Below are 55,086 nucleotides of genomic sequence, written 5' to 3'. Positions count from 1 at the left end.
GGGCCACAGGTTCACCTCACCGGGCACGTAGGCCAGGCGCCGGTGCAAGGCCACCGCGTTGCGCCACGGGTCACCGCCAAGCAGGACAACGCGGCCTGCGTCGGCGCGCAGCAACCCGAGCAGGACGCGGATGGTCGTGGTCTTCCCGGCACCGTTCGGGCCGAGGAAACCGTGCACCTCGCCGAACTCGACATCCAGATCGAGGTGGTCGAGGGCCCGCGTCCTCGGTCCGAAGTCCTTGACCAACCCGGACACCGCGATAGCGCGCACCAGAATCACTCCCTCGGCAGCTCAGTCCGCAGGACTCACCCTCCCGACTTCAAGCACACAACACCCGAGCAAGAGAAGGCAGGGCCGAACGCCACCAACGCCCAAGCCCTACGTCCTCGCAGCGGTCAGGTCCACAGCTGGGCTCGGTCGGACGTCTGCAATGCCGCCTGGAGGCGGCCGGATGGGTCACCTTGGTGTCATCGGTCCTCGGCCCAGTTGGCGACGATCGCGGCGATCGGTGGGAGCAGGGCGACCACGACCGACATGGCCACGGCCGCCGCCGTCGACCACAAGCGGACCAGATTCCACGCCAGCAGGATCAGCACGAGGCACACGCCCATCAGGGCGAAGTACCATCGCTGACGCCGGCGCAGTCGCTCGCTCTGCGGTCTGCGCACGCCGCCAGCCGTGACGCGCTGGTGTCGTCTCACACCTCCACCCTCGCTCCTCAGATCCAGCCGTTCGACTGCGCGAGCCGCGCCGCCTCGGCCCGGGTCGACGCACCCGTCTTGCCGATCGCGGCAGAGAGGTGGTTGCGGACGGTTCCGACGGAGAGGTGGGCGCGCGCGGCGATCGCCGCGACAGTCGACCCGTCGAGGGCGAGCAGCAGGATCTCCGCCTCCCGGGCGGTGAGCGGCGACGGGCCGGACATCAGCGACTCGGTGGCCAGCGCCGGGTCGACCACGCGCAGCCCGGCGTGCACCCGCCGTACGGCGTCCGCGAGCTCGCGGGCGGGCGTGTCCTTGACGACGAAGCCGGCGGCGCCGGCGTCGAGGGCGCGGCGCACGTACCCTGGCCGCCCGAAGGTGGTCACGATCAGCGACCGCACCTCCGGCAGCTCGGCGCGCAGCCGCTCGGCCGCCTCGAGGCCGGTGAGGCCGGGCATCTCGATGTCGAGCAGGCACACCTGGGCAGCCGAGGAGCGCGCGGCGGCCACCACCTCGTCGCCGCGACCGACCTGGGCGACGACCTCGATGTCGGCCTCGAGGTCGAGCAGCGCCGCGAGCGCGCCACGGACGAGCGCCTGGTCGTCGGCCAGCAGGATCCGGATCACGGCAGCACCACCTCCACCCTGGTCCCCGAGCCGCCCGAGAGGCGCAGCGTGCCGCCGGCTGCGGACACCCGCTCGCGCATGCCGATCAGCCCGTTGCCGTCGCGGCGGTCGTCGGCCTCGAAGCCGGTGCCGTCGTCGGCGACGACCAGGCCGCTCGGCGACAGCTCGATCGAGACGGTCGAGGCGTGCGCGTGCCGGACCACGTTGGTCACCGACTCGCGCAGCACCCAGGCCAGCAGGGTGCGGTGCCGTGGGTCGGTGTCGGCGACGGTGCCGACCACCCGTGTCTCGACGCCGGCGTCGGCGAGCACCCGGGGCGCGGCGGCGAGCTCGGCCTCGAGGCTGGCCGCCCGCAGGCCGCCGACGGTCGAGCGGACCTCGGCGAGCGCCTGCCGGGCGGTCTCCTGGATCGACACCAGCTCGGCCCGGGCCCGCTCCGGGTCCACGTCGATGAGCCGGGCCGCGAGCTCGGCCTTGATCGAGAGTGCCGTCAACGAGTGGCCCAGCACGTCATGCACGTCGCGGGCCACCCGGTCGCGCTCGGCGACCAGCGCCAGCTCCGCCCGGGTCTCCTCGGACCGCTCCTCGAGCTCGGAGAAGACCCGCATCGCCGCGCAGAACCCGATGATCGGCCACACCATCAGGAAGAAGAAGGCCGGGAAGTCCCCGCCGACGAGGGAGAGCACCGGCAGCAGGGCGCTGACCAGCGTCGTCCACTTCCAGTACGGCGCCGGCACCATCAGCGCGGAGAACGCTCCGAGGTACGGCGTGAGCCCGACCGCCTCGATGCCGATCACCGGCACCGTCGCCAAGGCGAGCACCAGCATCGCGAACCAGATCAGCAGCCCGTGCTCGCGCCACACGCCCCAACCGAGCAGGTAGATCGCCGCGAAGGCCGCGAGCAGCGCCAGCATCAGCCCCTTGACCGGCGCCGAGGCGTCCGTCTGGAAGGTCTCGAGGACCGGGTAGGTGAGGAAGACCAGCCAGACGCCGGCGACCACCCAGCCCCACCGCTCCCAGGGGGAGCGGGCGGGGCCGGCGACGTGGTCGGCTGTTGTCACACCCGCTCCCGGCGTCGGCGCAGCCCCCAGACCGCCAGCGCTGCGAAGATCACCGTCCACGCGCACACGTTAGCGAGCAACAGCCACACCGGGTCGTGTCCGGCGTCGTTCGGGAGGTGGCCCTCCGAGATCGGGTAGCGAGCCAGCCCGGCGTACCCGTACAGCGGGGTGAAGCGACCGATCTCCAGGATGATCCCGTCCATCGGCGTGAAGAGGTTGCCGAGGAAGCTCATGATCACGATCAGCCCGGAGGCGATCCCCGCGGCGTTCTCGCCCTTGAAGACCAGGCACACCGCCAGGCCGTAGACCGCGAACACGGCCGAGCCGAGCCACACGATGGCCGCGCTGGCCAGCCAGTCGAACGCGTTGCCCGACGAGCCGGTGGCCGCGCCGATCGCGTAGATCAGCGCGATCGGGACGGCCGCGACAATCATCGCGACGGCGGTCTTGATCGCCACGAAGGCCAGCGACGGCAGCGGCGTGAGGGCGACCTGCCGGCCCCAGCCCATCGTCTGCTCGGTCGCCGCCGCCCCGGCGACGGTCGTGGTGGCCGTGACCGCGCCGTACGCCGCCATCGAGACCATCACGAACATCGCGACGTTCGCGCTGCCGTAGGCCTCGCCGTCGCCGATCCCGAAGACGAAGAACAGGAAGGCCGGCAGCGCCACGGTGAAGAACATCCCCATCCGGTCGCGCAGCTGGCGCTTGAGGTCGAGGCCGGCATAGGTGAGGGCCAGGGGCCGTGCCGTACGCCGCCCGGTGGGGGCCGCGGTGTGGGTAGCGGTGGTGGTCATCGTGGTCATCGCAGTGCTCCCTCAGTCTCGTTCTCGTTGCTCATCGGGGTGCCGGTCAGGGCCAGGAACGCGGCCTCGAGGCTGGCGCCGGCGACCTCCAGGTCGTAGATGCCCAGCGGCGCGACAGCCTTCCTGAGGTCGTCGAGCCAGGCCTGGTCGATCCCGTTTGCCCCGGTCACGTTGGCGGGGGGACGGAACGTGACCGTGTGCCCGCCGTACGCCGCCCGGACCTCGTTCGTCGGGCCGTCGGCCATGATCCGGCCGCGGGCCATCAGCACCGTGCGGTCGGCGAACGCGTCGGCCTCGGCGAGGTAGTGGGTGGCGAAGACGATCGTGCGGCCGTCGGCGGCGTCGGCCTGCATGGTGTCCCAGAACTGCTGCCGCGCGCCGACGTCCATGCCGGTCGTCGGCTCGTCCAGGATCACCAGATCGGGGTCGGGGACCAGCGCCAGGGCGAACTTCAGCCGCTGCTGCTCGCCTCCCGAGCAGGCCTTCACCAGCCGGTTCGCGAGCGGACCCAGCCCGGCACGCTCGATCACGACCTCGACCCGGTCGGGCCGCCCGTGCAGGGCCGCGATCGCGCGGACCGTCTCCCGCACCGTGAAGCCCGGCAGCAGCCCGCCGGTCTGCATCACCGCGGAGACCCGGCCCTCCATGACCGCGCGATGTGGGCTCGCGCCGTACACCTCGACCGTCCCGCCGGTCGGCGACGTCAGCCCCAGGAACATGTCGACGGTGGTGGTCTTGCCGGCCCCGTTGGGCCCGAGGAACGCGACGATCTCGCCGGACCCGATGGTCAGGTCGATCCCGTCCACTGCGGTGACGGTCTCGCCGCTCTCACCCCGGAAGTGCTTCGTCAGGCCGGTCGCCTGGATTGCTGGTGTGCTCATGGCTCCACCCTCCGGCTCTGGGCGCCCTCGATCCCGGAGAAGTTGTCACGACCTGCCCATGACACCTGTCATGGCTGGGATCGGAACTGCGCCCTTCGCGCCCGACGCGTGCCCAGTAATGAGGTTCGTGACTGTCATACGCGGAAAGACGCGCCACGACAGGGCAGGTCCTTGAGGCCGGGCGGTGGCAGTGGCAGCCAGTGACCGTGGCGCTTCCCCGACTGCCGGCGCGACGAGCCTTCCTCAGGGGCGCCGACAAGCGGGTATGACTCACCTCTGATCGAGCCAACAGCGGTTCAGGTTGGGGTGAGGATGGCGTCCATGGCGGCGATGTGTGCGGGGGTCGAGCCACAACAGCCGCCGATAAGGTCGATACCGAGCTCAGCCAGCCGGCCGGCGTGAGCAGCCAGGTCGTCGGCGGTGGCGTCGTACTCGAAGTGGTCTCCCACGACCTGGGGTAGGCCGGCGTTCGACTGGGCGATCAGGAGCAGGTCACCGGTGCGGGCACGCACCATCTCCCCTGCGATGATCTCCATCTCCGCGGGTCCCCGGCCGCAGTTGGCGCCCACGGCGTCGGCGCCTGCGGCTGCCAGATGCGCCACCGCGTCGGCTGGGCGGACGCCCATCATCGTGCGCAGGTTGGTGTCGAAGCTCATCGTCACTGCGACCGGAAGGCCGGGCGCGACCGTGCGTGCCGCAGTCAGGGCCGCTTCGGCCTCGCCGAGGTCGCTCAGCGTCTCGACCAGCACCAGGTCGATGCCGCCCTCGACCAGTCCGACCAGCTGTTCGGCGAACAACTCCTGCGCGTCCTCGCGTGTCAGGGCCCCCAGGGGCGCGAGCAGCTCACCGGTCGGGCCGAGGTCGCCCGCGACGAGCAGACGGCGCTCGTCCGCCACTGATCGCGCGATCTGCGCCGCCGTCCGGTTCACCTCGCCGACGCGGTCGCCCAGGCCGTGCATCTCCAGCCGTGGTCGCGTCCCGCCGAACGTGTTGGTGGTGAGAAGCCGGGCCCCCGCCTCGGCGTACGCCGCGTGCGCCGTGCGGACCGCGTCCCGGTTCTCGAGATTCCAGAGCTCACCGGGCGCACCGTCCTCGAGACCCGCGTCCTGCAGCAGCGACCCCATACCGCCGTCGAGCAAGACGGGGCGTTCCGCGCCCAGCAGCGCCGCCAGCCGGTTCACCGGCCCAGCCTGCTGAGGTATTCCGCGATCCTGTCGGCCGGCCACTCCGCTTCGAGCTCGGAAGTGACTCGGTCAAGCACCTCGACCGGCGTACCGTCGGTCGTGGTCCAGGGGGTCCGTTCCCAGCCCGCGAGGTAGTCGTCGGCGCCGGTGTCACCGAGCCGCATCGCAGCCTCATCGATCGCCTCCTGCAACCGCGATGCGAGCTCGGACTTCACGAGCTCGTCCCCCGCCCTGGCCGCGACCATCGACGGAAGCTCGCGCCACCGGGTCACCTGGTACTCCGTCATGCGTCGGAGCCTAGCTGTGAGGCCAGGTCTCGACGGACCGGTCCGGCGAGCGAACGCCATCCGAACTGACTGGCCGGAGAAAGCGCCTGGGCGGCGGAGCGTCGCAGGTTCCGCAGCGCACGAATCGCACCTGATCCGGACGACCGGATCAGGTTTGTGCGAGCTCTGCCGTGGGACAGTCGGCCTGCCACCTCGGTCAGGTGGCGCGGGCCTTGTTCTTGCGGAAGCGTCGGCGCGAACGAGCGGGCACGCGGGAATCGAGTCCGAGCGCGTCACGGATCCGGTCGCCACGGTAGGCGACCTCGCTGGCCACGTAGGGGTAGTTGGCGTACATGATGTGCTCCTCATGGAGTGCCTGAATGCGGACACCGATCACTCTGCGTGCCTGAGGTAGCCGGGCGCGTCGGGCAGGATCCCTAACTCCCGCATCCGACTTGAGACAGGTGCCTTATCCCGGGCTCAGGCCACGGGTGCGCCCGAGAGAAGTCCTATCGGAACGGCTCCGGGCCGCAGGGCCTCGAGCGCTCGCTCGCGTGCCTCCACGTTTCGCCGTCTTGTCGAGGCAACCCCAGCGACCACTTGGTCGTGGGGCACCGAACATGTGACGTAGACATGAAGGTGCGAGTGGGTAGCGCAGCAGACTCCCGACCTGCGTCACGCTCCAGGCTCGCGCGGGTGGGGCGTGACGCCAGAGTCGGGTTCGCCGCATGCCCATGGGGTGCGCGCCGGGTGGCCGCTTGCGGCGCGCCGACTGGCGGCGGTGTCACGCACCTTCCTGGGAGCGCGGATCGCGGCAGATGAGAGAGAGTCCGTTCGGTGAACTCTGCGGTGGTGACTCTCGGCAGTTCGCGGAGTTAGGGTCGAATCCTTGATCCGGGTGGCTGCTGTCACTCTCCTTCGAGCGAATCGAAGCCGACCATGAATCTCATCACAGGCATGGTGATCGCCGTGGCAGTGGCCGCGGCTCTTCCGGCGCAGGGCGCCGACACGGCGGCCGCCACTCGGGACCGGGGCGTATGCGATTCAACGTCCGCGTCCGTGCAGGGCCGCGGCGGTTCCGACCGGGAGCCGGTCCTCTCCGAGACCCATGGCGACCTGCCCGCTTCGGCCAAGGGCCAGGCCGAGTCAGACTTCGCCCAGACCATTCAGGTCTACGTCCACGTCGTCACCGACGGACGGACAGGGTCTCTTACCAACCGGCAGCTCGCCGACCAGATCGCCGTCTTGAACAAGACGTTCGCCGGAGGCGAGGGCGGTGCCGACACCGGGTTCTCCTTCGAACTGGCTGGAGTGACGCGCACGGACAACGCGGCGTGGTTCTACGCCGGCCCGAGCGGCGTGAACGAGAACTCGATGAAGACCGCCCTGCGCCAGGGCGGTGCGGACGCATTGAATTTCTACACCTCCACCGCAGGTCCTTACTTGGGTTGGGCCTACCTTCCTGACGTCGTCACGAAGCCTGGACAGGTACATCTCGACGGCGTGGTCATCGACTGGGAGTCGCTCCGCGGTGTGTCGACGACCTACGCGGGCCGGTACGACCAGGGCGAGACCGCGACGCACGAGGTCGGTCACTGGCTGAACCTGGAGCACACGTTCTTCGGTGGCTGCAACAGCAAGGGTGACTTCGTCGATGACACACCCGCCGAGAAGACCCCGACCAACGGTTGTCCCGAGGGCAAGGACACATGCAACGCGCCGGGCTTCGACCCGATCCACAACTACATGGACTACTCGTACGACGCGTGCTACACCCAGTTCACCCGAGGACAGTCCCAGCGGATGCGGGACGCCTGGCTGTTCTACCGGGCTGCCGGCTGACGCGAGCGCGAGCCCGCGGAAGCATTCCGCGAGTAGTAACGCCTGCAGAACGTCAGCCCGACCGCGACGTCGTGCAGGAGGACACGATGCCGAGCCTCGCTGCCGCTACGGCTTGGCGCCACACGCCGGGTAATCGCCTGGATCCGGGGGCCACACCCCCGAAAGCTCCGAACCATCGCAACCTTCTTCGAATCAGGAAGTGTGGCGATGACCCCTTGAGACCACCGGCATGAGTGGATGTCCGTGGGTCGCCGGACGGCGGCGGTATGACTGTGATCTCCGACGCGACGGGATCGCGGACGTTTCATGCGGTGGCGGCTCGCGGCGGATGCCGCGATCCCTGGGAATGGCTGCACGGGGATTCGCACGACCCTATGGTCCCGGCGGCGCGCATCCTCATCGCGGCGGCGCCGAGCGCCACCCCGAGCAGCGACGGCCCGGCCAGCGTGAACGCGAGCTCGAGGGCTGTGGAGGTGTCCACACCCTCACCGAGGCCGTTCGCGCCGACGGCCGTGACGGCAGCGACCGTGAGGAGCGCCAGGGCACCGATCACGGTGGCCACGAACAGCCTTCCGATGATCTGGCTGCGGGTCGGCCCCAGGTCGCCGAACGGCGCGGACATGCACCCGATTCTCCTCCGCCGGGCGAGCGGAGGAGAAGTGTGGACGCTCATCTCGGGCGGCCAGTTCGGTTAGCGGCTTCGTGAGGACACGACGTGAAGCGCTCGCGACGGAATGGGACACCTTTGGTGGCGCCAGGGGTCAGTCGGTCCCGCCCCTCCAGTGCATGGTGCCGAGCCGGGTGAGTCGGTCACGCTGTTGTGGCCTCCCGTTCGGCGACTCGTCCGGCCCGAGGCAGTGGCCCGGGCTGCCGTTCCGCCACTCGCTCGCCCGAGCGCGCGACGAGCCCAGGGACACGCGACCGGGGGAGTCCTCGAACACCGGTGCCCGTCAGTCGGGTAGGACGGCGCGGAACCGGATCGGGAACCGCCGCGCGCCGGTGTTGCCCGACACCGGGAGCCAATCGCCCGGTCCGTCGGGGACGGCGTCGGGCATCCGCCGGGCGAGCAGCGGCAGCGCCACCGCCATGTCGGTGCGGGCCACGAAGTGGCCCAGGCAGTGGTGCATTCCGGCGCCGAAGCCGACGTGGGCCGGCCGCTGCTCGGTGATGTCGAAGGACGGGTCGGGCATCGCGCGGGGGTCGGTCCCGGCGGCGTGGGACAGCACCTGGACGATGCCACCGGCCGGGATCCTCAGCCCATGGAAGTCGACGTCGTGGATTGCCTCTCGGGTGACCCAGGTGACGGTGGGGCTCACGCGCATGACCTCCTCGACGGCCTGGGCACCCAGGTCCGGCCGCTCGCCGAGAAGTCGCCACTGATCGGGATGCCTCAGCAGGACTTGCAGGGCCAGCCCCAACTGGTTGCGGGTGGTCTCCATCCCGGCGAACGCCAGGAAGACCAGGGCGACCTCGAGCTCGCGCCGCGACAGTCGCCCGTCCTCGGCGGTGGAGACCGCGATCAAGGTCGACACCAGGTCGTCTGCCGGCTCTGCCTGCCGTCTGTCGATCACCTCGTCGACGTACCCGTAGAGCCCTTCGAGGGCCGCCTCGATCCGGGGCAGATCGTCGGCGATCCGGATTCCGAAGGACTTGCCGAGGTCGTCGGCCCAGTGGGCGAGCTGTGGCCAGTTCTCCTCCGGGAGCCCGAGCAGCAGGCACAGGATTCGAGCCGAGTACGGCTCGGCGAATTCTGAGATGAACTCGCACTCACCGCGGTCTGCGAACCCGTCCACCAGCTCGTCGGCCAGCTCCTGAAACCGGGGCTGCATGGCCAAGATCGCCCGGTTGCGGAACGCCGGGCCGAGCAGCCGGCGGATCCGCAGGTGGTCCTCGCCCTCCAGGGACAGCAGCGTCTCCCGCCACCATTGGGTGAACGGGCCATCCGGCACCCCGTTCTGCGCGGGCCAGCGGGCGTTGCCCTGCTGGAACCGGCGGTCCTTCAGTAGCTCGACGCCCTGCTCATAGGACAGCACCGCCCACCCGTAGGGCGTCTCCACCCACCACCGGTCGTCCCGGGTGCTGTGCACCAGATCGGAGGTGACGTCGAAAGCGGGGTCGGCAAGGTCGAAGAACGGCTCCACTCGCCCATGCTGGCAGAGATCGGTCGGCGACCCACCTGTCCGCCGAGGCGATGGGCTGATCGCCACACCGTGAATCGCCGCACCGTGAGAGGTCGTCCTCGCAGGCGATCGGGTTGGAACGCACAGGAGCGGACTTCGGACTCGATCTGTTCGGTGCGGCGTCGGTGGGACTACGTCTCCGACGAGCTGGATCGGGAGCCCTCACTCACTCGCCGGGGCACGCTGCGCTCGAGTGCCTCGAACGCCTGACGCCACCACGCAGCAAGCTCGGCTGCCTGTTCGGGACTGGGAATCTCGTGATGCATGGCTCAGCCCTCCTTCGTGACGTAGGTGACCCGGAAGCCGGCCGCGCACGGGCAGCTGCCTGTGATGACTCCGCCCGCGGCGCGAATGGCGCCGAGGTGGCGCTGGAACTCGTCGGCGGCCGCGACCACAGTGTGCCAGGTCATGACCGGCTCCCCAGCACCTGGACGAGCGGACCGTTCATCACCTTGCCGCTGAGCGGGTGCCCGTCACGGGTGCGGGTGACGCTGAACCAGCCGTCCCAGTACGCCGAGTCAGGGCCACGGTGACTGCCGAACTCGAGGCGGACGTAGCCCACCTGTCGATCGGCGTCGAGGACGCACGCTCCGTCTCCGAGCTCGGAGCCGAAGAGGTCGCGGAGGTACTTCTCGTTCTGGGGGAGGACGGTGTGCATGGTCAGCTCCTTCAGCTGGCGGTGGCGAGTCGATCGGCTTCGGCACGCAGCAGCGTGGCCGCCGTGCGGTCTCCGAGGACGGTTGGGGGGCAGGGGGCCCAGTAGCGCGTTGCGGCAGCCTCGGTAGCCGCAAGCTCGTCTTGTCGCTTGGCGAGCTGGATCAGGATCGTGTGCAGCTTCCGTGTGGTCTGATCGGTTTGCATGTTCCTCGCCGCCTCGCTTCCTGGTCCTCTTGGGCTTCACCGTCTCTCGGTGTGCCTGGAACGCTAGTGACCTGCGCCGTTCCTGCGCGGTCGTGCAGACCCGCCGGCAGGGGCTGGCAGCCGCACGGCTGGGGGTGGGTTGGCCACACCTTGGGCTGGCTGGCGTCTCCGGTCCCACTGAGTGTCCTGAGCGGACGCGCGGATACTCCTGCCAGAGGCCGCAACAGCGCCACCGCATGGGACAACATCGCCCTCCCTGGGCATTGCGCTCAACACCGCTCATCGGGGCGACACGTCGCCTCCCTCCACGTCGCGCCGTCTTGCCGCCAAGGAAGGTGCGTCTCAGTGGACTGACGCTCTGTGCCGGTGCGTGGGCGGGAGGACGGAACCTCGCCCAGAGCAACATCACCGTCGGGGTGCGGCCCGAGGCGTGGCGGATCGAGAAGGACAGTGAGCACGGTCTGCCGGTGCAGGTGACGGTGGTCGAGGAGCTCGGCTCCGACGCCTACGTCTACGGCACCTGCGGGGTCGAGGGCACCCCCTCGAACGTCATCATCCGGGTCAGCGGGCGCGACCACGTGCAGAAGGGCGAGACGGTCTTCGTGACCACCGACCCGCGCCACGTGCACGTGTTCGACACCGACACCGGGGAGCGGCTCAGCGACTGAGCGCCTCCTCGACCACGGAGACTTCCTCCGGAAGGCGGCCGGCCGGGTGCGGGACATCCGGCGGTCGGGCGACGGCCACACCGATCTGGCCGTCAGGAGATGCCGCCGGCTCCCGGACAGTCCTTCGGCCGTGGGGCCGGCGGCATCCCACCCGCCGTCGCCCTGATCGCCCGCAGCCGGCCGATGGGCGATGGCTTCTCCCTGGGGCGCGAAGCAGTGCCCCAAATCTTGATGCAGGTCATCAAGAACGGCGATGCATTCGCTTCTGTACTTCGTGATCTGCATCACGGATTATTTGGCATCGACCGCAAGGAATTCCCTTGCCGACCCTGGAGCAAGCCATGCCCGAGACACGCGTGCCCCGTCCGCGTCTGTTCGAGATCGAGCGTCAGACCATCGCCCCGATCCCCGAGGGCGAGCGCCACGGCCGTCCGCGCGAGCTGACGGCGATCTGGTTCGGCATGAACATGACCCCGCTGACGGTCGTGACGGGAGCGTTGGCGACCACGCTGTTCGGCCTGTCACTTCCGTGGGCGCTCGTCGCGGTCGTGGTCGGGAACGTCGTGGGTGGCATCGGGATGGCGCTCCACGCGGCTCAGGGTCCGACCATGGGCATCCCTCAGATGATCCAGGCCCGCGGCCAGTTCGGGTTGCGCGGGTCGGCCCTCATCGTGCTCGTGGCGCTGGTGATGTTCGTCGGCTTCTTCGCGTCCAACCTGGTCGTGGCCGGCGACGCGCTGGTCGCGGTCGACAACCGCATCGACCCGGGCGGCGTGACCTGGGTCGCGGCAGTGGCGAGCCTCCTGATCGCGCTGTGCGGCTATCGCCTGGTGCGGTGGGTGACAGGCGTGAGCGCCTACCTCGTCGGCGTGCCGCTGGTCCTCTGCATGTGTGTGCTCGCAGTGAACGGCTCCGGTGACATCGTCTGGGACCGGGGCGGCTTCTCCACCGCCGGCTTCTTCTCCATGCTGGCCGTGGGCGCGGTCTGGCAGCTGGCCTACGCGCCGTACGTCTCTGACTACTCCCGCTACCTGCCCGCGGACAGCGGCGGTCGTGGCGCCTTCTGGGGGACCTACCTCGGCTGCGTCAGCAGCACCGTGCTCCTGTTCGCCCTCGGGGCGGTCCTCGGTCTCGCCGCGACGGGGGACGACGTCATGGGTGCGTTCGCCGACCTGCTCGGGCCGCTGGGCAAGGTGGTCCTCGTCGCGTTCGCGATCGCGGCCATCACGGGCAACTCGGTCAACGCCTACTGCAGCATGCTGTGTGCGCTGACCCTCGGGGAGAACGCGCGTCCCGGCTGGATCCCGGGGGTCCGGGCCCGCGTCGTGACCACGATCGCCCTGCACGCGATCGGCGTGTACATCGCCCTCGGCGCCTCCGCCGACTTCCTCGCCAACTACTACAACTTCGTCAGCCTTCTCCTGTACGTCCTCATCCCGTGGTCGGCGATCAACCTGGTGGACTACTACCTCGTCCACCACGGCAGCTACGTGATCAGCGACTTCTACCGCCGCGACGGGGGACGCTACGGGCTGTGGAACGGTCGCGCGCTGCTCGTGTACGCCGTGGCGCTCGTCGCCCAGGTGCCGTTCATGGTGACCAGTCTCTACACCGGACCACTGGCGGAGGCGCTCGGCTACACCGACGTCGCCTGGCTCGTCGGGTTCCTCGTCGCGGGCGCCGTCTACCTCCCGTTGGCCCGGCGCGGCAGTCCGGTTGCGCGCACGGCCCAGACCGCAGTGCCCTTGCCCGCGGAAGCCGGATGACGTCGGCCGTCGGGACCGTCCTCACGAACGGCCGGGTCCTGACCATGGACCCGCGGCGGCCGGAGGCCGAGGCGGTGGCGATCCGGACCGGGCGGATCGTGCAGGTCGGCTCGGACGCGGAGGCGGTCGCGGCGGCGGGCCCGGGCGCACCGGTGGTGGACCTGGGCGGCGGCAGCCTCCTGCCCGGCTTCCAGGACGCGCACGTCCATCCGCTGGACGGCGGGCTCGGCCTCGAGCTCTGCGACCTGTCCGCCGTGCACGCCCTGGACGGCTATCTGGCCGCAGTCCAGGGGTGGGCCGCCGCGCACCCCGAGGCGGACTGGGTTCGCGGCGGCGGGTGGTACCGCGACGCCTTTCCCGGCAACACCCCCACCGGCGCGAGCTCGACCGGTTCCTCCCTGAGCGGCCGGCCTACCTCAACGGTCACGACGGTCACACGGCCTGGGTGAACTCCGCAGCGCTGGCGAAGGCGGGGATCACCCGTGAGACTCCCGATCCGCCGCACGGCCTCATCGAGCGGGACGAGACCGGAGAGCCGACCGGGGTGCTGATCGAGGACGCGGCCACCCTGGTCGCCGAGCTGCTTCCCGAGCCCTCGGTGGCGGAGCTGCGGAGCGGGATGCTGGCGGCCCAGCGCTACCTGCACTCACTCGGCATCACGGCATGGCAGGACGCCATCGTCGGCGACTACCTCGGCATGCCCGACCCCTTCGACACCTACCTGGCGCTGGAGGCGGACGGGCTGCTCACTGCCCGCGTGCGCGGCGCACTCTGGTGGTCGGTCGACCGCGGCCTGGACCAGCTGCCCGACCTGCTGGCCCGGCGTGCAGCCACCGTGGGTGGTCGGTTCCACGCCGGGACGGTGAAGATCATGCAGGACGGGATCTGCGAGAACTGCACCGGCGCGATGCTGACGCCGTACCTGGGGCCGGGGGGAACGCCGAGCGGGGGAACCGGCCTGTCGTTCCTCGAGCCCGCCGAGCTCGCGGAGATCACGACGGCGCTGGACGCGCACGGATTCCAGGTGCACTTCCACGGAGTCGGCGACCGTGCCGTCCGCGAGTGCCTGGATGCCGTCGAGGCGGCGCGGGCGGCCAACGGGGACAACGACCTCCGCCACCAGATCGCCCACCTCGACGTCGTGGACCCTGCGGACCGACCGCGCTTCGCCTCGCTCGGTGTGATCGCCAACCTGCAGCCGCTGTGGGCCCGTCGCGACTCGGAGATCGAGGCGACGAAGCTGCCCTTGCTGGGTGCTTCCCGCGAGCCGCACCACTTCCCCTTCGGTTCGCTGGCCGGCGCCGGTGCCCGGCTGGCGATGGGCAGCGACTGGCCCGTGACCAGCCCCGACCCGCTCTGGGCACTCCACACCGCGACCCACCGCACCGCCCCGCGTGACGACCCGCACGCGGGAGAGAGGGCCCGCACGGTGCCGCTGCTGCCCGAGCAGCGGCTCGACGCCGACCTCGCCCTGGCGGCGTACACGTCCGGTGCGGCGTTCGCGAACCATCTGGACGCCGAGACCGGACGGATCGCGGTAGGGATGCTGGCCGACCTGGTCGTCGTGGACCAGGACCTCACCGACCCGGACAAATTCGAGCACGCCCGCGTCCGGCTGACTCTGGTGGACGGGTCGGTCGTGCACGACGCGACCGGACAGGTCTAGGTCGTCTGACCGGTCTGCCGGGCGATCTCGTCGGCGACCAGAGCCACGTGCACCGACACGCGGATGTCCGGATCGTCGAGGTTGACTCCGAGAAGGCGCTCGGCCTTGGCGATCCGGTCGTAGAAGACCGGTCGGGAGACGTGCAGGCTGGCCGCCGCCTCGGACTTGCTCGTCGGATGGGTGACCAGGGCCCGTACGGCGTCGAGCAGGCCGCCGTTGCCTCCGCCATCCTGCGTCCGGAGCGGTTCGAGCTCGCGCTCGACGTACATCCGCAGCCGGTCGTCGTCGGCCAGCATGGCCAGGAGGCCGCGCAGGTGCACGTCCTCGAGGCGGTGGACGACCTGCGCGGAGGCGGAAGGGCGCAAGGACTGCAGGACGTGGTGCGCCTCGCGCAGGGTGCGGTCCGCCTCGCCCTGGCGCTCCACCGGCCGACCGGCGCCCACCAGGACCGGCTGGCGGCGCCGTACGCGCGCTGCGAGGTCGTCCACCGTGCGCCGGGCGTTGCCGGAGGGGGCCAGGGACAGCAGCACCCGCACGTCGCGGTCCATCTCGCACACCAGCGCAGGAACCCGCAGCTCGTGGACCGCGTGGACCGCCGCCGCAATGACCTCCTCCGTCCGCGCATCCGAGGCCCCGACCCTCGCCCCGTCTGTCACCAGCGGTCGCAGCGTCACGCCGACCAGCTGGCGTCGGTCGAGGGGGAGGCCGGCCAGCTCGCACCGCTGGTGCAGGTCCGGCGACGTGGGGTCCGCGAGGAGGCCGAGGAGAAGCTCGTGGTGGGTGCGTCGTACGACGCTGTCCCGCTGCCGGTCGTGCAACCGGTGCAACGCGAGCGCGGCGGCGGCTCGTTCCGCCATGGCGATCTGTGGCTCGGACGGGGGCGCAGGCATCTGCACGACGAGTCGTCCCCACCCCCGGTCCCGCTTGCCCACCCGCGTGACCAGCCAGCCGTTCGTCGGGTCCCACGTCGTGCGGCCCCCCGGCTCGACCGCGCGCGATCGGGCGGCCCAGCCGGCGAGGAACTCGGCGACGTCATCGGGCCCGGCGCGGTAGTCCAGGACCTGGTGCTGCTCGCTCTCCAGCACCACGGCGGCCCCCGAGAGTCGCTGCACCGCCTCGAGGACCTCGCGCGGACCCGCCTCGGAGATGCTGAGCTCGGTGAACGTGTCGTGGACGCGCTGGGCCTCCCGGAGCTCCGCCAGCTGCTCGTCCACGATGCGCTCCCCGACGGCCTGGGCCACCGCAGCGAACCGCACCTCCCGGGCCAGCGCGACCAGCGGGAGCCCGTGCTGCTCGCACGCCTCCACGAGAGAGGCGGGTACGTCGTCCCAACGGCGTCCGAGCTCGATCACGAGGCCGGCGGCGCGCGTCTCCGCCAGACCGGCGGCGAGCTCGGCCAGCTCGGGCGCGGTCCCGGGCATGGCGATCCCGGTGCTGAGCAGGAGGTCGCCCTCGCGCAGCAGGGGGGCGATGTCGGCCAGCTCGGCCGAGTGCACCCAGTGCACGGCTCGGTGCAGGCTCGCCCGCCCGGCCAGCACCCTCGGGGCCGCAGCACGCAGGACCGGCATGGCAAGCACCTGCTCGACCGACAGGACCGCCATGGACTCCTCCGGAGAACTCGTGCCAAGGCCGACAGATCGTCGCTGGATCGACTCTGATCCTACACATTGTCGGGCGTTCCCGACGCCGGGCGGAACCACGATGGACGCACCGAACCGACGAGAGGCAAGCACCATGACCAACGCGATCCCGCACTGGAGGGACGGCGCCGAGTTCACCGGCACCTCCGGACAGTGGGCCGACGTCACCAACCCCGCCACCGGCCAGGTCTCCGGGCGGGTGGCGCTCGCCAGCAGCGCCGATGCCGAGGCCGTGATCACGTCGGCCAGGCAGGCATCGACCGCGTGGGCGGCGACCTCCCTCGCTCGACGTACGCAGGTGGTCTTCGCGTTCCGCGAGCTCCTCAACCGGCGCAAGGACGAGCTGGCCCACCTGATCACCGCCGAGCACGGCAAGGTCTACTCCGACGCCCTCGGCGAGATCGCGCGCGGTCAGGAGGTCGTGGAGTTCGCGTGCGGCATCGCACATCTGCTCAAGGGCGGGCACTCCGAGAACGCCTCGACCGGCGTCGACGTGCACTCCAGGCGCGACGCCCTCGGCGTGGTCGGCATCATCAGCCCCTTCAACTTCCCGGCCATGGTGCCGATGTGGTTCTTCCCCATCGCGATCGCGGTCGGCAACGTCGTGGTCCTCAAGCCCAGCGAGAAGGACCCCTCGGCCGCTCTGTGGATCGCGAACCTCTGGAAGGAGTCCGGTCTGCCCGACGGCGTCTTCAACGTCCTCAACGGCGACAAGACCGCGGTCGACGCGCTGCTGCAGTCGCCGGACGTCGACGCGATCAGCTTCGTGGGCTCCACCCCGATCGCCCGGTACGTCTACGAGGAGGCCAGCAGGCACGGCAAGCGGGTGCAGGCACTGGGCGGCGCCAAGAACCACATGGTCGTGCTCCCCGACGCCGACCTGGACCTCGCCGCCGACGCCGCGGTGAACGCCGGCTACGGCAGCGCAGGCGAGCGGTGCATGGCGATCAGCGTCCTGGTCGCCGTCGACCCGATCGGAGACGACCTCGTCGCCCGGATCGCCGAGCGCACGCAGACCTTGCTCACCGGGGACGGCCGCGCCAGCGCCACCTCCGACGACGCTGCCGGCAGGGAAGCCGACATGGGTCCGCTGGTGACCCGGGAGCACCGCGACAAGGTGGCCGGGTTCGTGGCCTCGGGAGAGGACGCCGGCGCCAAGCTCGTGATCGACGGCCGCGACGTCCAGCCGCGCGGTGAGGACGAGGGGTTCTGGCTCGGCCCGACCCTCTTCGACCACGTCACCCCGGACATGGAGATCTACCGCGAGGAGATCTTCGGACCCGTGCTGTCGGTGGTGCGGGTGCCGACGTACGACGACGCGGTGGCGCTGATCAACGCCAACGAGTACGGCAACGGCACCGCCGTCTTCACCAACGACGGCGGCGCCGCCCGGCGCTTCGAGAACGACGTCCAGGTCGGCATGATCGGCGTCAACGTGCCGATCCCGGTGCCGGTGGCCTACTACTCCTTCGGCGGCTGGAAGCGGTCACTCTTCGGCGACACCCACGCCCACGGCACCGAAGGCGTGCACTTCTTCACCCGCGCCAAGGTCGTCACCTCCCGCTGGATCAACCCGGCCGCCCGTCCCGAGGGCGGCCTCGAGCTGGGCTTCCCTCAGAATGTCTGACCCCACGCGCAGCGCGCTCACCGACGCCGACCGGGCCTACGAGCTCGACCGCGCCCACGTCTTCCACTCCTGGTCCGCCCAGGGCCAGATCGACCCGATGGTCGTGACCAAGGCCGAGGGCTCCTACGTCTGGGACGGCGACGGCAACAGGCTTCTCGACTTCACCTCTCAGCTGGTGTTCACGAACCTCGGGCACCAGCACCCGCGGATCGTCGCGGCGATCCAGGAGCAGGCCGCCACCCTGTGCACGGTGGCCCCGGCCTACGTGAACGGCGCCCGGTCGGAGGCGGCGCGGCTCATCGCCTCGCACACGCCCGGCGACCTGAACCGGATCTTCTTCACCAACGGGGGAGCGGACGCCAACGAGCACGCGATCCGGATGGCCCGGTTGCACACCGGTCGGCAGAAGGTGCTGTCGACGTACCGCTCGTACCACGGCGGCACCCACCTCGCGGTCAACGTGACCGGCGACCCGCGTCGCTGGCCGAACGACAACGGGTCCTCAGGAACGGTCCACTTCTTCGGCCCCTTCCTCTACCGCAGCGCCTTCGCCGCGACCACCGAGGAGGAGGAGTGCCAGCGGGCACTGGCCCACCTCGAGCAGGTGATCGCCCTGGAGGGTCCCGGCACGATCGCGGCCGTCATCCTCGAGTCCATCCCCGGCACCGCCGGCGTCATGATCCCGCCGCCGGGCTACCTGCAGGGGGTCCGCGAGCTCTGCGACCGGCACGGCATCGTGCTCATCGCCGACGAGGTGATGGCCGGCTTCGGCCGCGCCGGCAGGTGGTTCGCGATCGAGCACGGCGACGTGGCTCCCGACCTGCTCACCTTCGCCAAGGGCGTGAACTCGGGCTACGTCCCGCTCGGCGGCGTCGCCATCAACGACGCCGTCTACCGGACCTTCGAGGATCGCGTGTACCCGGGCGGGCTCACCTACTCCGGCCACCCGCTCGCGTGCGCCGCGGCCGTGGCAACCATCCAGACCATGGAGGACGACGGGATCGTGCAGCACGCCGCGGCCCTCGGCGACGACGTCTTCGGACCCCGTTTGGCCGACCTGGCTGCCAGACACGAGTGCATCGGAGAGGTGCGCGGCACCGGAGCCTTCTGGGCCATCGAGCTCGTCAGCGACCGCGAGACCCGCGAGCCCCTCGCGCCGTACGGCGGCAGCAGCCCGGCCATGGCCGCCCTCATCGGGGCGTGCACGCGGCGCGGCCTGCTGCCGTTCGCCAACGTCAACCGCATCCACGTCGTTCCCCCGCTGACGATCTCGGCCGCGGAGGCAGTCGAAGGCCTGGACGTCCTCGACGCAGCGCTGAGCGAGATCGGTGCCCGGCAGTGAGCCACACCGCGGCCACCCTTCCGGCCGGGCACCGCAGCGAACCGGAACACCTCGATGAGACCTGCGTCCTGACGATCTACCCCGACCACCCGCTGACCGTCGATCGCGTGCTTCGACGGTTGGAGCTGCTGCGCCGGCGACTGTCCGCTCGCTGGTGCGGGCTGGAGGGCGCGTTCGCGGGGTACGACCAGCTGCAGGTCGGCGACCACGAAGGGATCTTCGACGGCACCGTCCACCTTCACGCCCGCCTGATTCGTGCCGATCACTCGTCGCACGTCGTGGAACTGACCGCGACCCGACCCGTCGATCCCGCAGCGACCCTCGACGGCCAGGCGGTCGGCGAAGCCATCCTGGTGCACGGCGTCGGGCGAGCCCTGGAGACGCGGTCCGCAAGCACCAGCGAGCGTCGAGCGCGCTAGCACGAGATGGCCGCCGACCACGAGCTCGCCGCCGACCCGGCCTCGGTCAGCGAGATCGAGCTCGGCCTCGACCCGGCGCGCTCCGCGAGCAGGAGGCCCCGGGTCTGCGGTTCCATGTCGAGGTCTACACGGCGCCCGAGGCGGCCGGACCACGGATCGCCCCGTCGGTCCGGGAGCCCCAGCTGCGGCTCAACGAATCCACGAGGAGCAGCCAGCGCCCGCCGGTGGCGGTCGCATCCGGTACGGCGATGACGGGGAGCGAGGTGGACCCGTCCTGGAGCGCGACGAGCACCAGGCCGTTGGCCCAGGAGACGGTCAGCACGAACGGCCCTGGGCGTTTTCCGCACCGGCGCCCGTGCGGCCGGAACAGCTACGGGATGGTCACCCTCAGGGTCCTCAGCGTGGGGTCGGCGGCGTACGCGATCCGCACCCCGGCCTCCCGTGCGTGCTCGAGGGCTTCGAGCGTCTCGGCGGTGATCTGCTCACCCGGCGCGAGGACCGGGATGCCGGGTGGGTACGGCGCGACGAGCTCGGCGCTGATCCGGCCGACCGCACGCTCCAGCGGGACCGGCTCGGCGGTGGTGAAGAACGCCTGTCGAGGCGGTACGGCGGACACGGGCTCGACGCGGTAGACCGCCGGGCCGACGACGGGCCGCGCCGGGTCGCGGCGGATCGCGAGCGACTGGATCAGGGTGTCCGTGAGCATCTCGATGCTCTGCGCGGTGTCGGCGAGCGAGACGATGGCCACGAGGACGTCGCGGTCGGCGGACTCGACCGGCAGCCCGGCAGCGAGGAGGTCCTGCTCCACGGCGTTGCCGTCGGCACCGGTGCCCGACAGGACGATGGTCAGCTTGAGCGGGTCGACCGCCGGACCCTCGAGCACGGTGAGCCCGTCCACGGAGCGCAGCCGGTCGCGTGCGGCGCAGGTTGCCGCGATCGCCCCACCCAGGAGCTCCTCCCCGTCGCGTTCGAGCAGGGCACGGGCGGCGTCGGTGCTGGCCAGGATCGCGCCTGCGGGGCTGGTGGTCGCGGTCGCCTCGACCCCGGCATCGATGCGCGCGGCGTCGATGCGCTCGGTGCGGACGAGCACCAGGGCTGCCTGGCTCCACGCGGGCAGGGTCTTGTGGGCGCTGGTGACCATCACGTCGGCCCCGAGCTGCAGCGGGTGCTGCGGCAGGTCGGGGTGGAAGCCGAAGTGCGCGGCCCACGCCGCGTCGACGACCAGCGGCACCCCGTGCCCGTGCGCGACGTCGGCCAGACCTGCGACGTCGCCGACGGTGCCGACGTACGACGGGTCGCCGACGAAGACCGCCCGCGCCTCCGGATGGTCGGCCAGGGCGCGACGGACCGTCTCGGGTGCGACGCCCCACGGGAGACCGGTGGCTCCGTCGACCTCGGGCCGCACCCACACCGGCGTCAGCCCGGCGAGCACCAGCCCGAGCAGGAGCGAGCGGTGCAGCGTCCGGCTCACGACCACCGTGTCGCCCTCGCCGGCCACCGCGAGAGCGACGGCCTGGTTGGCGTGCGTGGCGCCGCCCGTGGAGAAGCGACAGAGGTCCGCGCCCCACAGCCGCGCGGCCCGTGACTCGGCCTCGATGAGCACCCCGGAGGTGAGCTTCATCGTGTCGAGACCGGCGTACAGCGGGACGTCTCCTGCGATCACGTCGCCGACAAGGTCGGTCCGCTGCTTGTGACCGGGGATGGTGAACGGCGTCGGCGGGTCCTCACGGAAGCGCAGCCAGGCGTCCAGGAGCGGTGCGTCGGCGCGGAGGCCGCGCGGGTCACTCGGCATCGGGAACCCAGCCGCGGTCTCCGCGTCGTCCATGCTCGAACCCTAGGGAACGTTCGAGGGCGTGCGAGCCGTCTCGCATGCTGGTGGGGGACGGCGTACGTCGGCGACGACGTCATGTGCCCGGATAGGGCCACTCCCACTGGCGCGCGAGGAGGTCTCCGGGCACGCTGAGACCGAGTCCATCACGGCCGAGGCTCGGGCTGGAGGCTTCGAGGGTGGAGGACCGCAGCCACGACGACCCCGGGGGTACCAGCGATGCCGCACGACAGCACCAGCCCGCGCCTGACCCTTCCGATACCGGATCAGCCCTTCACCGGTTCGCTGCCGTACGACGCGAAGGATCCGGCAGCGACGTTCCCGCCGATCGAGCCGCTGCGGCCGCCGGCCGGGGCGCCCAACGTGCTCGTCATCCTTCTCGACGACGTCGGCTTCGCCGCGTCGAGCGCCTTCGGTGGGCCGTGCCGGACGCCGACGGCCGACCGCCTGGCAGCGGGCGGGCTGAAGTACAACCGGTTCCACACCACCGCGCTGTGCGCCCCGACCCGGGCGGCGCTGCTGACCGGCCGGAACCACCACAGCGTCGGGATGGGGGTCATCACCGAGCTCGCGACGTCGGCGCCCGGGTACAGCTCGGTCCGCCCGAACACGTGTGCCCCGCTGGCGCAGACGCTGCGTCTCAACGGCTACGCGACGGCGCAGTTCGGCAAGTGTCACGAGGTGCCGGTCTGGCAGACCAGTCCCGCGGGACCGTTCGACGCGTGGCCGACCGGCGGCGGGGGCTTCGAGTACTTCTACGGCTTCATCGGTGGCGAGACGAACCAGTACTACCCGGCGATCTACGAGGGCACCACCCCGGTGGAGCCGGAGTCGACCCCGGAGGAGGGGTACCACTTCACCGAGGACATGACCGACAAGGCCATCGGCTGGATCCGGCAGCAGAAGTCGTTGACGCCGGACAAGCCGTTCTTCGTCTACTACGCCCCGGGCGCGACGCACGCGCCGCACCACGTGCCCACGGCCTGGTCGGACAGGTACAAGGGCCGGTTCGACGCGGGGTGGGACGCGCTGCGCGAGGAGATCCTGGCGCGGCAGAAGGAGCTGGGCGTGGTGCCGGAGGACACGGTGCTCACGGCCCGGCACGACGAGATCCCGGCGTGGGACGACATGCCCGAGCAGCTGAAGCCGGTGCTGGCGCGACAGATGGAGGTGTACGCCGGCTTCCTCGAGCACACCGACCACCACGTCGGTCGACTGGTCGACGCGATCGACGACCTGGGTGCACTGGAGGACACCCTCGTCTACTACATCGTGGGGGACAACGGCGCGTCGGCCGAGGGCACCGTCAACGGCTCGTTCAACGAGATGTTCATCTTCAACGGCGCCGCCCACCTGGAGACGCCGGAGTACGTGTCGTCGCGGATCGACGAGCTCGGAACCCCGACGGCCTACAACCACTACGCCGTCGGCTGGGCGCACGCCATGGACACGCCGTACCAGTGGACCAAGCAGGTCGCGTCCCACTGGGGCGGGACGCGCAACGGCACCATCGTGCACTGGCCGCGCGGCTTCACTGCGAAGGGCGAGGTGCGCGCGCAGTTCCACCACGTCATCGACGTGGCGCCCACGATCCTCGAGGCCGCCGGGCTGCCCGAACCGACGCTGGTCAACGGCGTACCCCAACGGCCGATCGAAGGGGTCAGCATGGCCTACTCCTTCGACGGCGCGGACCGCGCCGAGCGGCACCGGACGCAGTACTTCGAGATGTTCTGCAACCGGGGCATCTACCACGAGGGCTGGACGGCCGTCACCCGTCACAGCACACCCTGGGTGGTCGAACCCCTCGGGCCGTTCGACCAGGACGTCTGGGAGCTCTACGACACCAACACCGACTGGAGCCAGTCCCGCGACCTTGCCGCCGAGATGCCGGACAAGCTCGCGGAGCTCCAGCAGCTGTGGCTGGAGGAGGCCCGCGCGTACAACGTTCTCCCCCTCGACGACCGCCGCATCGAACGGTTCAGCTCTGCCCTCGCCGGGCGACCGGACCTGGTCACGGGCAACACCCAGCTGCTCTTCGGGGGCATGGGACGGCTCACCGAGGCCTCGCTCCTCAACGTGAAGAACAGGTCGCACGCCGTCTCCGCCGAGGTGGAGGTGCCGGCCACCGGCGCCGAAGGCGTGATCATCGCCCAGGGTGGGGCGTTCGCCGGGTGGTCCCTGTACGCCGTCGGTGGCAGGCCCCGCTACTGCTACAACCTCCTCGGGTTGCAGCAGTTCACGATCGAGGGGGAGAAGTCGATCCCCGCAGGGACCCACCAGGTGCGCATGGAGTTCGACTACGACGGGGGCGGTCTCGCGAAGGGGGGAACCGTGCGCCTGTACGTCGACGGAGCCCCGGTCGGTGAAGGGCGTGTCGACGCCACCGTCCCGATGCTGTTCTCCGCCGACGAGACCGCCGACGTCGGCAGCGACACCGCCTCCCCGGTCAGCACCGACTACACGCGCGAGACGAGCACCTTCAGCGGCACTGTCAACTGGGTCCAGATCGACCTCGACCAGGACGCCGAGGACGCGGACCACCTGATCACACCCGAGGAGCGGCTCCGGGTCGCCATGGCCCGGCAGTGACGGCCACGACGCCACCTCGGCTTCCCCGCGTTCGACGCAGGAGACCCGACGCCTCGTGAGCGCCGGGTCTCCTGTCAGAGGTCGAGTCAGGCTGCGACGCGAGCGTCCGTCGAGCGCTGGCCGGCGACCCAGGTCTGCTCCGAGCCGCACCAGCAGGTGAAGGTGACGGCGGTGCCGTGGTCGACCTCAGCGAGGCCCGTGACCTGGCTGAAGAAGATGAGCTGCGTCTTGTCGCAGGCGGTGCAGTGGTGGGTGAACATCGGGACCTCCCTCGGGGATTCTTGTCTTACTCGAGTGTGAGGGAGCCAGACCCATAGGGGTAGCCTCAGTTTCCTTCGGAAAGTCAAGGAGATTCCTATGATGTCGCTGCACCAGCTCCGGTGCTTCCTGGCCACCTACGAGCTGGGCTCGCTCACCGCCGCAGCCGAGCACCTCGGCTATGCCCAGCCGTCGATCAGCGAGCAGATCCGGACCTTGGAGAAGTCGATCGACGCGAAGCTGTTCCGCCGGGTCGGCCGAGGCGTCGTACCCACCACCGTCGCCGACTCGCTGCGACCGCACGCCGAGCGCACCCTGGCTGCGGCTGCGGAGGCGCAGAAGGCGATCGAGTCGGTCACGGCCATGGAGTCGGGGACGATCCGCTTCGGCATGTTCGGCACGTCACGGCTCTACGCCGGTGCGTCGCTGATCGCCGACGTCCTGAAGCGTCACCCGGGCGTGCGCGTCGAGCTCATCGGGCAGAACTCCAGCGACGTCCAGGAGCAGCTGCGCCGGGGCTACATCGAGGCCGCCATGATCGCCATTCCCCAGGTGCGCAGCGAGGGCATGACCGTGACGCCGGTGGCCACCGACGAGCTCGTCTACGTCAGCGCCGATCCCGAGAAGCTCAGGTCACCCGTCACCGCCCACCGCCTCGGTCAGGCCCAGATCGTGATGCCCGAGACGACCTGGCGCGACGAGGACTCCACGCGGCTGGTCCTGCGCAAGATGCTGCACGAGGCCGGGATCAACCCGCAGACCCGGATCGAGGTGGAGGACGTCGAGACCGCCGTCGAGCTGGTCGGCATGGGATTCGCCGACACGGTCATCCCCAAGGGCGCGGCCCAGGCGCTCCTGCCCCGGCTCGCTCCGAAGGCCGGCTGGGTGTCGCTGCGCCCCAAGCAGGTCGACACCTTCGGGATCGTGCACCGGTCGGGCGCGACCCTGTCGAAGGCCGCCGAGCTGATGATTCAGCTGGCGACGGCGCGCATCCAGTCGATCGCCGAACCGGTGTGAGCGACCGCCGGCGGGGAAGGGCCGGAGCTGCGCGCGGGCGACATCCCCTGACCCCTCACGGAGGGTGCGGCGACATCGGGCGCACCGCCCCGTGCGAAGGCGGCACGGCCGGACGGGTTCAGCCCTCCGGAACGCGTCGTTTGAGCAGGGCGATCGGGTGCACGAACTTGAAGCCGCCGGCTCCCCAGGTCGACACCATGCCGACCGCCTCCCATCCCTCGCCTCCGAGCCGGTTCAGCTCGTCGATGTTCTTCTCGACCTTGGTCAGGTCAGCGACCTTGTACTCCCAGCGCTCCATGTCGACTCCCTCCCGACGGGACCAGCGTCGCGCGTGGCGTCCAGGCCGCCCAGAGGCCTAGGTCACCTGATTGGTCCCCCGCGACCCGGTTGCGACGAGCCACCGTTCCTGTCGGGCGGCCCGGTCGGACCGCGGCCCGACCACCTCGCACCTCGAGCGTGACCACGTCAGCGGGTGACCGCGTGCGGTGTCGACGCCGGGCCGCGCAGACGAACCGCGACCGCGGTGATCCCGGCCACGATGAGGAGCGCGCCGATCCACTGGCGGGGCTCCAGTCGCTCGCCGGTCAGGAAGCCGGCGGCCACCCCGAAGACCGGGATGAGCGGCAGGAACGCACCGGCGTACGACGCGGGCACCTGACGCAGGCCGGAGAGGAAGAACCAGAACCCGAGGCCGTAGTAGAGGACGCCGGACGCGGCAGCGGCCAGCCAGGTCCTCGGTCCCAGGTCGCCGAGGGCCCAGCCGGTGCCGCGGGCCAGCTGAACGACCGCGGCCAGGAGGACCGCGAAGCCGAGGGCTGCGGCTTGCTGGGCCAGCACGACGGCCAGGGAGGAGTCATCGAGCATCAGTCGGCGGGTGAGCACGGTGTAGAGGGCGCAGAACCCGATGGACACCAGGGTCAGGGTGATTCCGACGGTGTTTCCGGCGGCACCCGGCTCGTAGACGACCAGCAGCACCCCGGTGATGGCGACCGCGACCAGGCCAGCGAGTGTAGCCGGGATCCGCTCGTGCAGCACCAGGGCGGCGAGCAGCAGGATGACCACGGGCTCGAGCGCCCACAGCAGGACCGACATGCTGGCGGTGATGGTGGTGAGCCCGATCAGGCCGAGCGCGTAGGCGGCCCCGGGGTTGAGGATGCCGAGCGCGGCGAGGCGGCGTGTCGACGGCGTCCACGAGAAGGACTCGCGGCGGATCAAGGTGATCAGCAACAGCAGCAGGCAGCTGGCAGTCAGTTGCACCGGCAGGAGGATGAGCGGCGCGACGTCGTCGACGATCTGCTTGGAGGCGACGGTGCCGAGGCCCCAGCAGGCGGCCGCCGCGACGAGCGAGGCCACCGCGGAGCGCCCGGCGTGGGCGCGAAGAGGCGGAAGGTGTTCGTGCATGACAAGACTCCGATGAAGGACGAGATGGCAGGACTGAGCGCCGGCACCGCGGCCGCGGGGCCGGACCGGTCAATTCGCCGGTTCCTCACCGTCGCAGCAGTCGTAGCCCGGCGCCCGGCACGGCTTCGCCGGTTCCCGCGACCACACCTGAGCAGTCATGTCCTTCACTCCGGGACGACCTGGTCAACGGCGGCTCGCCGTGCCGCGGCCGTCGAGACCTCCGACCCGGACGCGACGAGCCCCGTCACCGGTGGTCATGCGCAGCAGGCTACGCCGGTCGTCCGCGGCCCTCGGTTCATCGATCGGGTCATCGAGGCCAGGCGCCGCACTGCCTGCCTCCACGTGCTGGGTCGGCAGCAGCGAGCGACGGCAACGAGCCAGGCGCCCGCCGCTGCTCGAGAGCGGTCGCGGTGCAGCTCCCCGGCCACCGCCCGTGTGATGGCGATCTGTTCCATGGCACTTTCCTTTCGCTGTGCGGCGGGCCTGCTAGCAGCAGCCCACCGCCTCAGAGGTCTTCGTGTCGGTGTGAGGAGCCAGCGCCGTACCCTCGGTCGTTGACGTGCAGCAGCCGCCGGTCGACACTTCTCCGGTCAGGTCGAGCAGCGTGCGTCCTTCCAGCTCGGGCTGGGCGTCGGCCAGCACGACGTAGTTCTCCCACCGCTGGCCGTCGGGGCCGGTGACCCAGTGCTTGTCCTGGCGGGCGTAGCAACAGACGACGTCGCCCTCCACGTCGAGGGTCAGGCCCGCTGCCTCCAGGCGGTCGGCCTCGGCCTGGACCTCGTCCATCGACTCGCGCTCGACGCCGACGTGGTTGAGCGTCCCGGTCGCCTCGGGGTTCTCGAACAGGACCAGCTTCACCGGCGGGTTCTCGACCGCGAAGTTGGCGTAGCCGGGGCGGCGCTTGGCCGGCGGGGTGTCGAACAGGGTGGCGTAGAAGTCGACGGCGGCGTCGATGTCGTCGACGTTCAGGGCGAGCTGGATGCGGGACATGAAGATCGTTCCTCCGGACATAGATGGATGTCGATGTGACGAACTTGGCACACGCATCGAGATATGTCAATATCGACGCATGTCGAAGTCCCTCTTGGAGCTCACCCCGGTCGAAGCGGTCGCCTGCTGCGCGCCGGTGACCCGTGAGCCGTTGAGTGCGGAGGCGGCCGAGCGGATCGTCCCGCTGGTCAAGGCGATCGCGGACCCGGTGCGGCTCCGGCTGCTCTCCCTCGTCGCGTCGCACGCTGACGGTGAGGCGTGCGTGTGCGACCTCAACGACGCCTTCGACCTGTCCCAGCCAACCATCAGCCATCACCTCAAGCTGCTGCACCAGGCTGGCCTGCTGGACCGGGAGAAGCGCGGGGTGTGGGTGTACTACCGCATCAACACCGCCGCCCTCGGTGACCTGGCCGGCCTGCTGGGGGGAGTCACGGCCTGAGGCTGCCTGCCGGCTGACCCCATCGCCTCGGGATGGACCGGGCTTGCACGGTGACATTGACTCAGTGATAATTGAGTCAATGGCTACTGAGCGAAAAGTGAGAAGTGAGGAACGCGCGCGCGTCCACGCCGCCCTCGCCGATCCGGCGCGCGTGCGCATCGTCGACCTGCTCGCCGACGGGGACGCCTCGCCCACCGACGTGCAGGCGCTCCTGAAGATGCCCTCGAACCTGGTGGCCCACCACCTGCGCGTTCTCGAGCAGGCTGGTCTGCTGCACCGGCACCGGTCGGAGGCCGACCGGCGACGCTCCTACCTCCGGCTCCTCCGGGAACCTCTGGACGGGCTGCTGCCCGCGTCGCTGACGCACGTGCCCCGCGTGGTGTTCGTGTGCACCGCCAACTCGGCGCGTTCCCAGCTCGCGGCCGCCCTGTGGGCCCGCGCCAGCGAGGTTCCCGTGTCGTCGGCCGGCACGCACCCGGCGGGCGAGATCGCCCGTGGAGCCCGCGGGGTGGCCGGCAAGCACGGCCTGACGCTGGTGCAGCCCGGACCACAGGCCCTGGCGGCGGTGCTGCAGCCGACCGACTTCGTCATCACGGTGTGCGACCGTGCGCACGAGGAGCTCGACCCCGGCTCCGTCCGGGCCCACTGGTCTGTCCCGGACCCGGTCGCGGTGGGTACGGCGCGGGCGTTCGACGCCGCCTACGCCGAGCTCGACGACAGAGTCACGCGCCTCGCCCCCCGACTTGCACCCAGCGCCACCACCTCCTGAGGAGCACGCCATGTCCGCCGCCGACGTCACCCTCCCCGACATCTCCGACCGGGTCAGCCTGGACCAGCAGGTCGCCCTCAGGACGGCCGCCGCCCGACTGGCCGAGGAGTTCTCCGGCACCCTCAACGCAGCGACCATCGAGCGCTTACTGATCACCTCGTACGACGAGTTCGCAGGCTCCGCGACCGTCCCCAACTTCCTTCCCCTGCTGGCGGAACGGTTCGCCCGGCAGCGCCTCACCGCCCTGGCCAGAGTGGAAGGCAGCGCCCATGCCGGGACGCCCGTGGTGCTGTTCCTGTGCACGCACAACGCGGGCCGCTCGCAGATGGCACTCGGGTTCCTCCAGCACCACGCCGGTGCCGCCGCCGTTGCCTGGTCCGGCGGCACCGAGCCCGGCGTCGAGGTCAACCCGGCCGCGGTCGCCGCCATGGCCGAGCGCGGCATCGACATCTCCGAGGAGTACCCCAAGCCCTGGACCGAGGAGATCGTCCGCGCCGCTGACGTGGTCGTCTCCATGGGCTGCGGTGACGCCTGCCCGGTCTACCCGGGACGTCGCTACCTCGAGTGGGAGCTCGACGACCCGGCCGGGCTGGACCTCGTCGCCGTACGCTCGATCCGCGACGACATCGAGCGCCGTGTGCTCGGGCTGCTCGACGAGCTGCACGTCACGCCGGCCACGGCGGCCCCGCAGGTCACCGCATGAGGCGCGGCGACTCCCCGGAGCACCCGGGCGGGGTGCCGATGTCGACGCCCGACCTGACCCGCCGCCTGGTTGCCGAGCTCCTCGGCACCGGCCTGCTGGTCACGGTCGTGGTTGGTTCCGGCATCGCCGCCCAACGCCTCTCCCCGGACGACGTCGGCATGCAGCTGCTGGAGAACTCCACTGCCACCTTCCTCGGTCTCACGGTCCTCATCCTGCTGTTCGGGCCGATCTCCGGTGGCCACTTCAACCCGGTGGTCTCGGCCGCGGACTGGGTGCTCGGTCGACGGGCCGGGACCGGCCTGACCGGGACAGAGGTGCTGGCCTACTCCGGCGTCCAGGTCGTCGGGGCCGTCGCGGGCGCGGTCCTGGCCAACCTGATGTACGACGTCCCGCTCGACCAGCTCTCCACCACCGAACGCACAGGTGCGAACCTGCTGCTCGGCGAGGTGGTGGCCACCGCCGGACTGGTCGCGCTCATCTTCGCGCTCGCCCGCACCGGACGAGGCATGCTGGCCGCGCCCGCGGTCGGGGCCTACATCGGAGCGGCGTACTGGTTCACCTCCAGCACTTCGTTCGCGAACCCCGCGGTCACGATCGGCCGCATCTTCTCCGACACGTTCGCTGGCATCGCGCCCGGATCGGCCCCCGCCTTCATCGCCGCCCAGCTGGTCGGCGGGTTGGTCGGGGTCGGCCTGGTCCGCTACCTGTTCCCGGGCGCCGCCCTCGTCGCCGACGACGTCGTCGTCCCCCACCACCCACACGAGCACACCGACCCCGCGGAGCACCCATGACCGACGCCGTGACCGAACGAACCGAGGAGCAGGAGGGCCGCGTCCCACAGGTCGTGTTCGCCTGCATCCGCAACGGCGGCCGCTCCGTCGCCAGCCGCGTCCTGACCGAGCACTACGCCCAGGGCCGAGTGCGCGCGCTGTCGGCCGGCACCCAGCCGGGCGAGCACATCCACCCCGAGGTCGCCGAGGTCCTCGAGAAGCTCGGCCTCGACACCTCCCGGGAGCACCCCACGCTCCTCACCCGCGAGACCATCGCCGACAGCGACCTGGCCATCACCCTCGGCTGCGGCGAGGAATGCCCCTACGTGCCAGGCGTGCGGTACACCGACTGGCCCGTCGACGACCCCGGCGGCCAGGACGAGGCAACCGTCCGGCGCATCATCGCCGACCTCGACAGCCGCGTCCGGAACCTGCTCGTCGAGCTCGTCCCCGACCTCGAGCTGGTGCCCTCCGTGCTCGACCGGGGCGCCTGAGCAAGCGGCCCGCCGAGTACCGAGTGCCGTGCCGCGGCACGCTCGAGGCGTCAGGACATGGCAGGCATGAGGTCACCTCGAGTCGGGACCATTGCACCTGACCTGGTGGGCGAGCGCAGCGAGACACTTGACAGTGGAGAGCCCTGCGCTCGCAAGGGAGGTGCGGGATGACACAGACAACGACCTCCGACTATGAGGTGGCACGTGATCGCCTGACGCGGAAGCGCAAGTTCAAGGGCGATGTGGTGGCCTACGCGGTGATCAACGCCTTCCTGATGGGGATGTGGGCCGTGGCCGGCTTCGGCTACTTCTGGCCCGGCTGGGTCCTCGCCGGCTGGGGCGTGCTGTTGTTGCTGGACGGCTGGGACGCCTATTACCGGCACGACGTGACCGAGGAGGACATCCAGCGCGAGGTGCACCGAACGAGGTGAATGAAGGAGGCGGGAAGGATGCGCCTGCCGAAGAGAGACATCATTGCTAGTTGTGCCGTGGCCGCCGCGGTCGTGCTGTACGTGCTGTGGCGGGCTGATGCGGCGCTGCTCGACATGAGCGTCCGGGCCACCGGGCTGGTCGTTCTGGTCCTCGGGTTCGTGGCGTCGGCTTCCGCGGTCGTGCCGGGCTTCGAGCGGCTGCTCCACGGGAACCGGCTCTACCTGGCTGTTACGTCCGTGCTCGGCCTCGGTGCGCTGGTTGCCGGCATCGTGACGCTGTGGTCGTCGAGCACCACAGCCCTCGGCGTGCTGACGGGACTTCTCGTGCTGCTGTGGGGCATCGCCACGACTCACCACGTCCTGCTCGCCAGGGCGGGTGTCTGCCCCGAATGCGGATCGACTGTGAGAGAGACCTACTGCGAGGTCTGTGGCTACGACCTCGTTCGCCAGACGCGCACCGACGTGACGCGGGAGGGCCTGCACCGGCACCACGTGTGACCTGCTTCGCCGTCCCCGGCTCCGACGATCAAGGGAGGAGCGCTCAGCACACCTCGCTGCGGCGCTCGAGAAGGACGGTGTCTCGCCAGATGCCGTCGAGCTGCGCAATGCGAGTGCGCACCGCCAGCGTGCGGTAACCGGCCGAGTGGTGCAGTGCCAGGCTGGCGCGGTTCTCGGGGAAGACGGACGTCTGCAGGGTCCACAGGCCGCCGACATCGGCCTCGGTGACCTGGGTGTGCAGCAGTGCCGTGCCGATGCCGCGGCCCCGGGCGGACTCCGCGACGTACACCGAGGTCTCTCCGACGCCGGCGTAGCAGGACCGCGACGAGACGGGCGTGACGGCGGCCCAGCCGGCCACCTCGCCGTCGAGCTCGGCCACCCAGGCGTGACCGGGAATCCACCGTGCCCACAGCTCCTCGGCGGTGGGAAGCTCGGTCTCGAACGTGGCGTTGCGGGTGGCGAGGCCCTGGTCGTAGATGTCGAGCACCGCCGGCAGGTCCGGGCGGGTCGCGGCCCGGACGTCGACGTCGACCGGGAGATCGGTGGGGCAGCAGGGTTGCGAGGACAGGGAACCCATGACCACGTCGGCAGCGTGCGGCAGTCCGGTGCAGCAGGCCCGGTTCACCGAGACCAGGCTGCTGGTGCCGACCTTCTCCACGAGCACGAAGCCGACTGCGGCGAGCTGGCGCACGTGGTGGCTGCAGGTGGACTGGCTGACGCCGAGTGCGGCCGCGAGGTCGCCCACCCTCATCCCGCCGGCCGGAGCGGTCGCGACCGTGTGCACCAGCCGGACCCGGGTCGGGTCGGCCAGGGTCGCGAACCACTCCGCGTAGGTGGCCGCCGTGTCGGTGTCGAGCGTCAGCGAGGGGGTCGTCACGTCATCGACTCTACATCGATCGCCATCGATGGTTGCTTTCATCGACTGTTGTCGATACAGTCGGGTCCGCGAACACATCGACAGTTGTCTATGCCGTAGAGGAGACTCCCGTGACTCATCCGCTGGTCGTCATCGGAGCCGGTCCGACCGGACTGGCTGCTGCCGCCCACGCCCACGCCCGCGGCCTGGAGACGGTGGTGCTCGAGGGCGGGGACGCCCCCGGTGCGGCGGTCCGCACGTGGGGGCACGTCCGGCTCTTCTCGCCCTGGGCCGAGCTGGTGGACCCGGCCGCGGAGAAGCTCCTGGCAGACGCCGGCTGGCAGGCGCCGACGCCCACCGACTACCCGACGGGGGCGGACTGGGTTGCCGACTACCTCCAGCCCCTGGCCGACGCCCTCGCGGCCACCGACCTCGTCACGATCGCCTACCGTCACCGGGTCACCGGCGTCGCCCGCTCCGGCCGCGACGTGATGGTCGACGCCGGCCGAGAGGACCATCCGTTCGTCGTGCACGTCACCGGCCCCGACGGGCCGCAGCGACTGCTGGCCTCCGCGGTCATCGACGCCTCCGGCACCTGGGGAACCCCGAACCCGCTCGGCACCGACGGCTACCCGGCCATCGGGGAGGCCGACCATGCGGACCGGATCACCTACGGCATCCCCGACGTCGCCGACCCGACCACCGCCGCCAGGTACGCCGGCAAGCACGTCGCCGTGGCCGGCACCGGCGCCTCCGCCCAGAACACCCTGGTCGGGCTCGCCCGACTGGCACAGAGCCATCCCGGGACGCAGATCTCGTGGCTGGTCCGCCGAGCCGGTGTCGGACAGGCCTTCGGTGGCGGCGACAACGACCAGCTGGTCGAGCGCGGCGCGCTCGGGAAGCGCGCGCAGCAGGCGGCCGAGTCCAGCCTGGTCATCACCCTCACGTCGTTCCGGACGGTTGCCGTCACCGACACGGCGGACGGGCGGCTACGGCTCGAGTCGCTGGACGGGCAGGTCGTCGACGACGTCGACGAGGTCGTCGTCGTCACCGGCTTCCGGCCGGACCTGTCCTTCCTGACAGAGGTCCGACTCGACCTGGATCCCGTGCTGCAGTCACCGCGACAGCTGGCGCCACTCATCGACCCCAACGTGCACTCGTGCGGCACCGTGTACCCGCATGGCGCCACGGATCTCGAGCAACCCGAGCACAACTTCTTCCTCGCGGGGATGAAGTCCTACGGCCGCGCTCCGTCGTTCCTCACCCTGACCGGGTTCGAGCAGACCCGCAGCATCGTCGCCGCCATCGCCGGAGATCGCGAGGCGGCCGCTCGCGTCGAGCTCGTGCTGCCGGAGACCGGTGTGTGCGGAGGATCCGGCGACTTCGACGACGGTGCCGTCTGCGGAATCGACCAGTCTCCGTCCGAGGCCGTCCCGGCCGTCCAGACGAACGGTGAGGGGTGCTGTAGCCCGAGCGCGAGCTCCGAGCTGCTCACCATCGGGACGTCGGACACGATCCAAAGGCTGTCCCCGTTCAGGTCGTGACCGATCCAGCACGTCGCCGATCTGCCCGAGGGGCCGGGCGGTCTGCTGTGGGGCTTGCCTCGAGGTAGCGCTGGGTCATGCTTCGAGCATGAGCCGTCACACGTCGAAGCGCGCGGCTGCCCGCCCCTCGTCGACGGCGGCCGCGAGGGCGGCGTGGTCGCGCTCGGTCAGGTCGGCGTACGCCACGGCGAAGTCGGCGATCGCGTTGTCGAACTTTTCGGAGGACCCGAGGTACGCCGCGATCGCGATCCGGTCGCCGCTGCGCGCGTGCGCCCGGGCCAGGGTCCTGGCGCAGAGGTCGGCGTACACCTGCATGCCGGAGGGGACCATCTGATCGATGGGAGCGGAGAACTTCCAGTCCCGCAGCTGCCGCACGTAGTAGGCCCGTTCGACGCCGTCCACCCCGGTCGTGCGCTGCCAACCGAGGAAGATGTCGCTGACCGCCTGCATCAGCTGCTGGCCGACCACGACCCGCTGGCCGTGGTTCGCGAACCGGCTGCGTCCGGCGTAGGCGGCCAGAACCGACTCCTGCGCCTCCTTGGCCTGCAGGAAGAGGTGCTCCTCGCCTCCGTCGGCCTCCAGCAGCAGGATCCAGGCGCGGGTCCCGACGCTGCCCACGCCGACGACCTTGCGCGCCAGCTGCGTCACGGTGAACTGGTGGAGGAGGTGGCGGCGGTTGGGTTGCAGGCTGCGTCCGTAGCTGTCGACGAGCGACCGGATCTCCTGGTTGATCGCGTCGGCCGCCAGGTGGTCGAACAGCTCCTCGACCGGGACCACCAGCGGTGGGTCGCTGACGATCCGCCGGCGTCCGTCCACGACGGTGGTCAGCTTGCCGAGGGCCTGGGTGCTGTCCCGCTTCCGGGCCTTGGTCAGCAGGGCCTCGGAGGCTTCGTAGCGGCCCTTCTTCAGCTTGGACCTGGCCTGTTGCAGGGCCTCCTCGAGGTCGGTGCCGGCGTACCAGACGTCGAGAGTGGGCATCTGGGCGAAGTCGCGCATCGCCTCCCGGTAGCCGCGCGCCGCCGCCAGCACGATCGCGCGCCGCTGCTTGTCGGAGAAGCCGTTGTCGCGACCGGCCACCTCGAAGCTGGCTCCCAGCCGCTTCACGTCCCACTCGAAGGGGCCGGGCAGGGTCTCGTCGAAGTCGTTGAGGTCGAAGACCAGCCGTCGCTCGGGGGAGGCGAAGGCGCCGAAGTTGGCCAGGTGCGCATCTCCGCAGAGCTGCACCCGCAGCCCCGAGTCGGGCGAGCTGGCCAGGTCCGCCGCCATCGGCAGGGCAGCGCCGCGGAAGAAGGTGAACGGCGAGGCCAGCATGCGTCCGTGCCGCACCGGCACCAGCTCCGGGACCCGCGACGTGGCCTGCCCGAGGAGCAGTCCCACGACGTCGCGGTCGGGGGCGAGCTCGAGCTCGGCATGCGCGCGCAGCGGTACGGCAGCTCGTGCCGCCTTGCCGGCGGCGGCCCGCTCGGCTCGGGAGTTCTCAGGTCGGCGGAGGGCAGGAGCTGTCACGTCCACGGCCCCAGTCAACCGCCGCGTCGCTGTCGTCGGACATGACGCCCGCGCACCAAGTTGGCCTCGTCACGAGGGCCCTCTCGCGTGCCCGTTCGCCGTACCGCCCGGGTCCTCGGACCGGGTCGAACGGGTCACCAGCACCCCGGTCTGGCCAGCAGGGGTTTCCGAACGGCGCATCCAGTCGTCGAGCAGGGCGGCAAGGAGCTGCGGCTGCTCGTGCGGAAGCGCGTGACCGGCCCCGTCGAGCACGGCGAGGGTGCAGCGGGGGTAGTGGTCGAGGAGGTCCTCCGCGGCCGCGTGGCCGACGACCGAGTCCAGCCGCCCGGCCACGACCAGGGTGGGACCCTCGTACGGCGGTCCCTCGGCCGGGGCCAGCTCCCACCGCTCGCCGATCCGCGCCATCGCGGCCTGGTCGGCCAGGGCGGCTCCCGGAGCGACGAAGCGTTCGTAGCGCTCCAGCATCGCGGGCGTCTGCACCACGAAGTAGTCGCGGAACTCCTGGTCGCCCAGGTCCTCGGCCGCGACCACCGGGTGGTGGCCGGGGACATCGCGCACCCCTGCAAGCAGCGGGCAGACCAGAGCGAGCCCGGCGACCCGGTCGGGCCGACGGGCCGCCATCCCCTGGGCGTAGTAGGCGCCGGCCGAGTGGCCGACCACGAGGAGCCGCTCCGTCGGGGCCACCTCGGCCGCGAGGTCGAGCAGCACGGAGAGGACGTCGTCGGCGCTCCGCACCGACTCGGGCGCCGGCGTGCGACCCGTCCCGGGGAGGTCCGGGTAGATCCGCCGGTAGCCCTCGCGCGCCCCGAGCGCCGGCTCGAAGCAGGCCTCGGCCTCCCGGTGGTCGACGCCGGCTCCGTGCAGGACCAGCACCGGCCGGCCGTCGCCGTGCTCGACGCGGTACACCGCCGTGCCCTTCACGCGTCCTCCGCCGGACGGGACCTAGCCCAGGAGGATCCAGGCGAGCACCAACAGGACCACCACGACCGCGGCGGCGGCCGCGAGGACCACCCACGAGCGGCTGGCCCGCGACTCCTCGGGCTCCGGCCGGTCGACGAAGGCCTGGAACATCTCGGTGTTGGCGGCGGGGTCCAGCTCGTCCTGAGGCATGGCCTGCACCTTACCCACCGGCCCGGCCGGTGGCTCGGTGGTCCACTTCGCGTGAACTGCCCGAACCGCCGCGGTCTCCGGGTTATCGTCTGGCCGGACGGGCTGGGAGGGTCGCACGTGACGACAGCGCGAACGGCGCTGGTCGCCGCACTCACGATGACGCTGGCTGCTGCGGGCGTGCTGGCAGACGTCCGCCCCGCGCGGTCCGTCCCGCCGGCCTGCCGGCAGGCGACCGACCCCGAGGCCACCTCGATCCTGGTCGTCGGTGATTCGGTGGCCCAGGGATCGTCCGGCGACTGGACCTGGCGCTACCGGCTCTGGAAGCACCTCACCGGGTCCGGAGCCCGAGTGGACCTGGTCGGCCCCCGCGACGACCTGTTCGACCGGCAGGCGGACCGGTTCGGCTCGCAGGCGTACGCCGACCCCGTGTTCGACCGCGACCACGCCGCCCGCTGGGGGATGGCCTTCGCCGAGCAGGACCACCCGATCGGGGACCTGGTGACGCCCTGCCGCCCCGACGTCGTCGTCGAGGCTCTCGGGATCAACGACCTGGTCTGGCAGGACTCCTCGCCGCAGACCGTGGTCGAGGAGGCCCGCACCCTGGTGGCCGACGCACGGGCCGCCGACCCGACGGTCGACGTGGTGCTGTCCGCGCTGCCCCAGACCTGGTTCGCCGGTGTCTCCGAGTACAACGCAGTGCTTCCCGCGCTGGCAGCCGAGCTCAGCTCCGACGAGTCGCGGGTCGTGGCGGCCGACACCGGCACCGGCTTCGTCGAGAACGTGGACACCTACGACGTCGCTCACCTCTCGGCGACGGGGGAGGTGAAGCTGGCGGCGGGGGTGGCCGATGCTCTGGGCGCGCTCGGGGTCGGCACGCCCTACCCGCGGCCGCTGCCGGTCGTCCCCAACGGCCCGAGCCGCCCGGCCGTGCTCTCCGCGGTGGCCGGGGATGGCCGGGTCCGGCTGGCCTGGACGCTCCCGCCGGGCGCGGAGAGCGTCGTCGTGTGGCTGCGCGACGCCACCGCGGGAGAGCCATGGACGAGGCTGCCGTACGCCGTCCCCTGGCCGACGACGACGTGGACCGCCACCGGGCTGACGAACTACCACGAGTACCGCTTCCGGCTCCAGGCGGCGAAGGGCACGGCGGTCTCCGAGACCTTCTCGAACACGGTGCCGAGCCGGCCGCGGAAGCCCGCGCCCGGCCCGGTCTCCCTCACCCTGACGTCCGGGAGGCACCGGCTCGTCGCCCGGTGGACGGCCTCGCGAAGAGCGACGGCGTACGTCGTGTCCTGGAAGCGGCGCGGAGCCGAGGGCGGAGAGCACCGCCGCCGCACCAGCAGCAGGTACCTCCGGATCGACCACCTGCGGAGCGGAGGTTCCTACCGCGTGCGGGTGATGCCGCTGAACGTGCGGACGGTGGGACCGACCGCAACGAAGTACGGCCGGCCGCGCTGAGGCCGCGCGCGAGTCTCAGGCTCGCCGGGTAGCCCGGACAACGACGTCGTGGAGGGGGACCTGCCGGCCACCGGGGGTGGTGACGGAGCGGGCGTGCTCCTCGGCGGTGACCACCTCCCACGTCCGCGGGTCCAGGCGGTCGGTGATCGATGCGAGCGAGACGGTCGCCTCGGCCGGCGGGTGCCCGTGACCCGACCCGTGACCCGACCCGTGACCCGACCCGTGACCCGACCCGTGCCCCGGCCCGTGCCCCGGCCCGTGCAGGTGGCCGACGACCAGGAGCGTCCCGCCCGGCGCCACCCAGTCGGCGACGCGGTCGTAGAACGCCAGCTGCGGCATCGCGGGGTGGGCGTAGCTGGTGGTGACCAGGTCCAGCAGCCTGCCGGGCTCCCACGTGGTCAGGTCCGCCTCGACCCACGTGATCCGTCCGGCGAGGCCGCTCTCGTCGGCACGGGCGGCGGCGGTCGCGAGGGCCGAGGACGAGATGTCCGCCGCCGTGACCTGCCAGCCCTGCGAGGCGAGCCAGATCGCCTCGGCGCCCTCGCCGCAGCCGGCGTCCAACGCCGTTCCCGGCGCGAGCTGCCCGGTCTCCGCGACGACGTACGGGTTGGCCGGGACCGCCTGCCGGGCTCCGGAGCCGGGTGTGCGTCGCCAGTGCTCCTCCCAGTAGGGCTGGTCGAACTCGTGCCCGGTCGGGCCGTCCTGCGGTTGTTCCGCGTCGGTCACCTGCGCGCTCCCTGCTCCGTCGTACGTCGGCCACGATCGTGCGCGCTCTCCGGCACAGATCGCAAACCTCGTTGCCGTTCTGGCAAGTCCGGCACCGTGCGGCGTGGACGGGAACAATGATCGTCGGCCGGGAGTTGTCGGCGCATATACCCCCTAGGGGTATCCTGACAACGATCCGGAACGAGGGGCGATGATGACTTCCGTGCAGGACCAGACCCAACCCGGCGACGTCCACGCGGGGACCGCTCACCACGGGCACGCCCAGGACCACCACCAGGCGCACGGTGGTCATGGCGAGCACGGGGGCCCGGGCGACCACGGAGGTCACGCCGGCCACGGCGACCACGTCGCGATGTTCCGCCACCTGTTCTGGGCCAACCTCGTGCTGGCCCTGCCCACGGTGCTGCTCTCGGAGAGCTTCGCGATGCTGGTCGGCTACGAGGTCCCCGGCCCGCACTGGGTGACCTGGGTGTCGCCGGTGCTCGGCACCGTGGTCTTCGCGTGGGGCGGCCGGCCGTTCCTCACCGGCGGCCTGGCCGAGATCCGGTCCCGCAAGCCCGGGATGATGCTCCTCATCGCGCTCGCGATCACCGTCGCGTTCGTGGCGTCGTGGGGCGCCACGCTCGGCCTGCTCCACCACACGCTGAACTTCTGGTGGGAGCTCGCGCTGCTGGTCGTGATCATGCTGCTCGGTCACTGGCTGGAGATGCGCTCGCTCGCCCAGACCACCTCGGCCCTCGACTCCCTGGCCGCGCTGCTGCCCGACGAGGCGGAGCGGGTCGAGGGTGACCAGGTCGTCACCGTGGCCCCCGGCGACCTCGGGGTCGGCGACGTGGTCGTGGTCCGGCCCGGCGCCCGGGTGCCCGCGGACGGCCGGGTCGTCGACGGCTCCGCGTCGATGGACGAGTCGATGATCACCGGCGAGTCGCGGCCGGTACGGCGTGACGTGGGCGACCAGGTCGTCGCCGGGACCGTCGCCACGGACTCGGGCCTGCGGGTCGAGATCACCGCGACGGGTGACGACACTGCGCTGGCCGGCATCCAGCGCCTGGTCGCCGAGGCGCAGGCCTCGTCCTCGCGGGCGCAGCGGCTGGCCGACATCGCCGCCGGATGGCTGTTCTGGCTCGCCCTCGGCTCCGGCGTCGTCACGGCCATCGTCTGGACCCTGCTCGGCATGCCCGACGAGTCGGTGATGCGCACCATCACCGTGCTCGTGATCGCCTGCCCCCATGCCCTCGGCCTGGCCATCCCGCTGGTGGTGTCGATCGCCACCGAGCGCGCGGCCCGGGGTGGCGTGCTGGTCAAGGACCGGCTCTCGATGGAGGCGATGCGGACCGTGGACACCGTCCTCTTCGACAAGACCGGCACGCTGACCAAGGGCCGGCCCACGGTGACCGAGGTCGCGCCCGCCGCGGCCGCCGGTCTCGACGCAGATGTGCTGCTGCGGCTCGCTGCCGCGGCCGAGTCCGACTCCGAGCACCCGTTGGCCCGGGCCATCGTGCGCGCGGCCACCGAGCGCGGGCTCGACCTGCCGGCAGCCACCGACTTCGCATCGTCTCCGGCCGTCGGTGTCACCGCCGTGGTCGACGGTGCGCGGGTGAGGGTCGGCGGCCCGGCGCTCCTCGAGGAGGAGGGCGCGGCCGAGCTCGACGCGGTCGAGGCCTGGCGCCGCGAGGGACGGATCGTGCTGCACGTGGTCGTCGACGGCACGGTGGTCGGGGCGCTGGCCCTGGCCGACGAGGTCCGACCCGAGTCGCGGGCTGCGGTGGACGCCCTGCACCGCCGCGGCGTCGAGGTCGTGATGATCACCGGTGACGCCGAGGCGGTGGCGGCCTCGGTCGCGCACCAGCTCGGGATCGACCGGTACTTCGCAGGCGTCCGCCCCGAGGACAAGTCCGACACGGTGCGCGCCCTGCAGGACGAGGGCCGGCACGTGGCCATGGTCGGCGACGGCGTGAACGACGCCCCGGCGCTGGCCCAGGCCGACGTGGGCATCGCCATCGGCGCCGGCACCGACGTGGCGATCGGCTCGGCGGGGATCATCCTCGCCTCCGACGACCCACGGTCCGTGCTGTCGGTCATCGAGCTCTCGCGGGCGACGTACCGCAAGAGCGTCCAGAACCTCGCCTGGGGCGCCGGCTACAACCTGGCAGCGGTGCCGCTGGCCGCAGGCGTCCTGGCGCCGATCGGGTTCGTGATGCCGATGTCGGTGGGCGCGATCCTCATGTCCGCCTCCACGATCGTGGTCGCGCTCAACGCCCAGCTGCTGCGGCGGCTGGACCTGCGTCCCGAGGCGGCCGCCCCGCTGGAGGGGTGACCCGGACCGGACAGGGCTCGCCGCGGCGTCCCCTCCCGCGCCACACTGGAGGCGTCGGGAGGAGATGCCGTGGCCGTGCTGCTGGTGCTGGTCGGGTTCCTGGTCGTCGTGGGTGCGCTGGCCGTGCGGTTCCGCGACCGGACCCGCGGACAGGCGTGCTGCACGCCCGCCGACCCGGACCGGGACCTGCGCATGCGCGCGGCCCGCTCCCGCACCGAGGCCTGACGGGAGCGCCCGTAGGCTCGGGCCCATGCTCGCCCGACCGATGACCTCAGCCCTCGTGGCGGCCACCACCCTGCTCGCCGCCGGCTGCGGCGGCGACGCGAGGGAGGAGGACGCTGCACCCACGCCGTCGAGGACCGAGCACAACGCCGCGGACGTGGCGTTCGCGACCGGGATGATCCCCCACCACGCCGGCGCGGGGCGCATGGTCGACCTGACCCGTGGGCGGCCGCTCGACCCGGCGGTCGAGACGCTGGCCGAGCGGATCATGACCGTCCAGGTCCCGGAGACCGAGACCATGGTCGACTGGCTCGCGGAGTGGGGCGAGCCGATCCCGGAGACCATCCGCGACCACGTGAACTCCCACGGCGGGCACGGCGGCGCGGCCAGCGACGAGATGAAGGACATGGCCGAGGACGTCGAGGAGCTCGAGCAGGCCTCCGACGCCGAGTTCCAGGAGCGGTTCCTCGAGCTGATGATCGAGCACCACGAGGACGCCGTGGACATGGCCGAGGAGCACCTCGCCGAGGGGCAGTACCTCCCTGCCCGACGCCTGGCCACTCAGATCAGGCGCACCCAGCAGCGCGAGATCGCCACGATGGAGAAGCTGCTCGCGGGCTGACTGCTTGTCGTAGCCGCGAGAGGGTGGCCCCATGGACGACGCGCCCCCGCTCCGGACCCGGGAGGTGCCCCTCCCCGACGGCACGCGGCTCGCCGTGCAGGAGTCCGGGCCGGAGGACGGGCCGCCGCTGCTGCTGCTCCAGGGCCAGGCGAACTCCCATGCCTGGTGGACCGGGCTCCGCGACGACTTCCCGGCGTACCGCACGATCACGTTCGACTACCGCGGCACCGGCGCCACCGCCGCCGAGGAGGACCCGTCGTGGTCCACCGCGCTCTTCGCCGCCGACGCGGCCGCGGTCCTCGACGCCTGCGGCGCACCGGTGGCCCGGGTGTACGGCACCTCGATGGGCGGCCGGGTCGGGCAGCTGCTGGCGGCCGAGGCTCCGGACCGGGTCGAGCGGCTGGTGCTGGCCTGCACCTCGCCCGGCGGCACGCTGGGGCTGGAGCGGGACGCCGACGTACGGCGGTCGCTGGCGCAGCCCGACCCGGACGCGCGCCGCCGGGCGCTGCTGGACCTGATGTACACCGCGGCCTGGTTCCGCCCCGGCCGGCGCAGCCACCTGCTCGGCGACCCGGGCATGACCAAGCGGGCGCAGGGCCTGCACCTGCGGGTGAGCGCCCACCACGACGCGGTCGACCACCTGCCACGGGTCACCGCGCCGACCCTGCTGCTGCACGGTGACGAGGACCGGATGGCGCCCGTGGAGAACGCCGAGCTGATCGCCGGGCTGATCCCCGTGAGCCGGGTGGTGATCATGCCGGGCGGGCGGCACGGCTTCTTCGACGAGTTCCACGACGAGGTGTCCGCCGTGGTGCGCGACTTCCTCGCGTGAGCTCACCCGTGGCGGGCGATCGAGGCAGCCAGCGCGGCCACCTGGTCTGCGCCCACGCGGCAGCAGCCGCCGACGTACGCCGCGCCGGCCCGGACCCAGTCGACGGCCAGGGCGACGTCGTACGACGACCCGCCGGTCCAGTCCCGCGCCGTCGCGTCCCAGTCCTCGCCGCTGTTCGGGTAGACCACCGCGGGTTTGCCGGTCGCGACGGCCAGCTCCACCGCGGGCAGCACGTCCCCGGGCGCGCAGCAGTTGACCCCGACCGCCACCACGCAGGTCGGGGCCGCCGCGACGGCCAGCGCGTCGGCGAGCGGCTGCCCGGCCCGGGTCCGGTCGCCGTCGATGGACAGCGAGACCCACGCCGGAAGGCCGATCTCGTCGAGCAGCCCGGCCAGCACCGCCACCTCGTCCACGTCGGGGATCGTCTCCACCGCGAGCAGGTCGGGGCCCGCCGCGGCCAGCACCTCGAGCCGGGGGAGGTGGAAGTCGCGCAGCGCGGCGAAGCCCAGGCCGTAGCGACCGCGGTACTCGGAGCCGTCGGCCAGGACCGCGCCGTACGGCCCGACCGAGGCCGCCACCCAGCGGCGTACGCCGTCGGCGGCGAGCGCGTCCCGGACCGCACGGGCGACGGTGACGCTCCGGCCCAGCAGGCCCTCGGCCTCGGCCCGGCCGGCGCCGGCCGCGGTCAGCGAGGGCACGCTCATCTGGTAGCTCGCTGTCGTCGCCACCCGGGCGCCGACCTCGTAGTAGGCCCGGTGCACGGCGGCGACGTCCTCGGGACGGTCGCGCAGCACGCCGGCGGTCCACAGCGCGCCGCTGAGGTCCTGGCCGCGCTCCTCGAGGGCGTTGGACAGGCCGCCGTCGAGGACCACCGCCCGCGAGCCGTCGGCGAGCGTCTCGTGGGGAGCCGGGGTCATGGCTCCAGTGTGGTCTGTCGGCGGCCCGGACTACGGTCGGGGTCCATGACCGAGGACGCGACCCCGTGGGAGCCGCCCCTGGCCGGCACCGAGGCCGAGCACCTGCTCGGCGCGCTCGAGCGGCTGCGCGCCACGTTCCGCTGGAAGGCCGACGGTCTCGACGTCGCCGGCCTGGCCGTGACGGTCGGTGCGTCCACCCTCACCCTGGGCGGGTTGCTCAAGCACCTGGCCGCGGCGGAGGACTACCAGTTCACCGCCAGGATGAGGGGGGAGCCGGTGGGGGAGCCCTGGGCCTCGCTGGGCTGGGACGGCAGCAACGACTGGGAGCTCGGCTCGGCGGCCGACGACGCGCCGGAGCAGCTCTACGCGCTATGGGACGGCGCCGTCGTGCGGTCCCGGCAGCGGCTGGCCGCTGCCCTGGCCGACGGTGGCCTCGGCCAGCCGGTGCACGCGTCGACGTCCCAGGGGGAGCACGCCAGCCTGCGTCGGCTGGTCTGCGACATGCTCGAGGAGTACGGCCGCCACACGGGTCACGCGGACCTGCTCCGCGAGGCCGTCGACGGCCGGACGGGGGAGGACCCGCCGGCAGGCTGGACTGCTGTCAGCGGCACCTACGACCCGGCGGGATGAGTCTGCCCGGTCGCCGATCGGCGTCCGGAAATGCAAGCGCCCCGCAGGCGTCTCGGGTCACCTGCGGGGCACGACCTACTCTGACTCATCGGGCAAGGCTTTGTCTCGGAATTCCGACAACCGATTTCATTGGTCCAGACCGGAATTCCCGACCATGTCGACCGTAACCCGAAGCAACCCTGCGGATATCGCGATTGCAGCCCCCTTCGACGGCCGGATCCGGCGTCTGGACGTCGCTGCTCACGCGGATCTGAGCAGACGCAGCACGGCGCGCTCGGTGGCGGCCCGCTGCTCCTCGGGCTCGAGGCGGCTCCGGCAGGACGACGGCGTGATCGTGCGTCCTTGCTCGTAGAGGTCGAGCACCCGCGGGTCGACGTACGATCCGCGCGCCACGGTCGGGGTGTTGCCGAGCTAGGCGGCGACCTCGGACATCGCCGTCGCGACCGCCCCCTTCCGGGAGGCTGCGGTGTCACCGGCCTCGTCGGCATCGGCGAGGGCGACCGCCGCGAGCACGGTGGCGTGCCACGTGCGGAAGTCCTTGGCACTGACCTCGAGTCCGGTCACCTGACGGACGTACTCGTTGACCATGGCCGGCTCCGGGCGCCGCCACCGCCTGCCCTCCCTGTAGGCCAGCAGGGCGGCGTCGGACCGGCTGCGCCGTCGGCGCAGGACGTCGATCGCCGCCAGGACCAGCGCGTCGTCGATCTCGATCACGTGGTCCACCCCCGACTTGCCGGTGAGCTCGACGACCAGGGTGTCGCCGTCGCGCCCTACCCCGATCGTCGTACGACCACGCGGGCCCCAGCGCCTAGGGTCGGTGCCGTGACCGCAGCAGACGCGACCCCGAGCGAGAACGCGCCGCACTGGACCGAGCCCGGCGCGTGGCCGGTGGCGCCCGGCGTCCACCGGATCCCGCTGCCGCTCCCGATGGACGGGCTGCGCGCGGTCAACGTCTACGTGCTGGAGACCGACGAGGGGCTGACCCTGGTCGACGGTGGCTGGGCCATCGACGAGTCCCGGCAGCTCCTCGAGAAGTCGCTCGCCGACCTCGGCCGCGGGCTGCGTGACATCACCCGGTTCCTGGTCACCCACGTGCACCGCGACCACTACACGCAGGCCGTGACCGTGCGCCGCGAGTTCGGGTCGCACGTCAGCCTCGGCCTGGGCGACAAGCCGACCCTCGACCTGATCCTCGACCCGGAGGCCTCGACCGCCGACCCGCACGTGCAGGTGCTGCGCGACGCGGGCGCCGCCCGGATCGCGCTGGCGTGGGAGCGCTACTCGAAAGACATGAGGCCGGACCTGTCGGTGTGGGCCTACCCGGACGCCTGGCTGGACGGCGACCATCCGATCCCGGTGGGCGGCCGCACCCTCGACGCCGTGCACACGCCCGGGCACACCCAGGGCCACTTCGTGTTCGCCGACCGGGCCGCCAGGCTGCTGTTCGCCGGCGACCACGTGCTCCCGCGGATCACGCCGTCGATCGGCTTCGAGCCGGTGCTCGCGGAGCAGCCGCTCGGCGACTTCCTCGGCTCGCTGGCCAAGGTCCGCGCCATGCCTGACCTCACGCTGCTGCCGGCCCACGGCCCGGTGGCCCCGTCGACCCACGACCGCATCGACGAGCTGGTCGCCCATCACGACGTCCGACTCGACCTGTGCCGCACGGCGGTCGCCCGCGACGCCGGCACGGCGTACGACGTGGCTCGGCAGCTGCCCTGGACCCGGCACGAGCACGCGCTCGACGACCTCGACCTCTTCAACGCCGCGCTGGCCACGCTGGAGACCCGGGCGCACCTCGAGCTGCTGGTGGCCCGCGGCGAGCTGCGCGCCACCGGCTCCGACGACGGCGTGGTCTACACGATCGGTGGTTGAGGAGGGCGAGGAACGAGCCCGTCTCGAAACCACCCACCACGCGGTCACACCAGCGCGGCACGTCCCCGCTTGGCGAGCTGGTCGGCCACGATCACCCGCTGCACCTCGCTGGCGCCCTCCCAGATCCGCTCGACCCGCAGCTCGCGGAAGAACCGCTCGGCGACGTTCTCCCGCATGTAGCCGCGCCCGCCGAACACCTGGACGGCACGGTCGGCGACCCGGCCCGCCATCTCGGAGGCGTAGAGCTTCACCATCGAGCACCGCGCGTGGAGCACCTTGGTGTCGACGCCCTCGTCGACCGAACGGGCGGTCTCGTAGACCATCGAGCGCGCTGCGAAGAGCTCGGTGAGGCTGTCCGCGAGCATCCCCTGCACCAGCTGGCGCTCGATCAGCGGCTGCCCGCCGACGATGCGGTCCCGGGCGAACGCGGTGGTCTCGTCGACCAGCCGCTCCGCGGCACCGAGGCAGCGCGAGGCGACCATCAGCCGCTCGAAGCGGAACCACTCGTAGACGAACGACATCCCGTCCGCCTCGCTGCCTACCAGGTGCGTGGCCGGCACCCGCACGCCCTCGAAGGCGACGATCGGGTGCGCGTGCCCGAGGGTGTGGGTGTACGCCGGCGTGCGGACGACCCGCACCCCGGGTGCGTCCTTGTCGACCACGAACAACGCCTGGTCGCCGGCGTGCGGCCCGGTCGTGAGCACCGCCTGGAAGAACACGTAGTCCGCCTCGTTGAACGACGTGACGTGCCACTTGACCCCGTCGAGCACGTAGTCGTCGCCCTCCCGCCGCGCGGTCGCGGTGAGGTCGGCGACGTCGGAGCCGGCCCCCTCCTCGGTGATCGCGTAGCACTCCTCCATCTCCCCGCGCACGGTCGGCAGCAACCAGCGCTCGCGTTGCAGGTCGTTCGCGACCTCCGGCCACCACGACGGTGGCGTCGAGCAGCACCAGGCGATCCCGTTGGTCACGCGGCCCACCTGCTCCTGGACGAGGACCTGCTGGAGCGTCGTGCAGCCGCGGCCACCGACGGAGGCCGGCATGTTGGTGGCGGTGAGTCCCAGCTCGACGGCCCGCTCGTGGTGCGCCTTGGTCAGCTCCGCGGGGAGCGCGCCGTCGTGGGTCTCCGCCTCGAGCTCGAACCCGATCAGCTCGTCGGTGAACCCGCGGGCCCGGGCCTGGAGGTCGAGGTCCTCGGGAGTCAGTCCGTACATGCAGCCACCTCACGGGTCATTGACTGACTGTTCAGTCTATGCGACGCTCGCAGGCGTGACCAGCGCCTGGCCGCGTACTGCGGACGCCGTCGTCGTCGGCGGCGGGACGATCGGTGCCTGGTGCGCATGGTTCCTGCGCCAGGCCGGACTGACCGACGTGGTGCTGGTCGAGCAGCGCACCCTCGGGGCCGGCGCCAGCCCGCGGGCGGCCGGCATGGTGCGCGCTCAGGGCGGCACGGAGGCCGCCGTACGGCTCGGTCTGTTCAGCCGCTCGTTCTACGCCGGCCAGCAGGAGCGGCTCGGCATCGACTCCGGCTTCGTCGCGCAGGGCTACTTCATGCCGTGCTTCTCCGAGCACGAGGTGGCCGAGGCGCACGCCCGGATCGCCATGCAGCAGGCCCTCGGTCTCGACGTCCGCTGGGTCGGGCCCGACGAGCTCGACGACCTCAACCCGGCGATGGCCCGCGGGATGACGATGGGCGGGTCGTACGCGCCGGGCGACGGCTACATCGACCCGCCGCGCAACGTGCTCGCCTACACCGCCGCGCTGTTCGCCGCCGGCGTGCGGGTGCTCGAGCGCACGGCGTTCGCCGGGCTGCTCCGGGACGGCGACCGGGTGACCGGCGTCGCCACCACCGGGGGCGAGATCGCGACCGGGCGCGTGGTGCTCACCGGTGGCCCGACCCTCGCTGCGGTCGGTCGGGCTGCCGGTGTGCGCATCCCGGCCGGTGGTGCCCGCCACCAGGTGGTGGTCACGCAACCGCACCCCGACCTCGCGCCGGACCGGCTGCCGATGGTCTTCGACGTCGCGTCCGGGGTCTACTGGCGCCCCGAGGAGGGAGGCGTGATGTGGGGGATGAGCAACCCCGACGAGCGGCCGGGCGAGGCCGGCGAGTTCGACTGGTCGTACTTCGAGAAGGTGCGCCCGCGGATCGCCTCGCTGCTCCCGGTCACCGCGGACCTCGGCCTGCGCCGGACCTGGGCCGCCACGATCGACTACACCCCCGACCACCTGCCGATCCTCGGCCCCCTGGTCGACGACGACGGCCCGGTCGCCGGCACCACGGTGGCGGCAGCCGGCGGCCACGGGATGATGTGGGGGCCCGGCGTGTCCAGGGCCGCCGCCGACCTGGCCGTGGACGGCACGACCGACCTGCTCGACGTCTCCGACCTCGGGCTGGACCGCTTCGACGAGCACGGCCGCAGTCGGCTGGCCCCCGACCCGATCGCGCTGCCGTTCCCCGAGACCGCCTCCTGATCGTTCGGTCAGCGGTGCCGGGCCGCGCCGTTCACTCCGCTGGTGCCACGTAGGCCAGCGGGAGCAGGTCCGACGCCCGCACGCTCATCGGGCCGTCCTCGGTGGGGACGATCACGCGGATGCCGGGGTGGTAGTCCGCGAGCACCTGGCGGTCCCGGCCGCACGGCGCCTGGACGCCGCGACCACGGTCACCGACGGCGACGATGGTGAGGAGGTCGCGGGCGCCGCTGGCACGGGCATGCCCCAGCGCGACCAGCTCGGCGCAGGGGCCGCCGGTGAAGTGGTGGAGGTTGATCCCGGCGAACGTGCGTCCGTCGACCGCCCTCACCGCCGCGCCCATCGTGTGCACGCCGGTGTCGCCGTCCGAGTTCTCGTCGACCGTACGGCGTGCGAGCTCGACGAGCTCCAGGTCGTCGGAAGTGAGGGGGTGCAGCTCGATGGTCATGCGTCCGATGGTGCCAAGCGGCATCGCTGCGGTGTCAGGCAGGGCGCGGTACGACGAGCACGTCCACCGCGGTGACTCCGTCCCGGCCGACGACCAGCGGGTTGACGTCGACCGCCTCCAGCAGGTCGCCGAGCTCGTGGGCCAACCGGCCGAAGGCGACGACCGCGTCGACCAGGGCGTCGGAGGCCAGGGCAGCACCGCCGCGGTAGCCGGCCAGCAGCTCGGCGAGGCGCAGCCGGGCGACCAGACCGGCGGCCCGGTCGGCGTCCATCGGCGGCAGTGCCACCGACCGCTCCGTGAGCAGCTCCACCAGCGACCCGCCCGCCGCGACCAGGACCAGGGGGCCCAGCAGCGGGTCGCGCCAGAGCCCGAGCGCCACCTCGACGCCCGTCGGCACCTCGGGCTGCACCGTCACCGACGGGCCGAGACGTCCGGCCAGGTCGGCGTACGCCGCGGCGACCGCGGCGCCGTCGCCGAGGTGCAGGCGGATGCCGTCCACCTCGAGCTTGTGGTGGACGTCGGGGTCCGCGGTCTTGAGCACGACGGGGTGACCGACCTCCGCTGCGGCCGCCACGGCTGCGGCCTCGTCGTCGACCACGAGCGTCCGGGCCACCGGGACGCCGTAGTCGGCCAGCAACGCGAACGGGTCCACCTCCCCGGCGCGCAGGCGGGCTGCCCAGCGAGCCTGCCGGACGACGTCCACGTCGGCGGCCGGCGGGGTGGGTCGGGTGGCGTGGTCGAGGAGGTGGCCGAGCGCCCGGAGGCCGGACCGGGTCCCCTCCAGCACCGGGATCCCGCGGGCGCGCAGGGCGGCCGCGAGCGGCCCGTCGACGGCCGAGGAGAGGTTCGACAGCACTACCACGGGCTTGTCGGTGTGGTCGGCGAGCCGGGCCAGCGCTTTGGGGTAGGACTCGTCCCCGTCGTACTCCGGAACCAGGTCGATCGCCAGTGCCACCACGTCGACGCCCGGGTCGTCGGCGAGCGTGGTCAGGCAGTCGGCCAGCACGTCCTCGGAGTCGTTGCCGGTGCCCCACACGTCGAGCGGGTTGGTCGGCTCGAGGCCGGGCTCGAGGAGCGCCGCCAGCCGTTCGGTGGTGGTGGGGGACAGGGGAGCGAACGGTACGCCGAGCCGCTCGGCCACGTCGGAGGCCAGCACCCGCTCCGCACCCGAGTCGTGCACGGTCGCGATGCCGCCGCCCGGGCGGCGTACCCGCCGTCCTACGGCGAAGCTCTCGAGGCTGTCGACGAGCTCGGCGAGGTCGTCGGCCCGGTGCACGCCGTACGCCGCGAACAGCGCCTCCCAGGCGGCGTCCGAGCCGGCCACGGCGCCGGAGTGGGCGTCGACCAGCGCCCGGCCGCGGGTCGAGGTGCCCACGGTCAGCGCCACCACGGGCACGTCGTGGGCCGCCGCGTCGGCGAGCACCGCGCGCATCGCGGGTGCGTCCCGCAGCGTCTCCAGCACCAGTCCGACGACGCGGGTCTCCGGGAGCGTGAGCGCGTAGGCAAGGTGGTCGGCGGTCGTGGTCACCAGCTCCTGGCCGGACGAGACCGCGAGGGAGTACTCCAGACGCCGGTGGGTCCGCAGCAGGGCCGAGAACACCGACCCCGAGTGGGTGACCAGAGCGATCGGGCCCGCCGGCACCGGGTCCGGCTCCAGGTAGCCGATCGCCCGGACCCCGCGCACCACGTTGACGAAGCCCATGCAGCCGCCGCCGCAGATCTCCAGGCCGTCCGCCGCGGCGACCAGCTCGTCGCGCAGCCCGTGCGCGGGGCCGAACACTACGGCCCCGCCGTCGCCCCGTCCCGACGCCAGCCGCACCTGGTCGACCAGGGCGTGGTCGGGGACGCCGAGCAGCACCAGGTCGACGGCATCGGGCACGTCGGCGAGCGAGGGGAGGCAGGGCTGGTCCAGCACTCTGCGACGGCCGGGGTTCACCAGCCACGCGCGCTCCACACCGGGGCTGCGCAGCACCTCGGTCGCCATCCGCCAGCCGAAAGAGCCCGGCCGCTCGCTGGCGCCGACCACCGCGACCGTGCGGCCCTCGAGCATCCGCCGCAGCCGTGGCCGGACCGCGGGCGACGTCACCGCTCCCCGGTGGTGCCGCGCCCGGGCATCCGGCACGCCCTGCCGTCGTGGGACATCGCGTCTCCCGCTCCTGTGAGGGCCGGTTTGGTCCTGACTGACTGTTCAGTCTATGGGCGTGCTACGGTGCCCGACAAGCACTCGGGCAACAGGATTCGGAGGTCTGTCGGATGACAGACGTGAAGCAGCAGGCGGAGGCCGTCGCGGACGTACGGCGCGACCAGATGCTCGCCGCCGCGGCCCGCCTCATCGCCGAGCGCGGCTTCTCCGACACCAGGATCGCGGACGTCGCCGCGCGGGTCGGCGCCAGTCCAGCACTCGTCATCTACTACTTCGGCACCAAGGACAGCCTGCTGACCGAAGCGCTGCGCTGGTCCGAGCGGTCGTTCTACGCCGCGGTCGAGGAGATGCTCCAGGAGACCACGGCGCTCCGGGCGCGGATCGAGAACCTCGTCGACGCCTGCCTGCCGGCGTCCCAGGACGTGCCCGACGACTGGGGGCTGTGGTTCGACCTGTGGGCCCAGGCGTTCCGGCACCCGGAGGTGAAGAAGGACCGCGCCCAGCTCGACGACCAGTGGCGGGCGCTGATCGCCCGCGTGGTCGAGGCGGGCGAGGCGGCCGGCGAGATCGAGGCGCCCGACGTCGAGGGCTTCACGGTGATGTGGGCGGCCCTGCTCGACGGCCTGGTCGTGCAGGTCGCGCTCGACGACCCGGTCGTCGACCGGGGGATGGCCAAGCGGGTCGCGCTCGCGGTCGCGGTCAAGGAGCTCGGGCTTTCCTGACCGGCTCCGGCGTCAGGACACCAGCACCCGCAGGGCGGTCGGCGAGACCCGTGCGTGCACGGTCGACCCGCTGACCAGCCACTCCGGCGGCTCGCCCCGGTGGTTGGGCACCTCTGCCTCGAGCCGGAGGCCGTCGCAGTCGAGGATCACGCCGGTGTGCGCGCCGCGGAACACCAGCGCCTCCACCTGACCGGAGAGGACGTTGGCCGCCTCGTGGTCGGCGTCGCCTCGCCCGCCCCCGGCGATCGGGGAGACCTCGACCCGCTCCGGGCGCACCATCACGCTCACCTCGTCGCCGACAGCCGGGTCGTGCTCGCACTTGGACACCGCGAGCTCGTGGGAGCGCACGCGGCACACCAGCCCGTCGGGGCTCACGCCGGTGACCGTGGCCGGGAAGAGGTTCGTGGAGCCGAGGAAGCTGGCGACGTACGAGCTCGCCGGCTGGGAGTAGACCTCGCTCGGGGTGCCGACCTGCATGACCCGGCCCTGGTGCATGACCGCGAGGCGGTCGGACATGGTCAACGCCTCCTCCTGGTCGTGGGTGACGTAGACGAACGTGGTGCCGATCTCCTGCTGCAGAGAGCGCAGCTCGATCTGGAGCTGCTTGCGCAGCTTGGCGTCGAGGGCGCCCATCGGCTCGTCGAGCAGCAGCACCATCGGCTCGAGGACGAGCGCCCGGGCCAGCGCCACCCGTTGCTGCTGGCCGCCCGAGAGCTGGAACGGCTTGCGCTTGGCGTAGCCGCCCATCTGCACGTGCTCCAGCGCGTCGACCACGCGCCGCCGCGCCTCCTCCCTGGTGGTCCGCTGGTAGCGCAGGCCGAAGGCGACGTTGTCCTCGACCGTGAGGAACGGGAAGAGCGCGTAGGACTGGAAGACGGTGTTCACCGGCCTCTTGTGCGGCGGCACCTCGGCCAGGCTGCGACCGTCGACGCGGATGGTCCCGGAGTCCGGCTGCTCGAAGCCCGCGATCATGCGCAGCGTCGTGGTCTTGCCGCACCCCGACGGGCCGAGCAGCGAGAAGAACTCGCCGGGCCCGATGTCGAGGTCGATCCCGTCGACCGCCACCTCGTCGCCGAACGTCTTGGTCAGGCCGGTCAGCGACACGGCGCCCCTGGTCATCGGGTCCGGCTCGTCGGGTCCGGCGTCATCGGGCGGCTGGTGCGGTGAGCCGCGAGGCCAGGTGGCCGCAGTTCGCGACGAACCGGTCGATGTCCTCGTCGGTGTGCTGGACCGACACCAGCCACTGCTCCACCTTGCCCCAGGGCGGCAGGAACGCGCCGCGGTTGGCCTGCACCAGCCAGTGTGCCTGGCCGTAGCGGCCGTCGAGCTGCAGGAAGTCGCGGAAGTTGCGGATCGGGTGGGGGAGGAAGGACACGCAGCCCTTGGCGCCGGCGGTGACCACCCGCCAGGGCAGGTCGTGCCGGTCGATCACGTCCTGGAGGCCGACCGTCATCCGGTCGCGCAGCCGGTCGAGGTGCGCGTACGACGCGGGGGTGAGGACCTCGGTCAGCATCGCCCGGGCGGCGGCCATCGCCAGCGGGTTGCCGTTGAACGTGCCGACCTGCTCGTACCGCCCGTCGGCGATCAGCGACATGACCTCCTCGGTGCCGCCGATCGCGGCGGTCGACACCCCGCCACCGATCGCCTTGGCCAGGCAGACCAGGTCGGGGGTGACGCCGACCAGGCGGGTGACGCCGCCGGGCCCGACGGTCAGGCCGGTCTTCACCTCGTCGAACGTGAGCAGCGCGCCGTGGCGGTGCAGCAGCTCCTTGAGCCCCGCGAGGTAGCCGTCGACGGGGTCGATGATCCCGGCGTTCATCATCACCGGTTCGAGGATCATGCCGGCGACCTGGTCGGGGTGCTCGGCCAGCGCCCGCTCGACCGCGCCGAGGTCGTTGAACGGGACGATCGTGACCAGGTCGAGGATCGCGTCGGGGATGCCGGAGTTGTCGGCCACGCCGTGCGGCCGGTCGGGGGGTCCGATGTCGTCGTCCGGCTCGGGCAGCACGGAGACCTCCACCGAGTCGTGGTGCCCGTGGTAGCAGCCCTCGACCTTGAGGATCCGGTCGCGCCCGGTCGCCGCGCGCATCAGGTGGATCGCGTCCATCGTCGCCTCGGTGCCGGAGTTCGCGAACCGCCACAGGGGCTGGTCGAACCGCTCGGCGAGGTTGTCGGCGACGACGATCGCGTCCTCGGTCGGCTGGGCGAAGTGGGTGCCGCGGGTGACCCGTTCCTGGACCGCGGCCACGATCGCCGGGTGCCCGTGCCCGGCCAGGGACACGCCGTACCCGCCGTGGAAGTCGGCGTACTCGATGCCGTCGACGTCGTAGATCTTCGAGCCGGACCCGTGGCTGAACCACACCGCCTGCGGCTCGGCGATCTGCCAGTTCGAGGTGGCGCCGCCGGCCAGGTGGGCGGCGCGGTCCCGGTGGGCCCGGCTCTGCGGCTGGCGGGCCACGAACGAGCGGGTCTCCTCGGCGATCAGGGCGTCGAGCTCGTCCGACAGCTCGTCGGACAGCGGGCTCGCGGTGGCGGTCATCGGGGCTCCCGGATCGGTCGGTACGACGCATCGAGGTCATTGACTGATTGTTCAGTCTATGCGACCGTGACGACGGGTAACAAGGTTCGGAACCCCGTGGGAGGGTCGATGCCGGAGCGCCGTCCAGGGATCTCGGGTCGCTCCGAGGTCGCGCGCAGGTCCGTGCTCAAGGGTGGGCTGGCGGCGTTCGCGCTGGCTCCGCTTCTCCAGGCCTGCGGCGGCAACGGGACGTCGTCCGCCGGCGGCGGGGGCACCGAGAAGATCCCCGCGCCCGACAACCCGATCACCTGGGACCTCAGCAAGAAGAACCCGGCGATCGAGTCCGGGCTGCGGCCGGAGCGGGGCAGCACGCTGCGGATCTACAACTACGCCGACTACCTCTCACCGCGGATGATCAAGGACTTCGAGAAGCAGTACGGCGTGGACATCCGGCTGTCGACCT

At 71.8% G+C, this 55,086-nt stretch carries 61 protein-coding genes (2 of these 61 only partly in view); 28 read left to right on the top strand and 33 right to left on the bottom strand.

Annotation, left to right across the window (positions count from 1 at the left end; all coding sequences use genetic code 11):
- The 9 genes from EKO23_RS04475 to EKO23_RS25065 form a co-directional block, all read right to left on the bottom strand.
- Positions 1-273 carry the 5' end (the start) of an ABC transporter ATP-binding protein gene (locus EKO23_RS04475; RefSeq protein ID WP_217702462.1) on the bottom strand. 663 nt of this gene lie to the left of the window's left edge, so only the first 273 of its 936 coding nucleotides appear in the window; its start codon is at positions 271-273; its stop codon lies off the left edge, out of view.
- Positions 274-467: 194 nt separating this feature from the next.
- Positions 468-668, bottom strand: coding sequence for a DUF3099 domain-containing protein (locus EKO23_RS04470; protein ID WP_134714494.1), 201 nt, complete (start codon positions 666-668; stop codon positions 468-470).
- Positions 669-718: 50 nt separating this feature from the next.
- On the bottom strand, positions 719-1,324 hold the full coding sequence (locus tag EKO23_RS04465; protein WP_134714492.1) for a response regulator transcription factor: 606 nt from the start codon (positions 1,322-1,324) through the stop codon (positions 719-721).
- Positions 1,321-2,385 (bottom strand): sensor histidine kinase, encoded by a 1,065-nt coding sequence (locus tag EKO23_RS04460; protein ID WP_134714490.1) that lies wholly within the window; start codon positions 2,383-2,385, stop codon positions 1,321-1,323. The genes EKO23_RS04465 and EKO23_RS04460 overlap by 4 nt, the downstream gene beginning before the upstream one ends.
- A complete protein-coding gene (locus tag EKO23_RS04455; RefSeq protein ID WP_246050898.1) occupies positions 2,382-3,179 on the bottom strand; it encodes an ABC transporter permease in 798 nt (265 codons plus the stop codon). Before EKO23_RS04455 ends, EKO23_RS04460 begins: the two co-directional genes overlap by 4 nt.
- Before the next feature lie 5 nt (positions 3,180-3,184).
- Positions 3,185-4,069: an ABC transporter ATP-binding protein gene (locus EKO23_RS04450; protein ID WP_134714488.1), complete on the bottom strand. Its 885-nt coding sequence runs from the start codon at positions 4,067-4,069 to the stop codon at positions 3,185-3,187.
- 296 nt (positions 4,070-4,365) lie between these two features.
- Positions 4,366-5,250 (bottom strand): homocysteine S-methyltransferase family protein, encoded by an 885-nt coding sequence (locus EKO23_RS04445; protein WP_217702454.1) that lies wholly within the window; start codon positions 5,248-5,250, stop codon positions 4,366-4,368.
- The gene (locus EKO23_RS04440) at positions 5,247-5,540 is read right to left on the bottom strand and encodes a virulence factor (protein WP_134714486.1); all 294 of its coding nucleotides are present in this window, start codon (positions 5,538-5,540) and stop codon (positions 5,247-5,249) included. The genes EKO23_RS04445 and EKO23_RS04440 overlap by 4 nt, the downstream gene beginning before the upstream one ends.
- A gap of 196 nt (positions 5,541-5,736) precedes the next feature.
- On the bottom strand, positions 5,737-5,874 hold the full coding sequence (locus EKO23_RS25065; protein ID WP_167880325.1) for a hypothetical protein: 138 nt from the start codon (positions 5,872-5,874) through the stop codon (positions 5,737-5,739).
- A gap of 602 nt (positions 5,875-6,476) precedes the next feature.
- On the opposite strand from EKO23_RS25065, the gene EKO23_RS04435 reads away from it, so the two are divergent.
- Positions 6,477-7,361 carry a zinc metalloprotease gene (locus EKO23_RS04435; protein WP_167880324.1) on the top strand — a complete coding sequence of 295 codons (885 nt, stop codon included), beginning with the start codon at positions 6,477-6,479 and terminating at the stop codon, positions 7,359-7,361.
- A gap of 304 nt (positions 7,362-7,665) precedes the next feature.
- On the opposite strand, the gene EKO23_RS04430 is transcribed toward EKO23_RS04435, so the two are convergent.
- From EKO23_RS04430 to EKO23_RS04420, 4 genes are all read right to left on the bottom strand, one after another.
- Entirely contained in the window at positions 7,666-7,983 is a 318-nt protein-coding gene (locus EKO23_RS04430) for a hypothetical protein (protein ID WP_134714482.1), read from the bottom strand.
- Positions 7,984-8,311: 328 nt separating this feature from the next.
- A complete protein-coding gene (locus EKO23_RS04425; protein ID WP_134714480.1) occupies positions 8,312-9,502 on the bottom strand; it encodes a cytochrome P450 in 1,191 nt (396 codons plus the stop codon).
- A gap of 308 nt (positions 9,503-9,810) precedes the next feature.
- Positions 9,811-9,951 (bottom strand): hypothetical protein, encoded by a 141-nt coding sequence (locus tag EKO23_RS25060; RefSeq protein ID WP_167880323.1) that lies wholly within the window; start codon positions 9,949-9,951, stop codon positions 9,811-9,813.
- On the bottom strand, positions 9,948-10,199 hold the full coding sequence (locus tag EKO23_RS04420) for a hypothetical protein (RefSeq protein WP_134714478.1): 252 nt from the start codon (positions 10,197-10,199) through the stop codon (positions 9,948-9,950). Before EKO23_RS04420 ends, EKO23_RS25060 begins: the two co-directional genes overlap by 4 nt.
- Before the next feature lie 538 nt (positions 10,200-10,737).
- On the opposite strand from EKO23_RS04420, the gene EKO23_RS04415 reads away from it, so the two are divergent.
- From EKO23_RS04415 to EKO23_RS04405, 4 genes are all read left to right on the top strand, one after another.
- Complete coding sequence (locus tag EKO23_RS04415; RefSeq protein WP_246050897.1) at positions 10,738-11,070, top strand: TOBE domain-containing protein; 333 nt, start codon at positions 10,738-10,740, stop codon at positions 11,068-11,070.
- Between the two features lie 341 nt (positions 11,071-11,411).
- Positions 11,412-12,836, top strand: coding sequence for a purine-cytosine permease family protein (locus EKO23_RS04410; protein WP_134714474.1), 1,425 nt, complete (start codon positions 11,412-11,414; stop codon positions 12,834-12,836).
- Positions 12,833-13,285, top strand: coding sequence for an amidohydrolase family protein (locus EKO23_RS26400; RefSeq protein WP_217702453.1), 453 nt, complete (start codon positions 12,833-12,835; stop codon positions 13,283-13,285). The genes EKO23_RS04410 and EKO23_RS26400 overlap by 4 nt, the downstream gene beginning before the upstream one ends.
- On the top strand, positions 13,174-14,502 hold the full coding sequence (locus EKO23_RS04405) for an amidohydrolase (protein WP_217702452.1): 1,329 nt from the start codon (positions 13,174-13,176) through the stop codon (positions 14,500-14,502). Before EKO23_RS26400 ends, EKO23_RS04405 begins: the two co-directional genes overlap by 112 nt.
- Here EKO23_RS04405 and EKO23_RS04400 read toward each other — a convergent pair.
- Positions 14,499-16,103 carry a PucR family transcriptional regulator gene (locus tag EKO23_RS04400; protein WP_134714472.1) on the bottom strand — a complete coding sequence of 535 codons (1,605 nt, stop codon included), beginning with the start codon at positions 16,101-16,103 and terminating at the stop codon, positions 14,499-14,501. The two genes, EKO23_RS04405 and EKO23_RS04400, sit on opposite strands and share 4 nt — an antisense overlap.
- Positions 16,104-16,236: 133 nt before the next feature.
- On the opposite strand from EKO23_RS04400, the gene EKO23_RS04395 reads away from it, so the two are divergent.
- Genes EKO23_RS04395 through EKO23_RS04385 form a run of 3 tightly spaced genes read left to right on the top strand, consistent with a single transcriptional unit; the run spans position 16,237 to position 19,530 of the window.
- Positions 16,237-17,769, top strand: a complete 1,533-nt coding sequence (locus tag EKO23_RS04395; protein ID WP_134714470.1) for a CoA-acylating methylmalonate-semialdehyde dehydrogenase — start codon at positions 16,237-16,239, stop codon at positions 17,767-17,769.
- Positions 17,762-19,111 carry an aspartate aminotransferase family protein gene (locus EKO23_RS04390; protein WP_134714468.1) on the top strand — a complete coding sequence of 450 codons (1,350 nt, stop codon included), beginning with the start codon at positions 17,762-17,764 and terminating at the stop codon, positions 19,109-19,111. Before EKO23_RS04395 ends, EKO23_RS04390 begins: the two co-directional genes overlap by 8 nt.
- Positions 19,108-19,530: a hypothetical protein gene (locus EKO23_RS04385; protein ID WP_134714466.1), complete on the top strand. Its 423-nt coding sequence runs from the start codon at positions 19,108-19,110 to the stop codon at positions 19,528-19,530. Before EKO23_RS04390 ends, EKO23_RS04385 begins: the two co-directional genes overlap by 4 nt.
- A gap of 124 nt (positions 19,531-19,654) precedes the next feature.
- Here EKO23_RS04385 and EKO23_RS04375 read toward each other — a convergent pair whose 3' ends face one another.
- Positions 19,655-19,852 carry a hypothetical protein gene (locus tag EKO23_RS04375; protein WP_134714464.1) on the bottom strand — a complete coding sequence of 66 codons (198 nt, stop codon included), beginning with the start codon at positions 19,850-19,852 and terminating at the stop codon, positions 19,655-19,657.
- Between the two features lie 48 nt (positions 19,853-19,900).
- A complete protein-coding gene (locus tag EKO23_RS04370; RefSeq protein ID WP_246050896.1) occupies positions 19,901-21,355 on the bottom strand; it encodes an aminotransferase class I/II-fold pyridoxal phosphate-dependent enzyme in 1,455 nt (484 codons plus the stop codon).
- A 222-nt stretch (positions 21,356-21,577) separates the two neighbouring features.
- Between EKO23_RS04370 and EKO23_RS04365 the strand changes: the two genes are divergently transcribed.
- Positions 21,578-23,947, top strand: coding sequence for an arylsulfatase (locus EKO23_RS04365; protein WP_134714461.1), 2,370 nt, complete (start codon positions 21,578-21,580; stop codon positions 23,945-23,947).
- Positions 23,948-24,033: 86 nt separating this feature from the next.
- Here EKO23_RS04365 and EKO23_RS25055 read toward each other — a convergent pair whose 3' ends face one another.
- Positions 24,034-24,207, bottom strand: a complete 174-nt coding sequence (locus EKO23_RS25055; RefSeq protein WP_167880322.1) for a hypothetical protein — start codon at positions 24,205-24,207, stop codon at positions 24,034-24,036.
- Between the two features lie 97 nt (positions 24,208-24,304).
- Between EKO23_RS25055 and EKO23_RS04360 the strand changes: the two genes are divergently transcribed.
- The gene (locus EKO23_RS04360) at positions 24,305-25,222 is read left to right on the top strand and encodes a LysR family transcriptional regulator (RefSeq protein ID WP_134714459.1); all 918 of its coding nucleotides are present in this window, start codon (positions 24,305-24,307) and stop codon (positions 25,220-25,222) included.
- 118 nt (positions 25,223-25,340) lie between these two features.
- Here EKO23_RS04360 and EKO23_RS04355 read toward each other — a convergent pair whose 3' ends face one another.
- From EKO23_RS04355 to EKO23_RS04345, 3 genes are all read right to left on the bottom strand, one after another.
- Positions 25,341-25,520 (bottom strand): hypothetical protein, encoded by a 180-nt coding sequence (locus tag EKO23_RS04355; protein ID WP_134714457.1) that lies wholly within the window; start codon positions 25,518-25,520, stop codon positions 25,341-25,343.
- 167 nt (positions 25,521-25,687) lie between these two features.
- On the bottom strand, positions 25,688-26,623 hold the full coding sequence (locus EKO23_RS04350) for a DMT family transporter (RefSeq protein WP_134714455.1): 936 nt from the start codon (positions 26,621-26,623) through the stop codon (positions 25,688-25,690).
- 486 nt (positions 26,624-27,109) lie between these two features.
- Positions 27,110-27,613: an ArsI/CadI family heavy metal resistance metalloenzyme gene (locus EKO23_RS04345; protein ID WP_134714453.1), complete on the bottom strand. Its 504-nt coding sequence runs from the start codon at positions 27,611-27,613 to the stop codon at positions 27,110-27,112.
- A gap of 79 nt (positions 27,614-27,692) precedes the next feature.
- On the opposite strand from EKO23_RS04345, the gene EKO23_RS04340 reads away from it, so the two are divergent.
- The 7 genes from EKO23_RS04340 to EKO23_RS04310 all read left to right on the top strand — a co-directional run bounded on the left by EKO23_RS04340 (position 27,693) and on the right by EKO23_RS04310 (position 31,717).
- On the top strand, positions 27,693-28,052 hold the full coding sequence (locus tag EKO23_RS04340; RefSeq protein ID WP_134714451.1) for an ArsR/SmtB family transcription factor: 360 nt from the start codon (positions 27,693-27,695) through the stop codon (positions 28,050-28,052).
- Positions 28,053-28,131: 79 nt separating this feature from the next.
- Complete coding sequence (locus EKO23_RS04335; protein WP_134714449.1) at positions 28,132-28,821, top strand: arsenate reductase/protein-tyrosine-phosphatase family protein; 690 nt, start codon at positions 28,132-28,134, stop codon at positions 28,819-28,821.
- A gap of 10 nt (positions 28,822-28,831) precedes the next feature.
- Positions 28,832-29,524, top strand: a complete 693-nt coding sequence (locus EKO23_RS04330) for an arsenate reductase ArsC (RefSeq protein WP_134714447.1) — start codon at positions 28,832-28,834, stop codon at positions 29,522-29,524.
- Entirely contained in the window at positions 29,521-30,315 is a 795-nt protein-coding gene (locus EKO23_RS04325) for an aquaporin (protein ID WP_281280855.1), read from the top strand. The genes EKO23_RS04330 and EKO23_RS04325 overlap by 4 nt, the downstream gene beginning before the upstream one ends.
- Positions 30,312-30,788: an arsenate-mycothiol transferase ArsC gene (locus EKO23_RS04320; RefSeq protein ID WP_134714445.1), complete on the top strand. Its 477-nt coding sequence runs from the start codon at positions 30,312-30,314 to the stop codon at positions 30,786-30,788. Before EKO23_RS04325 ends, EKO23_RS04320 begins: the two co-directional genes overlap by 4 nt.
- A 167-nt stretch (positions 30,789-30,955) precedes the next feature.
- Complete coding sequence (locus EKO23_RS04315; protein ID WP_134714443.1) at positions 30,956-31,219, top strand: 2TM domain-containing protein; 264 nt, start codon at positions 30,956-30,958, stop codon at positions 31,217-31,219.
- A gap of 18 nt (positions 31,220-31,237) precedes the next feature.
- Positions 31,238-31,717: a zinc ribbon domain-containing protein gene (locus EKO23_RS04310; protein ID WP_134714441.1), complete on the top strand. Its 480-nt coding sequence runs from the start codon at positions 31,238-31,240 to the stop codon at positions 31,715-31,717.
- 43 nt (positions 31,718-31,760) lie between these two features.
- Here the strand turns inward: EKO23_RS04310 and EKO23_RS04305 are convergent, their stop codons facing one another.
- The gene (locus tag EKO23_RS04305; RefSeq protein ID WP_246050894.1) at positions 31,761-32,594 is read right to left on the bottom strand and encodes a helix-turn-helix domain-containing GNAT family N-acetyltransferase; all 834 of its coding nucleotides are present in this window, start codon (positions 32,592-32,594) and stop codon (positions 31,761-31,763) included.
- A 110-nt stretch (positions 32,595-32,704) separates the two neighbouring features.
- Between EKO23_RS04305 and EKO23_RS04300 the strand changes: the two genes are divergently transcribed.
- The gene (locus EKO23_RS04300) at positions 32,705-34,117 is read left to right on the top strand and encodes an NAD(P)-binding domain-containing protein (RefSeq protein ID WP_134714437.1); all 1,413 of its coding nucleotides are present in this window, start codon (positions 32,705-32,707) and stop codon (positions 34,115-34,117) included.
- Between the two features lie 96 nt (positions 34,118-34,213).
- On the opposite strand, the gene EKO23_RS04295 is transcribed toward EKO23_RS04300, so the two are convergent.
- From EKO23_RS04295 to EKO23_RS25050, 3 genes are all read right to left on the bottom strand, one after another.
- The gene (locus EKO23_RS04295) at positions 34,214-35,629 is read right to left on the bottom strand and encodes a DUF2252 domain-containing protein (protein WP_134714435.1); all 1,416 of its coding nucleotides are present in this window, start codon (positions 35,627-35,629) and stop codon (positions 34,214-34,216) included.
- Between the two features lie 63 nt (positions 35,630-35,692).
- The gene (locus EKO23_RS04290) at positions 35,693-36,544 is read right to left on the bottom strand and encodes an alpha/beta fold hydrolase (protein ID WP_134714433.1); all 852 of its coding nucleotides are present in this window, start codon (positions 36,542-36,544) and stop codon (positions 35,693-35,695) included.
- Between the two features lie 21 nt (positions 36,545-36,565).
- Positions 36,566-36,733, bottom strand: a complete 168-nt coding sequence (locus tag EKO23_RS25050) for a hypothetical protein (RefSeq protein ID WP_167880321.1) — start codon at positions 36,731-36,733, stop codon at positions 36,566-36,568.
- 117 nt (positions 36,734-36,850) lie between these two features.
- Between EKO23_RS25050 and EKO23_RS04285 the strand changes: the two genes are divergently transcribed.
- Positions 36,851-38,188 (top strand): GDSL-type esterase/lipase family protein, encoded by a 1,338-nt coding sequence (locus tag EKO23_RS04285; RefSeq protein WP_134714431.1) that lies wholly within the window; start codon positions 36,851-36,853, stop codon positions 38,186-38,188.
- Positions 38,189-38,203: 15 nt separating this feature from the next.
- Here EKO23_RS04285 and EKO23_RS04280 read toward each other — a convergent pair whose 3' ends face one another.
- Positions 38,204-38,914, bottom strand: a complete 711-nt coding sequence (locus EKO23_RS04280) for a class I SAM-dependent methyltransferase (protein ID WP_134714429.1) — start codon at positions 38,912-38,914, stop codon at positions 38,204-38,206.
- A gap of 193 nt (positions 38,915-39,107) precedes the next feature.
- On the opposite strand from EKO23_RS04280, the gene EKO23_RS04275 reads away from it, so the two are divergent.
- The 4 genes from EKO23_RS04275 to EKO23_RS04265 all read left to right on the top strand — a co-directional run bounded on the left by EKO23_RS04275 (position 39,108) and on the right by EKO23_RS04265 (position 42,907).
- Positions 39,108-41,231: a heavy metal translocating P-type ATPase gene (locus EKO23_RS04275; protein WP_246050893.1), complete on the top strand. Its 2,124-nt coding sequence runs from the start codon at positions 39,108-39,110 to the stop codon at positions 41,229-41,231.
- A gap of 69 nt (positions 41,232-41,300) precedes the next feature.
- Positions 41,301-41,456 (top strand): hypothetical protein, encoded by a 156-nt coding sequence (locus EKO23_RS25045; protein WP_167880320.1) that lies wholly within the window; start codon positions 41,301-41,303, stop codon positions 41,454-41,456.
- A 25-nt stretch (positions 41,457-41,481) separates the two neighbouring features.
- Complete coding sequence (locus EKO23_RS04270) at positions 41,482-42,075, top strand: DUF305 domain-containing protein (RefSeq protein ID WP_167880319.1); 594 nt, start codon at positions 41,482-41,484, stop codon at positions 42,073-42,075.
- A 31-nt stretch (positions 42,076-42,106) separates the two neighbouring features.
- The gene (locus tag EKO23_RS04265) at positions 42,107-42,907 is read left to right on the top strand and encodes an alpha/beta fold hydrolase (protein WP_134714423.1); all 801 of its coding nucleotides are present in this window, start codon (positions 42,107-42,109) and stop codon (positions 42,905-42,907) included.
- A 2-nt stretch (positions 42,908-42,909) separates the two neighbouring features.
- Here the strand turns inward: EKO23_RS04265 and mmuM are convergent, their stop codons facing one another.
- Positions 42,910-43,824, bottom strand: a complete 915-nt coding sequence (gene mmuM / locus EKO23_RS04260) for a homocysteine S-methyltransferase (protein WP_134714421.1) — start codon at positions 43,822-43,824, stop codon at positions 42,910-42,912.
- Positions 43,825-43,869: 45 nt separating this feature from the next.
- Here mmuM and EKO23_RS04255 point away from each other — a divergent pair, with 45 nt between their 5' ends.
- Positions 43,870-44,454, top strand: a complete 585-nt coding sequence (locus tag EKO23_RS04255; RefSeq protein WP_134714419.1) for a mycothiol transferase — start codon at positions 43,870-43,872, stop codon at positions 44,452-44,454.
- A 240-nt stretch (positions 44,455-44,694) separates the two neighbouring features.
- Here EKO23_RS04255 and EKO23_RS26050 read toward each other — a convergent pair whose 3' ends face one another.
- On the bottom strand, positions 44,695-44,847 hold the full coding sequence (locus EKO23_RS26050; protein ID WP_246050892.1) for a hypothetical protein: 153 nt from the start codon (positions 44,845-44,847) through the stop codon (positions 44,695-44,697).
- A gap of 18 nt (positions 44,848-44,865) precedes the next feature.
- Positions 44,866-45,318 (bottom strand): hypothetical protein, encoded by a 453-nt coding sequence (locus EKO23_RS26045; RefSeq protein WP_281280854.1) that lies wholly within the window; start codon positions 45,316-45,318, stop codon positions 44,866-44,868.
- Here EKO23_RS26045 and EKO23_RS04245 point away from each other — a divergent pair.
- Positions 45,277-46,326, top strand: coding sequence for an MBL fold metallo-hydrolase (locus EKO23_RS04245; RefSeq protein ID WP_134714417.1), 1,050 nt, complete (start codon positions 45,277-45,279; stop codon positions 46,324-46,326). The genes EKO23_RS26045 and EKO23_RS04245 overlap by 42 nt on opposite strands.
- Positions 46,327-46,370: 44 nt before the next feature.
- Here the strand turns inward: EKO23_RS04245 and EKO23_RS04240 are convergent, their stop codons facing one another.
- Positions 46,371-47,537 (bottom strand): acyl-CoA dehydrogenase family protein, encoded by a 1,167-nt coding sequence (locus EKO23_RS04240; RefSeq protein WP_134714415.1) that lies wholly within the window; start codon positions 47,535-47,537, stop codon positions 46,371-46,373.
- A 55-nt stretch (positions 47,538-47,592) separates the two neighbouring features.
- On the opposite strand from EKO23_RS04240, the gene EKO23_RS04235 reads away from it, so the two are divergent.
- Positions 47,593-48,795, top strand: coding sequence for an NAD(P)/FAD-dependent oxidoreductase (locus EKO23_RS04235; RefSeq protein WP_134714413.1), 1,203 nt, complete (start codon positions 47,593-47,595; stop codon positions 48,793-48,795).
- Between the two features lie 31 nt (positions 48,796-48,826).
- Here EKO23_RS04235 and EKO23_RS04230 read toward each other — a convergent pair whose 3' ends face one another.
- Together EKO23_RS04230 and EKO23_RS04225 are read right to left on the bottom strand one after the other, a co-directional pair.
- Positions 48,827-49,240 (bottom strand): cytidine deaminase family protein, encoded by a 414-nt coding sequence (locus tag EKO23_RS04230; RefSeq protein WP_134714411.1) that lies wholly within the window; start codon positions 49,238-49,240, stop codon positions 48,827-48,829.
- Positions 49,241-49,274: 34 nt separating this feature from the next.
- Positions 49,275-51,326, bottom strand: coding sequence for an acetate--CoA ligase family protein (locus EKO23_RS04225; protein WP_217702450.1), 2,052 nt, complete (start codon positions 51,324-51,326; stop codon positions 49,275-49,277).
- Between the two features lie 167 nt (positions 51,327-51,493).
- On the opposite strand from EKO23_RS04225, the gene EKO23_RS04220 reads away from it, so the two are divergent.
- Positions 51,494-52,105, top strand: coding sequence for a TetR/AcrR family transcriptional regulator (locus tag EKO23_RS04220; RefSeq protein WP_134714409.1), 612 nt, complete (start codon positions 51,494-51,496; stop codon positions 52,103-52,105).
- 12 nt (positions 52,106-52,117) lie between these two features.
- Here the strand turns inward: EKO23_RS04220 and EKO23_RS04215 are convergent, their stop codons facing one another.
- Positions 52,118-53,224 carry an ABC transporter ATP-binding protein gene (locus EKO23_RS04215; protein ID WP_134714407.1) on the bottom strand — a complete coding sequence of 369 codons (1,107 nt, stop codon included), beginning with the start codon at positions 53,222-53,224 and terminating at the stop codon, positions 52,118-52,120.
- A gap of 25 nt (positions 53,225-53,249) precedes the next feature.
- Entirely contained in the window at positions 53,250-54,644 is a 1,395-nt protein-coding gene (locus EKO23_RS04210) for an aspartate aminotransferase family protein (RefSeq protein ID WP_134714405.1), read from the bottom strand.
- 108 nt (positions 54,645-54,752) lie between these two features.
- Here EKO23_RS04210 and EKO23_RS04205 point away from each other — a divergent pair, with 108 nt between their 5' ends.
- Positions 54,753-55,086: the beginning of a polyamine ABC transporter substrate-binding protein gene (locus EKO23_RS04205; protein WP_134714403.1), read on the top strand. The gene runs 917 nt beyond the window's last position; the window shows 334 of its 1,251 coding nt (coding positions 1-334); its start codon is at positions 54,753-54,755; its stop codon lies beyond the right edge, outside the window.

Origin of the sequence: Nocardioides guangzhouensis, from assembly GCF_004519545.1 — a bacterium.
In the GTDB taxonomy this organism is placed as follows: domain Bacteria; phylum Actinomycetota; class Actinomycetes; order Propionibacteriales; family Nocardioidaceae; genus Nocardioides; species Nocardioides guangzhouensis.
This window is presented reverse-complemented; position numbering and strand designations above follow the sequence as displayed.

Coding starts and splice junctions, on each gene's coding strand:
- EKO23_RS04350 (WP_134714455.1), bottom strand. CDS start 26,623: ATGCACGAACACCTTCCGCCTCTTCGCGCCCACGCCGGGCGCTCCGCG.
- EKO23_RS25050 (WP_167880321.1), bottom strand. CDS start 36,733: ATGCCTCAGGACGAGCTGGACCCCGCCGCCAACACCGAGATGTTCCAG.
- EKO23_RS04210 (WP_134714405.1), bottom strand. CDS start 54,644: ATGACCGCCACCGCGAGCCCGCTGTCCGACGAGCTGTCGGACGAGCTC.
- EKO23_RS04240 (WP_134714415.1), bottom strand. CDS start 47,537: ATGTACGGACTGACTCCCGAGGACCTCGACCTCCAGGCCCGGGCCCGC.
- EKO23_RS04230 (WP_134714411.1), bottom strand. CDS start 49,240: ATGACCATCGAGCTGCACCCCCTCACTTCCGACGACCTGGAGCTCGTC.
- EKO23_RS04365 (WP_134714461.1), top strand. CDS start 21,578: ATGCCGCACGACAGCACCAGCCCGCGCCTGACCCTTCCGATACCGGAT.
- EKO23_RS04455 (WP_246050898.1), bottom strand. CDS start 3,179: ATGACCACCACCGCTACCCACACCGCGGCCCCCACCGGGCGGCGTACG.
- EKO23_RS04215 (WP_134714407.1), bottom strand. CDS start 53,224: ATGACCAGGGGCGCCGTGTCGCTGACCGGCCTGACCAAGACGTTCGGC.
- EKO23_RS04320 (WP_134714445.1), top strand. CDS start 30,312: ATGACCGACGCCGTGACCGAACGAACCGAGGAGCAGGAGGGCCGCGTC.
- EKO23_RS25055 (WP_167880322.1), bottom strand. CDS start 24,207: ATGTTCACCCACCACTGCACCGCCTGCGACAAGACGCAGCTCATCTTC.
- EKO23_RS04355 (WP_134714457.1), bottom strand. CDS start 25,520: ATGGAGCGCTGGGAGTACAAGGTCGCTGACCTGACCAAGGTCGAGAAG.
- EKO23_RS04275 (WP_246050893.1), top strand. CDS start 39,108: ATGACTTCCGTGCAGGACCAGACCCAACCCGGCGACGTCCACGCGGGG.
- EKO23_RS25065 (WP_167880325.1), bottom strand. CDS start 5,874: ATGTACGCCAACTACCCCTACGTGGCCAGCGAGGTCGCCTACCGTGGC.
- EKO23_RS25060 (WP_167880323.1), bottom strand. CDS start 9,951: ATGACCTGGCACACTGTGGTCGCGGCCGCCGACGAGTTCCAGCGCCAC.
- EKO23_RS04440 (WP_134714486.1), bottom strand. CDS start 5,540: ATGACGGAGTACCAGGTGACCCGGTGGCGCGAGCTTCCGTCGATGGTC.
- EKO23_RS04335 (WP_134714449.1), top strand. CDS start 28,132: ATGGCTACTGAGCGAAAAGTGAGAAGTGAGGAACGCGCGCGCGTCCAC.
- EKO23_RS04345 (WP_134714453.1), bottom strand. CDS start 27,613: ATGTCCCGCATCCAGCTCGCCCTGAACGTCGACGACATCGACGCCGCC.
- EKO23_RS04430 (WP_134714482.1), bottom strand. CDS start 7,983: ATGTCCGCGCCGTTCGGCGACCTGGGGCCGACCCGCAGCCAGATCATC.
- EKO23_RS04325 (WP_281280855.1), top strand. CDS start 29,521: ATGAGGCGCGGCGACTCCCCGGAGCACCCGGGCGGGGTGCCGATGTCG.
- EKO23_RS04340 (WP_134714451.1), top strand. CDS start 27,693: ATGTCGAAGTCCCTCTTGGAGCTCACCCCGGTCGAAGCGGTCGCCTGC.
- EKO23_RS04220 (WP_134714409.1), top strand. CDS start 51,494: ATGACAGACGTGAAGCAGCAGGCGGAGGCCGTCGCGGACGTACGGCGC.
- EKO23_RS04435 (WP_167880324.1), top strand. CDS start 6,477: ATGGTGATCGCCGTGGCAGTGGCCGCGGCTCTTCCGGCGCAGGGCGCC.
- EKO23_RS04390 (WP_134714468.1), top strand. CDS start 17,762: ATGTCTGACCCCACGCGCAGCGCGCTCACCGACGCCGACCGGGCCTAC.
- EKO23_RS04400 (WP_134714472.1), bottom strand. CDS start 16,103: ATGGCGGTCCTGTCGGTCGAGCAGGTGCTTGCCATGCCGGTCCTGCGT.
- EKO23_RS04265 (WP_134714423.1), top strand. CDS start 42,107: ATGGACGACGCGCCCCCGCTCCGGACCCGGGAGGTGCCCCTCCCCGAC.
- EKO23_RS04410 (WP_134714474.1), top strand. CDS start 11,412: ATGCCCGAGACACGCGTGCCCCGTCCGCGTCTGTTCGAGATCGAGCGT.
- EKO23_RS04450 (WP_134714488.1), bottom strand. CDS start 4,069: ATGAGCACACCAGCAATCCAGGCGACCGGCCTGACGAAGCACTTCCGG.
- EKO23_RS04315 (WP_134714443.1), top strand. CDS start 30,956: ATGACACAGACAACGACCTCCGACTATGAGGTGGCACGTGATCGCCTG.
- EKO23_RS04370 (WP_246050896.1), bottom strand. CDS start 21,355: ATGGACGACGCGGAGACCGCGGCTGGGTTCCCGATGCCGAGTGACCCG.
- EKO23_RS04395 (WP_134714470.1), top strand. CDS start 16,237: ATGACCAACGCGATCCCGCACTGGAGGGACGGCGCCGAGTTCACCGGC.
- mmuM (WP_134714421.1), bottom strand. CDS start 43,824: ATGACCCCGGCTCCCCACGAGACGCTCGCCGACGGCTCGCGGGCGGTG.
- EKO23_RS04420 (WP_134714478.1), bottom strand. CDS start 10,199: ATGCACACCGTCCTCCCCCAGAACGAGAAGTACCTCCGCGACCTCTTC.
- EKO23_RS04330 (WP_134714447.1), top strand. CDS start 28,832: ATGTCCGCCGCCGACGTCACCCTCCCCGACATCTCCGACCGGGTCAGC.
- EKO23_RS04310 (WP_134714441.1), top strand. CDS start 31,238: ATGCGCCTGCCGAAGAGAGACATCATTGCTAGTTGTGCCGTGGCCGCC.
- EKO23_RS04270 (WP_167880319.1), top strand. CDS start 41,482: ATGCTCGCCCGACCGATGACCTCAGCCCTCGTGGCGGCCACCACCCTG.
- EKO23_RS04255 (WP_134714419.1), top strand. CDS start 43,870: ATGACCGAGGACGCGACCCCGTGGGAGCCGCCCCTGGCCGGCACCGAG.
- EKO23_RS26400 (WP_217702453.1), top strand. CDS start 12,833: ATGACGTCGGCCGTCGGGACCGTCCTCACGAACGGCCGGGTCCTGACC.
- EKO23_RS04360 (WP_134714459.1), top strand. CDS start 24,305: ATGATGTCGCTGCACCAGCTCCGGTGCTTCCTGGCCACCTACGAGCTG.